Genomic DNA, 57,671 nt, shown 5'->3' with positions numbered 1-57,671 from the left:
GGCGGCACGGCTTGGGGCCGGTGCGGCTCGTTATTCCTTGGTTTCGATGATCCACCACACGGCGCGCGGCAAGGCGCGGCCCGTGAGGGGATGCAGATCGGTCAGGTCGGCGCGGGCCGTCCAGCCACGCGGCGGACGGTAGCCGCGCACGTCGCCGTCGCCGTGCCAGCGGCGGGCGCGCACCGTGCCGGAGGCATAGGTCGCAGCTATGCGGGGGCGGTTTGCGGGTTGGTGGGTCATGGCAGGCATCCTCAACATGAAGCGCCCCGGCCGGAACCGGGGCGCTATCTACGGTGCGAAGTCACGCGGCCAAAGCCTCGGCCTGCGGCTGGTCATCCGCCACGGCGGCCACTTCTTCCTGTGCTTCGGCTTCGCCATCCGCCGGCGCGTCCTGCCCGGTCTGCTGCGGGCCTTCGGAGCGGAAGATGGCGGGCATCCAGCCGGTGCCAGCGGCCAGCCGTTCGGCTTCGCTGGCAATGTCGCCCTTCTTCAACTTCGCCAGTCGGGTGACGTGCGAGGGCGCGAACCCGCCAACGGCTTCCAGAATCGCGGCCTTCGGCACATGCCGGAAGTAACCCTCATTGGTGGGCTGCCACCACGCGGCCATATCCAGCCCCACGGCCTGCGCCAGTTCCGCGCCGGGCTGGTGCGGCGTGGCGCGAGGCGTCACCACGTCCACCGTGGAAGCTAAGCACACGGCCAACAGCCGCACCAGTTCATCCTGTGATTTCGCCAGCAGCGCGGCGAACAGTTCGGCGCTGTCCTCCGGCAAGGTTTCGCCTGCCACCTGTTGCAGTTCGCGCAGCGCCACGGCGGCGGGTGATTCCGGCCAGTCCGGGGCCATGCCTTCCAGCCGGTCTTGCACCGTGAGGCGCACACCCAGCGGCAGGTCGTGCCCGTAGTGCCTTTCCTGCAAGACGGTCTGCACCATGCCATGCACCACGGCGGCCAGCGCTGCTTGCGGATGCCGTGCAACTTCGATTTGCAGCGCAGCGGTACGGTGCGCGCTCAACCGCTGCGCCAGTCGGTCAGACATGGCGGCGGTCTTGGGCTGCTCGTCGTCCTCGCCTGCGTCCTCGTTCGCGGCTTCGCCTTCGCTGCCGAAACCCTGCCGCAGCCGCTCCAGCGTGCGCAGTGCCTTGGCCTCCGCTTCGCGCAGCAGCCCGCGATGAATCGCGGCCTGCCCGTCGCGGTCGATGGTGACAATGGCACCGGCTGCGGCCTTCACGTTGGCCGCATAGTCCAGCAAGCCATCTTCCAGCGCCTGCAACTGCTCGCCCAGGCGTTCGCCTTCTTCCTGCAAGGCATCGGCCTTTTCCTCGTCCTCGTCGTCCAGCGCGGCATCCACCGCCTCGGCCAGTTCGTGCAGCTTGGTTTGCAGCTTCTCGATGCGCTGCGCGTCGCGCTTGTTCGGACTGCGGCGTTCCCTTGGCGCACGCTGGAAGGCTTGCAGATCGGCATGGGTCATGCCCGGCGTGGCATCCACCCACGCCCAGCCCTCGGCCTGCACCTTGGCGGCGATACCTGCCAGCTTGTCCTGCGCCAGCCGTTCCAGCAGTGCGGCATCGGTCAGATACACGCCTTTGTCGCCCTCCGCGAACAGGTCGCGGCGGATGCCACCGCCTTCCTGCTCGTAGCCGTCCAGCCCGACAAAGCGCACCAGCGGATGCCGGTAGGCGTCGATTTCGCGTTCGGTCAGGCGGTCGCGCAGGTTGTGCGGGCCGCGCTGCCATGTGGGCGCATCGTAGAACGCGGCTTCCTGCGCAGCATGGTCGTCGGTGATGGCGAGGGCCATCAACTGGTCAAGGCTCACGGCCTCGGCCCGGTAGTCGGCCAGCAGGCGCGGCGACACGTTGGCGAGTTTCAGACGGCGCTGCACCACCAGCGGCGTGACGCTGAAATCCGCTGCAATGTCCTCGATGCTGCGGCCTTCGGCCACGAGCGCGGCGAACGCCTCGAACTGGTCGGCGGGGTGCATGGCTTCGCGCTGCACGTTCTCGGTGAGGCTGGCCGTGCGGGCGGTGCCATCGGCCACCAGCAGGCAAGGCACCTCCCATTCCTTGCTAATGCGGTGCTTTTTCGCCAGCAGCTTCAACGCTGCGAGGCGACGGTCACCGGCCACGACCTCGTAATGCTCGCCATCGGCGGCGGCAATCACGATGAGGTTTTGCAGCAGGCCGACACGCTGGATGCTGGCGGCGAGTTCGGGAATGGACATGCGCGGGGTCTTGCGCACGTTGCGGCCAGTGGGACGCGACACCAGCCGCGACAGCGGAACCAGAATCAGGTTCTTGGTCGGATCAGCGGCTTCCAGCGGGATAGCGGCGGCGGTGTTGATGGCGCGGGCTTCGGTTTGGGTAACGGCGTTCATGGTGATAACTCCTATCGGTTCAGGGATGCAGCAGCGAAGAAAGCGACAAGGGCTGCTGCCTGCCCCTGCCGCGTGGGGATTCAGGCTTTCAACTGGCGCATGCCATCGGCCAGCAGCCAGAGGGCGCGATTTAGTCGGATGTTTTGGTCGATGCCCTGCACCGGGCGGGTTTGCTGTCGGCGCCCGTTGGCGCTGCGGCCACGCAGCCCGCCTTGGGTCAGGTTTTCTTGGGTGCGGTTGAACACGCTCCACAGGTCGGGGCGGCGGTCGTCGAAGCGGCGCGGCATCAGGATTTGCGATTCCGTGATGGGCGCGGGCTTGTCGGGGTCGTCGTACTTGAGGGCGAGCGCGGCGCGGGCGAACACTTCGGATTCGCCATCGTCCAAGGTGATGCCGCGCATGGCATCGCGCGATTCCTTCACCCGATCGAAACCGCTCAAGACTTCGTAAGCCCCCTCAATGACCAGACCGGCCACGTCGCCTTTATGGGGCACTCGCACATCGGCCACGGTGTTGCCGCAGACAAGGCCATTGCTGCACACGAACCGGAACATTCCGGCCAGCATCTGATAGCTGCTGGTGCCGTCGTGCGAGTTCAGCAGCACGATTTCGTTGGCCTCCGCGCCGTTGATCTGGCTGGCATGGCGCAAGCGAATCATGTGTTTGGTGTGCTCGCGCTTGCCTTCGTCGCGCACGCGGGTTTGCGTCACCATGAAAGGCTGGAAGCCTTCTTTGCGAAGCTCGGTCAGCACGGCGGCGGTGGGGATATAGGCGTACCGCTGCGAACGGCTCTCGTGCGGGGCATCCGCGAAGATGGACGGGGCCACGCGGTGAATCTGGTCGTCGGACAGCGGGTAATCGCTGCGCAGCGAGGGGGAGCGGAAAGCGAAACGGGATGCGAGTTGCATGGTCTTTCTCCTGACAAAAGAGGTTTGCTGTTCACACCGCACACCGGATTTCTAGATTCGGAGCCCAGCCTTTCGGCTGTTTGGTGCGGTCGGCACGAGGAACCCGGTTGGCCCTGTTGCCACCGTCTTTCCTGAGTTCATCGCCCGCGCCCAAAGGAGCGCGCGGACGGGGGCCGTCAAGGAGCCAAGCGCAGGGTTGGTGCGGCCCGCAGGCGCAGCCGAGGACACGGCCCTGCGCGCCTTGACGGCACACGGTCGCGGGCTACGGTCGCGGGTAAGGTGATGAAGTCAGGGGAGACGGCTGGACAAGGCAACGGCCATCCCTTTGTGCTGACCGCACGCAAGCGAAGCGCGCAGGCCCGAAGCTGGAAGCCGGGCCGTAGGCGTCAGCGATGCGGAAGGCTGGCGAAGCCAGTCCCGCCAGGGATGAGCGACTAGCGAACCTGGAGCAGCGCGATCCGCGAAGCGGAGACGCAAGAGGACTCTTCGTTTACCATTTGTTTCGCAAGCAAATGATGGGAAAGCAAGAACACGGAGATATAGAGATGATTGTCTGCATCAACCGCCTCAAACAGTTCGGAATCTTCAGCGACTTCAATGGAACGAAGATCCAAAAGTTCGGCCGGTACAACCTGGTCTATGGTTGGAATGGAACAGGCAAGTCAACGTTATCGAATCTATTCTCTTGCTTTGAGCTTCGCTCGATGGTTCCCCGCTTCAGCACGGGCCAATTTTCAGTAGTTCTGGAGGATGGCTCAACGATCACGGAATCCACACTCCACTCATCCCAATTGAATATTCATGTTTTCAATCAACGCTTCGTGCATGAGAACATTGATTGGGACAAATCCGTAAAGAGCATCCTTCTTATTGCGAAAGAGAAGATTGATGACTTGCAGAAGCTGGAGAAGCTGAAGAGCGAGCTTCAGTCGAAAAAGAAGGCTCACGACGACAAGCAAAGCGATATCAAGAAGCAGCGTGAGGCATTAGAGAAGTTCCTGACCAATGCTGCCAAGAAAATGAAGCTTGGACTTCAGGCGATTGATACGAGCGACAGTTATTACTTGAATTACGACCGCCGCAAGCTCTTCAACTTCATACAGAATAACGGCGAGACAATTATCAAGGCGGAGTCGGTTCTTCCAGATGAGAGGGTTATCGACCTTACGAATGCCGCCAAGCCAGATCAGCTTCCAAGCATTGCTTTCGCCTCAACGGCCATTGAGCCGGACTACTTTAAGAAAGCGGCGGGCCGCATCAGAGATTTGATTGGGACTACGGCGGTCAATCAAGCAATCCAGCGGCTGACCGATAACCCGGAAATCCGCGAATGGGTTCAAGCAGGCTTGGAAATCCATAAAAACCACGACTCGCAATCCTGCGAGTTCTGCGGCTCTCCGTTCGCCCAGCTTCGTGCCGAGGCGCTTGCTGCCCACTTCAGCAAGGAGTTCACGGAGTTTCAGAGCCGACTTCAGAACGCGGCGACATGGATTGAATCTCAAGGCGCTCCAGCTAATCAGTTTCCCGCATCGACCGAGTTTTATAAAGAACTATCGGCCGAGGCAGAGAAGCTTCAAAAGGACTACGCAACTGCTGCTGAAAAGATCGACCAGCAAATCGACGCCTGGCGGGAAGCCCTGAAGGCCAAGATCACAGACCCTGGGAAGACAGACATTCAGATCTCGGATGTGGTTGAAGACGATGTCACCAATTTCAATGACATCCTGAAATCGATTGTTGCTCTCGTTGGAAAGCACAACAATAAGACTTCAAATTTCAAATCTGAGACCTCAAAAAGCAAGGTGGCACTGGAGCTTCACTTTGCTGCGGCTGAGGTGCAAGAGTTTGACTATGCTGGAAGTGAGAAGAAGTGCAATGACCTTGAGTCAGAAGCAAAGAACGACCATAAGGAAATTGAAAAAATTAGTCTAGAGGTCGGAGCCATAGAAGCGGCGCTCTCGAATGAAACGGTCGGGGCAAAGGAGTTCAATGACATCCTGCATCGCTTCATTGGCCGCTCTGAGCTTTGCCTGAACTTCAATCAGAAGAAGAAAGGCTATGAGATCATCAGAAACGGGGTTGGTGAGCACGATGGGAATTTGAGCGAAGGTGAGAAAACTGCGATTGCATTTGTCTATTTCATCACGAAGCTCAAAGAAAATGGAAATAACATCAAGGATACGATCGTCGTCGTTGACGATCCGGTCTCAAGCTTTGATTCTAATCACTTGTTTCACGCCTACTCGTTTTTGAGAACGCAATGCACTGAAGCCAAGCAACTTTTTGTGCTGACTCACAACTTCACTTACTTTAAGCTAGTGAGAGACTGGTTCACTGGCACCAATAGGAATCGAGTCAAAAAAGGCAACGCCGAGAATTGCTTCTTTTATCGCCTGGATGCGCCACCTGGCTCCCCTCGTCACTCCCTACTTGTGGATGCCGACGACTCACTCAAGAACTACGGTTCCGAGTACCACTATATCTTCAAGAAGCTCTACGAATATAGGGCGCACACAACACTCAATCGAGATGAGGCGTTCTTGACCGCCAACCTCGCCCGAAAGCTTGTTGAATCGTTTTTCACCTTCAAATATCCAAGGCGTCGAAGCGACATTAGTCAATTGATGGAGGCTGGCCTAAAAGATTGCACCATCACGACACCAGAGCTTAAAGAAAAAATCTACCGCTTTATCAATAAGTATTCACATAGCGACGTTATTGAGATAACAGAGGAATCCGCAGAAAACTTGGCAGGCGAAAGCCACAGCGTCATCGGGAACATCTTCCAGTGGCTGGAAGAGGTGGACAAGAAACATTACGACGAGATGATTCAGGTTGCGACGGCCTGAGCATCAGGCCGCGAGGGCCATAGCTATGCCACCAGGCGCAGCAAAAAGGGGCCGAAGCCCCTTGGGCTAGATCAGCCCATGCTCGGCGAACGATGCCGTTTCGTTGCCCGCAACGATGATGTGATCGAGCACGCGCACGTCCACCAGACCCAACGCTTCCTTGAGCCGCTGGGTCAGCGCCCGGTCAGCCGCGCTCGGCTCGGGGTTTCCGCTCGGATGGTTGTGCGAAACGACGACCGCCGCCGCATTGAGCCGCAGCGCCTCCTTGACCACTTCGCGCGGATACACCGACGCACCGTCAATAGTGCCGTGGAACATCTCCCTGTATTCGATCAGACGATGGCGCGTATCCATGAACAGCACTACGAACACCTCATGCTCGAAGCTGGCCAACTTTGTACGCAAGTATTCCTTGACCGCCGCCGGCGAAGTGAACTCTGCTCCGCGCCGCATTTTCCGGTCAATGACCTGGCGCGCAGCTTCCAGAATGTCGTCGGCCGATGCCGGTAGATAGCGCCCGTGCGCGTCGCGCACCAGCAGACAGGAATCGAACGAGGGAAAGGACAGTTGCGACATGATCGTGCTCCGGTTGCTCGGGCGGAATTGCCCGGAACCGGCGGCAGCACGGCGCAGCGCAAGCAGTCAGGGGTCGCAGACGGCCGCCAGGACGCAAGCGCGCATGGCGCGCGCCGCCCTTGACGGCGAGAACGCCGTGATACGGTGAAGGGAACAGCAAGACCGCCCACACCCGCCCACTGCACAGAGTCGATTTTTGGCAAGCGGAGCGCGCAGGCCCGGATCAACGAGCCGGGACGGAGGCGTCAGTGATGGAAGCCCGACAGGGGCGAGACTCGCGCAGCGAAGCTCGATGCGCAGCACGACAGCGCGACGGCGGCACGCCGGGACGCCCGACTGCTTGGGACAGGACTACTCGTTGTCCGTCTTGCGCTGCTCGATTTGCAACTGCGCCCGTTGCGTTGCCTGTTGCAGCCGCTCCACCAGCACGCCCCTCGGCGGCAAGGCGGTCAGATACTCGGCAACGTGGATGCCGGACTTGTCCAGCTCCAGCAATTCGATCTGCTCGCGCTTCTTGCCGGTGCAAAGGATGATCCCGAGCGGCGAGGCTTCCTCCGGCTCCCGTTCGTGCTTGTCTAGCCACCGAAGGTAAAGCTCCATCTGCCCTTTGTAGGCCGCCTTGAAGTCACCTACCTTCAACTCCACCGCAACCAGCCGCCGCAGCTTGCGGTTGTAGAACAGAAGGTCAAGGTGGAAATCCTCGTCGTCGATCGGAATGCGCTTCTGCCGGGCGACGAATGAGAAGCCCGCGCCCAGCTCCAGCAGGAAGGACTCCATTTCACGGATGATCGCCGCTTCCAAGTCGCCTTCCTGCCAAGTGTCCCGCAGGCCCAGGAAGTCGAGGATGTACGGGTCGCGCATGACCAGGGCCGGCGACATGCGCTGCGCATCGCGCAGGGTCGCCAACTCCTGCGCTATGGTTTCTTCCGGCTTTTGGGAAAGCGCCGTGCGCTCGTACAGCATCGAGTCGATACGCTCGCGCAGCGTCCGCACGCTCCAGCGTTGGGTGCTGGCCATCTGTGCGTAGTAGTCCCGCTGGAGCGGGTCTTTCAGCGGCATCAGGGCGATGAAGTGCGTCCAGCTCAATTCTCGTATCAGTGATACGAGAATTCGCTCGTCGGGGAAGGTGGCGGCGAACTGCACCATGCGGCGCAAGTTCTGCTCTGCAAAGCTGCTGCCGTACTCCTCCACCAACTGCGCAGCCAAGGTGGGCAGAACTTCCTTGCCGTAGGCGCCCCGGCGCCTGTCCAAGACCTGCGTGTGGATGCGTTGGCCGATGCGCCAGTAGAGCATCGTAAGCTCGCTATTCACCGTCGAGGCGGCGCGCAAGCGCGCCGCCTCGATCAGTGCCCGAATGTCGCCCAGCAGCGCCGCGGGCGCTGCGAGCGATGCTGCTGATGGCCGGCGCCCGTTCATGCCACCGCCTCCGCAAGCTGCCGCGCGCCCGTGATGGCTTGGCGGCGGCTGGCCACCAGCTCGGCCGCCTCGCGCACCGGCTTGTCCTCGGTGTGGACGTAGTGCATGAACATCGCCACGGTCTTGTGGCCCGTCAGCTTCATTCCCACTTTGGTCGGCACACCGGAATTGGCAATGTCGGTGGTCGAGCGATGACGGATGCCGTGCGTGCCTACGTGCGGCACGCTGGCGGCCTTGAGCGTCCGGCACCAGCCGCCATAGTGCTCGCCAAAGGTCAGGTGCTTGGCCGGGTCGTTCGGCGACGGCAGGACGTAAGGGCAGCCTTCCAGACGCGGCGCCGTCGAAAGCAGCCGATAGGCTTCCTCGCTCATGGGCTTGGAAATGCCGCCAACCTTGCTGTCGGGCCACACCACGCGCCGGTTCTCGAAGTCCAGCCAGCTCCATTCGAGCGGGCAGATTTCGGAGCGCCGCGCCGCAAACTCGAATTGCAGCCGGATCGCCAACGGGATGACGTAGTTCTCCAGCCCCTCCGCCTCCAGTTTCTCCAACTGGCGGAAGATCCGCACCATTTCCTCGTCCACGATGAGCCGGGTTTCCTTGCCCGGCGGGTACATCGGGACGTGGCGGCACGGATTCGTGCCGTCCGGGCGGAAGCCCCAGACTTCGGCCAAGTTGAACATCTTGCGCAGCACGCCGAAGGTCTTGTTGGCCTCGGTCGGCTTGTAGGCCAGCTTTTCCATGAGCCCCGCAATGTCGGGCCGCTTCACGTCATGCACCTTCTTGCGGCCCAGCAGCGGGATGATGTTGCGGTCGATGACGCCCTGGTAGCCGTCCTGCGTGCTGACCTTGTTGCGCTTCTTGGAGTAGTCCTCCATGAACTTTTTGCACAACTCGGCCATCGTGGGCGCCTTGCGCGCCTCGGCCTTGGCACCGCCGGGATCACCACCCCGGCGAACCTCGGCCAGCCAGTCCTGCGCTTTGACCCGCGCCTGTTCGACGGTTAGCTCCCCGTAGAGTCCCAGCGAGGGCTTGCGGGGCTGGCCAGAGTTCGTGCGGTACTGGAGCATGAACACCCGGCGTCCCGTCGAGGTAATCTTGCAAAGGAAGCCGGGCACGACGGTATCCCGTAGTTCGATGTCCTTCGCCTGGGGTTGCGCCGACTCTACGGCGGTCTTGGTGAGCTTGATCTTTGCCATGATGACTCCTTGGAACGACCCGGATTCCAGGAGCCAGATAGGAGCGGCGCGAGGGAGAACCGGGTCAAGTTTCAGAAAGCACCGGCATATGATGGAAGCGCGTAAGCTATTGATAAACCTGCTGTATCGGGCTACGTCGCAGTCCAGCGAACTACCGGGCTGGAGTCATCGTGAAACAAAAAAAGGGGCGCCGACCAAGCGCCCCGAACAGCCGTAAAGCACACAACGTAATGGTTATTCGTCCAGCAGCGCCATCGCCTCGGCGCTGCATTTCTCCACGGCGGCCCAGTCGCCGTTCCTGATCCAGCCACTGTCGAGCATCCAGGTACCGCCCACGCACATGACATTGGGCATGTTCATGTAGCTCTTCAGGTTGTCCGGCTTGACCCCGCCCGTGGGGCAGAAGCGCACGTCGGAGAAGGGGCCGGCGTAGGCTTTGATCGCCGCGATACCACCGCTGATCTCTGCCGGGAACAGCTTGAAGCGCCGGTAGCCGAGGGCGTAGCCCATCATGATCTCCGACGGCGTGCTGATACCCGGCAAGAGCGGGATGTCGCTGTCGACACCGGCCTTGAGGATCTCGTCGGTGACGCCCGGCGTGACCACGAACTGCGCACCGGCAGCTTCGACCGCCGCGAACTGGGCGCGGTCAAGGACGGTGCCGGCACCGATGCACAGCTCCGGACGCTGCTCGCGCAACAGCTTGATGGCCTTGAGGCCGTGCTCCGAGCGCAGAGTCACTTCCAAAGTGCGGATACCACCTGCGGCCAGGGCATCGGCCAGGGGCAGAATGTCGGCCTCACGGGCGATGGTGATCACCGGCAGGATGCGCGCCTGGCCGCAGATCGCGTCGATCCGGGCGATTTTCTCGGCCATCGTCAGCAATGGCGTTTGGCGTTCGAGCGTGGTCATGACAGTGGTCCTTGGCTCATGGGCACCAGTAGATGTCCAAAGGGTCGTGAAGAAAGGCGCGAATCGGCATCTGCGCCAGGTCGTCGTCAGCCAGCGCGGCGCGCAGGGTAGCGAGTTTGCCCGCGCCTTGCACGGACAACGCGGTGAATGCCGCCGTGGCCAATAGTCGCCGGGTGAGGCTCAGGCGCTGGTGCGGCACGCTCGGCGCCAGCATCGGCAATACCCGGCGCTCGCTTTCGAGGCTCAGGCCCTCGACAAGATTCGGGCTGCCGGGGAACAGCGAGGCGGTGTGGCCGTCATCGCCCATGCCCAGCACCAGCACGTCGATCGGCGGCAACTCGGCCATGGCCTCGTCGGCCGCCAGCGCGGCGGCATCGAGGTTGGCGGCGGACTGGTAGAGACCGAGGAAACGCGCCTTGGCCACCGGCCCCTGCAGCAGGTGACGGCGCAACAGGCCGGCATTGCTGTCGGCGTGCTCCACCGGCACCCAGCGCTCGTCGGCAAGGCTGACGACCACCTTCGACCAGTCCAGCACATCACCCCTCAGCGCTTCGAAAAACGCCACCGGACTGCGTCCACCGGAAACCACCAGGGTCGCCCTGCCCTGCGCGGTGATCGCCGCACGCAAGCGCTCGGCGACATCGCTGGCGAGTTGCCTGGCCAGTTCGCTTGCCGTCTTCAATTCATGGACAGTGGCCGACACCGGCCACCGCACGTCAGATATCGCCATACCACGACCTCCCATCCCGGGTAATCAGCGCGACCGCCGCCATCGGGCCCCAGGTGCCCGCGGCATAAGGCTCGGGCGCCTCGCCGGACTGTTTCCAGCCGGCGATCAACTGGTCGCACCATTTCCACGCATATTCGATTTCATCCTTGCGAACAAACAGGTTCTGATTGCCGCGCATCACTTCCAGCAACAGGCGCTCGTAGGCATCGGGAATCCGTGCGTTGCCCCTGGTGTCGGAGAAATTCAGTTGCAGCGGGCCGCTGCGCAGTTGCATGCCCTTGTCCAGGCCCTGCTCCTTGGTCATCACCCGCAGCGAAATGCCCTCGTCCGGCTGCAGGCGGATGATCAGCTTGTTACCGATCTGCAAACGCTGTTCCGCCGCGAAGATGTAGTGCTGCGGTTCCTTGAAATGGATCACGATCTGCGACAGTTTCTGCGGCATGCGCTTGCCGGTGCGCAGGTAGAACGGCACTCCGGCCCAGCGCCAGTTGCGGATGTCTGCACGAATGGCAACGAAGGTCTCGGTGTCGCTGTGGGTGTTGGCGTTGTCTTCTTCCAGGTAGCCCGGCACGGCCTTGCCGGCGCTATGGCCGGCAATGTACTGGCCACGCACCACGCTGGTGCCCAACCCCTGCCCGCCGATCGGTGCCAGTGCCTTGAGCACCTTGACCTTCTCGTCGCGGATACTGTCGGCCGACAGGTCGCTGGGCGGGTCCATGGCGATCAGGCAGAGCAGTTGCAGCAGGTGGTTCTGGATCATGTCGCGCAGTTGCCCGGCCTTGTCGAAGTAGCCCCAGCGGCCTTCGATGCCGACTTTTTCGGCGACGGTGATTTCCACGTGGGAAATGGAATTCTGGTTCCACTGGGTCTCGAACAGGCTGTTGGCAAAGCGCAGCGCAATGAGGTTCTGCACCGTTTCCTTGCCCAGGTAATGGTCGATGCGGTAGACCCGATTCTCGGGGAAGAACTGCGCCACCGCATCGTTGACCCGCCGTGACGACTCCAGGTCGTGACCAATGGGTTTTTCCAGCACCACCCGGGTGCGCTCGCCCAGCCCGGCGCGGGAGAGGTTCTCGCAGATGCCGCCGTAGACCGCCGCCGGCGTGGCGAAATAGGCGATCAGCGGAGCCTCCGGATCGACCTGTTCAGCCAGAACCGGATACGCCGCCGCGTCAAGGAAGTCCATGTGCAGGTAACTCAACCGACCAAGGAAACGTCGGAGGGCGTCGGGCTCGAGATCGGCCGGGGGAACGAATTCGTTCAGGTGCGCTTCGATCGCCGCCAGGTGCTGCTCGACGCTGCCCGGCTCGCGGGCCAGCGCCAGCAGCCCCGTGCGCGGATGCAGCAGGTCGGCCCGGTCCAGTTGGTAGAGCGCCGGAAACAGCTTGCGCAATGCCAGGTCGCCGAGGGCGCCGAACAGGGCAAAGGTGCAGGGCTCAACGATGATCGAAGACATAATGTCGGTTCTTTTACCAAGTAGATGTAGAAATACCGGTTTAATCCGCAGGAATCAAGAATCAATGTAGTAAAAACAACAACATTTGCCCCGTCAGACACAATCAAGTGGTGCAGTAACCATGCCACCAGTACGATAAGCCTTCGTGACACAGCCGTACCTCTGCCGAGCGGCTGCCTCCCTGACCCAAGGAACCCCTCATGGACCGCGTGCGAAACCTCCTGGAGCAGATCCAGGGCCGTCTCGACGAACTGAACAAGGCCGAGCGTAAAGTCGCCGAAGTCATCCTGCAGAACCCCCAGCAAGCGACTCGTTTCAGCATTGCCGCACTGGCCCAGGCGGCCAAGGTCAGCGAGCCCACCGTCAACCGCTTCTGCCGCTCGTTCGGCGTCAGCGGCTACCCGGAGCTGAAACTGCAGCTGGCCCAGAGCCTGGCCAGCGGTGCCGCCTACGTCAGCCGCGCGGTGGAGCCGGACGACGATCCGTCAGCCTACACCCAGAAGATCTTCGGCAGCGCCATCGCCTCGCTGGACAGCGCCTGCAAGCAACTCGATCCGACCGTGGTCAGCCGTGCCGTGGACATGCTGATCCAGGCCCGCCAGATCCATTTCTTCGGTCTGGGCGCGTCGGCGCCGGTGGCCCTGGATGCGCAGCACAAGTTCTTCCGTTTCAACCTCGCCGTCACCGCTCACGCCGACGTGCTGATGCAACGCATGCTGGCCTCTGTGGCGCATACCGGCGAGGTGTTCGTGATCATTTCCTACACCGGGCGTACCCGTGAACTGGTGGAAGTGGCGCGCCTGGCCCGCGACAACGGTGCCTCGGTCCTGGCCCTGACCGCCGCCAATTCGCCGCTGGCCCTGGCCAGCAGCCTGAGCCTGAACATCCCGCTGCCGGAAGACACCGACATCTACATGCCAATGACCTCACGGATCATCCAGCTCACCGTGCTGGATGTACTGGCGACTGGCGTGACCCTGCGCCGGGGCGCGGATTTCCAGCCGCACCTGCGCAAGATCAAGGAAAGCCTGAACGCCAGCCGGTATCCGCTGGATGATGAGCTGGGCTGAGCCAGGCACCTCTTGCAGCCTGACATACACCACAAGTGGGAGCGGCTTCAGCCGCGATTGGCCGCACAGCGGCCATCAAACCTGTAGACCCGCGGCTCCGGAAGCATCGTGAATTCAGGTTCTACGACGGCTGCGCCGCCGATCGCGGCTGAAGCCGCTCCCACGCAATGGTAGATCTGCACAATCCGTCAGAACGACGACTGCACCTTCACCCCCGCCACCAGCGCGTTATCCACTTCGTCCACCGCCCCAGGGCTCTTGATGTACTGCAGGTTCGGCCGCACGGTCAGCCAGTTGGTGACGTGGAAGCCGTAGTACAGCTCGGCGTTGTATTCGGTACGTTGCAGCGGTACGAAGCCGGGGTTGTCGTAGTCGTCGATGCCGCTCGCCGCGTTGAGCAGTTCCGCCCGTTTCTTCACATCGTCATTGACGTGGATCCGCGCCACGCCAAAGCCGATATCGTCCTTGGGCCGGCCATCAAAGAGACCTTTGTAGACCATCCCCACCTGCTGGTAGTTGTCCACCACGTTGGTGGCCTTGTCGTGCACCGTGGCATTGGCGAACAGGCTCAGCCCCCGACTGGCATCGCCGTTGTGCGCAGTAACCTGCTGCTGCGCGACGATCCAGGCGCCATGCTTGCTCGACCGGGTACGTCCAGGCTCGTCGAGGTCATCGGCCTTGGCAGTGCTGTAGTAGTAACCCAGGCGGTACTCGCCCGGCAGACCGCCCACCTGCGGCGACCACACCAGTTCCACCGGCAGGATCATGCCCTTGGTGCCGCTGCCGCTGAGCTTGAAGCCGTTGCCGGTTTCCAGGTTGGAAGGGTTCTGTTCGAACACGCCAACCTGGGCAAAGAGTTCCGGGGTGATGTTGTACTTGACCCGCAGCGCCCACTGGCTGACCGGCCAGTTGTACCAGATGCCCCCCACCCAGTTGCCCACCTGCGAGCCGCAGAAGGCCAGGTTCTGGAAGTCGCAGGGGAAGCTGTTGAAATCCTCGCCTTCGCCGAACCGGCCAAATTTCACGTCCAGCGCACCATCGAAGTACTTCTGCTTGATCCACATCTGTGTCAGCCGCCAGGTCTGGCCACGGCCCCAGACTTCCTGCACCGAGCTGAACTGCCCGGCGCGGGGATCGCTGATGCGGTCGTTGGACAGGTTGCGGCCGCTGCGCTCGGTGATCGCCAGTTTGAACTCGGCGTCGTGCCAGCCGAGGATCTTCCGCAGGTCCAGCTTCATGCCTAGCGCGAACTGGTCGCTGTAACGGGCGGTCCGGTCGTCGTTGTAGCCGCCGTGCAGGTTGCCGGCGACCTCGCCGACGTAGTCGAGGCTGAAGTCGTAGCCCTGTTCCAGCAAGGCGGTGCGGCTGCCGCCCCAATCACCGCTCATCCATTTCGACGACGGGTCGAAGGCCCCCGCAGCCTGGGCGCCAGCGCCGGACAGGGCCAGCAGCAACGCCAGCGGACTCAGTGACAGACTGCGCTTGAAGTACTCCATCCGTTATTTCCTCGTTTCTTGTTATCGATGGTGATTCATGCACGGCGATGGCAACTCAGCGGCCCTTGAACTGCGCCACATTGCCCTTGCTGGCCTGCAGACTGCCGGCCGCGCCGAGGCGCTCGCCCGTGGCGGCGTCGAACAACAGCACGCGGGCCGGATCGAACTGCAGGTTGAGGCTGTCGCCGACCTGCGCCGGCACATCCGGCGAGAGGCGGCAGCAGACCTTGGTCTGGTTGAGGGTGACGAACACCAGCAGGTCCGGCCCGGTGGGCTCGGTGATCTGCACGTCGGCCCGCACCGTGGGCAAGCCGTTGGCGGTGACCGGGGCGAGGCTGATCTGCTCCGGACGAATGCCGAGTATCACGTCGCGGTCCTCCAGCCCCGCCTCGCTCACGCCCAGCGGCAGCTCGCAGCGCGCCTGGCCGCTGTCGAGCAGCGCCAGCAGACGGCCTTCACGACGCTGCAGGCGCAGCGGAATGAAATTCATCGGCGGCGAACCGATGAAGCTGGCGACGAACAGGTTGGCCGGATCGTTGTAGATCTGTTGCGGCGTGCCGAACTGCTGGATCACACCCTCTTTCATCACCGCCACTTTGTCGCCGAGGGTCATGGCCTCGATCTGATCGTGGGTGACATAGACGGTGGTGGTCTTGAGGCGCTGATGCATCAGCTTGATCTCGGTGCGCATCTCCACCCGCAGCTTGGCGTCGAGGTTGGACAGCGGCTCGTCGAACAGGTAGATCTTCGGCCGCCGCGCCAGCGCCCGGCCCATGGCCACACGCTGCTGCTGGCCACCGGACAACTGGCCCGGCTTGCGCGACAGCAGGTGCTCGATCTGCAACAGCCGCGACACCCGCGCCACTTCCTCGTCGATCGCCGCCGCGGGCAGCTTGCGGATCTTCAGGCCGAAGGCGATGTTGTCGCGCACGTTCATGGTCGGGTACAGCGCATAGGACTGGAACACCATGGCGATGTCCCGGTCCTTGGGGCTCATGGCGCTGATGTCGGCGTCATCCACCAGGATCGCGCCGCCGCTGATCTGCTCGAGGCCGGCAATGCAGTTCATCAGGGTGGATTTGCCACATCCCGAAGGCCCCACGAGGATCAGGAATTCGCCCGAATCGATCTTCAGCTCGATGTCCTTCAAGGTGTCCGGCAGGTGGCCACCGTAGCTCTTGTTGACGTTGCGCAGTTCAAGCGTTGCCATGTTTCACCCCTTGACCGCGCCGGCGGTGAGCCCGCGCAGGAAGTATTTGCCCGCCAGCACATAGACCAGCAGGGTCGGTAATCCGGCGATCATCGCCGCCGCCATGTCGACGTTGTATTCCTTGACCCCGGTGCTGGTGTTGACCAGGTTGTTCAGGGCCACGGTGATGGGCTGGGCGTCGCCGCTGGCGAACACCACGCCGAAGAGAAAGTCGTTCCAGATCTGGGTGAACTGCCAGATCAGACAGACCATGATGATCGGCACCGACATCGGCAGCAGGATCCGCCCGAAGATGGTGAAGAACCCCGCGCCGTCCAGCCGCGCCGCCTGTACCAGGGCGTGCGGCACGCTGCAGTAGTAGTTGCGAAAGAACAGCGTGGTGAAGGCCAGCCCATAGACGATGTGCACCAGCACCAGCCCGGTGGTGGTGCTGGCCAGGCCCAGCTTGCCGAGGGTGAACGAGGCCGGCAGCAGCACGGTCTGGAACGGCAGGAAACAGCCGAACAGCAGCAGGCCGAAGAACAGTTGCGAACCACGGAAGCGCCACATCGACAGCACATAGCCGTTGAGCGCGCCGATCAGGGTCGAGATCAGCACTGCCGGCACGGTGATCTTCACCGAGTTCCAGAAGTAGCCGCCTACCGCGTCCCAGGCCTTGATCCAGCCGATCCCGGTGACCACCTCGGGCCAGCTCAGCAGGTTGCCGGTGCGGATATCGTCGGGCGTCTTGAAGCTGGTCAGCAGCATCACCAGCAGCGGAACCAGGTACACCGCGCAGGCGAGGATGAGGGTGGCGTAGATCGCCAGGCGGCTGAGGCGCAGCGAGCTAGTCATGGCGTTTGCCTCGCAGTTCCGAATACAGGTACGGCACCAGGATCGACAGGATCGCGCCGAGCATCAGGATCGCGCTGGCCGAGCCCATGCCCATCTGTCCGCGGCTGAAGGTAAAGGAATACATGAACATCGCCGGCAGGTCGGAGGCATAGCCGGGGCCGCCGGCGGTCATGGCCGCCACCAGGTCGAAGCTCTTGATGGCGATATGGGCGAGGATCATCAGCGCGCTGAAGAACACCGGGCGCAGGCTCGGCAGGACGATGCGCAGGTAGATGGTGGGCAGACTCGCGCCATCGACCTGGGCGGCGCGCACGATCGACGAATCGACCCCGCGCAGCCCGGCGAGAAACAGCGCCATGACGAAGCCCGACGCCTGCCATACGGCGGCGATCACCAGGCAGTAGACGACCCGGTCAGGGTCGACCAGCCAGTCCAGGCGAAAGCCTTCCCAGCCCCAGTCGCGCAGCAGCTTGTCCAGGCCCAGGCCTGGGTTGAGCAGCCATTTCCAGGCGGTGCCGGTGACGATCATCGACAGTGCCATGGGGTAGAGGTAGACGGTGCGGATAAAGCCTTCGCGGCGAATGCGCTGGTCGAGCAACACGGCCAGCAGCACTCCGACCGCCAGGCTGATGGCGATGAACAGGCCGCCGAACACCAGCAGGTTCTTGCTGGCCACCCACCAGCGGTCGTTGTCCATCAGCCGTGCGTACTGGGCCAGGCCAGCCCATTTGTAGCTGGGCATGAAGCTGGACGTGGTGAACGACAGGACGAAAGTCCAGAGGATGTAACCGTAGAAGCCCACCAGCACGATCAGCATGCTCGGAGCCAAAACCAGTTTGGGCAGCCAGCGCTGGAGGGCGTCCAGGGGTGAGGCTCGCAACTGGGCGATAGTGGTGTTCATGATTGGGGATCTCCGGTGAAAGGAGGGCCTCATCGCTGGCAAGCGGAGCGCCGCCCGGCCAGCGATCAGGGGCTACCTGGCAGCTTTTATCGCCGCACCAAGCTGCTTCACCGCCCTCTCGGGATCAGCACCCGGATCATTGAGGAAGTTGGTGACCACATCGAAGATCGCGCCCTGTACCGCCAGGCTGGTGGCCATGTTGTGGGCCATGCTCGGCTGCAGGCCGTCGCCCTTGGCGGCGTCCTTGAAGTCTTCGGCCGACTTCTGTGTGCAGGCGTCGAACGGGCTCATGTCCATGTCCTGGCGCACCGGCAGCGAGCCTTTGTTCTGGTTGAACACGGTCTGGAACTGCGGCTCCAGCGCCACCTTGGCCAGGTCGTTCTGGGCCTTGATGTCGTTGGGGTTCTTCAGCTTGAACATCGCCAGCGAATCGATGTTGTAGGCGAAGCTGCCCTGGGTGCCGGGGAACGGCACGCACTGGTAGTCCTTGCCCGCCACCTTGCCGGCGGCGGTCCATTCGCTCTTGGCCCAGTCGCCCATGATCTGCATGCCGGCCTTGCCGTTGATCACCTCGGCGGCGGCAATGTTCCAGTCTCGCCCGGCACGGTTGGGGTCCATGTAGGTGCCCAGACGCTGGAGAGTGGTGAATACCTCGACCATCTTCGCCCCGGTCAGGGTCTGCTCGTCCAGGTCGACGAAGGCGGCGTGGTAGCCCTTGGGACCGAGAAGGCTCAAGGCGACATCCTCGAACACCGTGCCGTCCTGCCAGGGCTGGCCGCCGTGGGCCAGCGGGATGAAACCGGCGGCCTTGAGCTTGTCGGCAGCGGTGAAGAGTTCGTCGAGGGTGGTTGGCACCTTGGCCCCCGCCTTGTCGAACACCTGTGGGTTGATCCACAGCCAGTTGACCCGGTGGATGTTCACCGGCACGGCCACATAGTGCCCGTCGTACTTCATGATCTCGGCGACCTTGGCTGGCAGCAGGCTGTCCCAGTGGTTCGCCGCGGCAACGTCGTCCAGCTCGGTGAGCAGGCCGAGGGAACCCCACTCCTGGATGTCCGGCCCCTTGATCTGCGCGGCAGCGGGCGGGTTGCCGGCGACGGCGCGGGTCTTGAGCACGGTCATGGCCGCAGCGCCACCGCCACCGGCCACGGCGTTGTCCTTCCAGATAAAGCCGTCTTTCTGCACCTGGGCCTTGAGGGTTTCGACGGCCTTGGCTTCGCCGCCGGAGGTCCACCAGTGCAACACTTCGACAGTGCCGGGATCATCGGCCAGGGCGTGGAGGGGAAACAGCGCGGCGAGGGAAACGACGGCGGCGAGGCGGGTGATCGCATTCATCGGAGAAGACCTGTTCTTGTTGTTATGGCCGGCATCGAGGCCGGCGTTTGACTCGAAGTCTAATCAGACCACGATGAGTGTGACGTAACGAACCGACGCGGGAATGTCACCAGGCCGTGACATTCACTCGAAACGCTCCGCCACCGCCTTGAGCCAACGCGACACCACCGCCATTTCCGCTTCGCTGAAGCCTTGGGTCAGGCTCTGGTTCAACGGGCCCAGCTCGCCCTGGGCGGTGAGCGCCACTTCGCGTCCCTGGGCGGTGAGCCAGAGCCTGTTGATGCGCTTGTCCTGCTCGTCCACCCGGCGCGCCACCAGGCCGCCGCGCAGCATGCGGTCGGCCAGCCCGGTCATGGCCGAGGGCGCAATGTCCAGCTGGCTGGCCAGTTCGGTGCTCAGCATGCCGTCCTGCCGCAGCAGGGCGAACAGCGCCCCGGCCTGCACCACACTGATGCCGGCGCGGCTTTCCGCCTGCTGCTCGAGACGCCGGCGCAGACGCTTCTGCGCGGTGCTGAGCAGGTACATGTAGCGACGATCATGCTCCATCAGGCGCGCTCCTCGACCCGCTGCGCCAGCCACTGGCTCACCCGCGGCCACAACGTGCTGGCATGGCGGTCGCGGAAGAAGCCGAGATGGCCGATGGCCTGGCCATCGCTGTCCGCCGGGCCGTACTCGCGGCGCTCCACGGCGCAGCCGGTGAAGTGCCCGCTCATCAGGTCGATGGCCTCGGCCGGCGCCCATGGATCGTCTGCGAAACCAATGGCCAGCACCGGCATCTGCGGCCTGCGAAAACGCTCGACGGCGTTCATCGAGGGGTCATCGAAGAAGTAACGGGGCAGCGAGGTCCAGCGGCACCATTCGAGCATCACTTTGGCTGGCAAGTCTTCGCCGATGCCCAGCTTGCGGCCCGGCACATAGCCAAGCACCTTGGCGCAGAACGGGCCGATCAGCTTGAGCAATGCCGTCACCCGCAGGCGCTCGGAGGCCGGGCGGATAAAGCGCAGGCAGCCGGCCTGGGAGGCGATGGTCACCGCGCCGCTGAGCAGGCAGCTGCTCTCGCACAGGCCGAGGGCATGGCCGCCGAAGCTGTGGCCGACGGCGAGCAGTGGCAGGTCGGGGAATTGTTTGGCCGCCCAGTGCGTCACCGCTTCGACATCGAGGTCGGCCCAGGTGCTGAAACCCGCGTCCACTGCCTTGGCCGGCGTACCGACCTGCACGCCCCGGTAGTTGTAGGTGAGGACGAGAAAACCCTGGCCGGCAAGGTAGCTGGCGAAGGCGGCGTACATGCGCTCGGTGACGCCGGTGGCGGGGTTGAGCAGCACCAATGCCTTGGCGGTATTGGCCTCGCCAAACAGCGTGGCGCGAAGGATAAGGCCGTCGGAGCAGGTGATCGCATGGGTGGATTTGTTCATGGCGGGGCCCTGGGAGTTAGGTGCAAGGCTATTATTTAATATGCGAAATAATGACTGACGAGTCTTGGGAATTTCAGTCGAGAGACCTGGGCAGACTCAAGGTCACCCGCAACCCGCCCTCGCGCAGATTGCGCAGACTCACCTCACCGCCATGGCTATGGGCAATGTTGCGCGCAATCCCCAATCCCAACCCATAACCCTGCTGCTGCCCGGCCAGACGAAAATGCGGCTCGAACACCTGCTCCAGCCGCTGCGCCGGCACGCCGGGTCCTTCATCGTCCACCTGCAACACGAAATGCTCGGCACCATCGATGATGCGCAGGTGAGCCCGCTCGCCGTACTTCAGTGCATTGTCGATCAGATTGCCGATACACCGCCGCAGCGCCAGCGGCTTGCCGGGATACGGTGCCTGTGCCCGCCCCTGCACCGTCACCCGGCCACTGGCGAGGTACGGCTCCACCAGACACTCCAGCACCTGATTCAGGTCGATGGGCTCGATGTTCTCGTGGATATCGGTGTCCTTCACGCACTGCAGCGCGCCCTTGACCAGCATCTCCAGTTCGTCGAGGTCACGCCCGAACTTCGCCTGCAGCGGCTCGTCGTCCAGCAGTTCGACCCGCAGGCGCAAGCGCGTGATGGGCGTGCGCAGGTCGTGGGAGATGGCGCTGAACAACTGGCTGCGCTCGGTGAGGTAGCGGCTGATGCGCTCGCGCATGGCGTTGAAGGCACGGGCCACTTCCACCACTTCGCTGCCACCGCCCTCCACCACCGGCTCGACATCCGCCCCCAGCGACATCTCCCGCGCTGCCAGGGCCAGGCGCTTGAGCGGCCGGCTTTGCCAGTGCACCAGCAGGCCGATGAACAGCAGCAGGAAGAAACTGGTGAGGCCGATGAACCACAGTTGCTGACGCGGCAGCCCTTCGTCTTCGAGGCTGGTGTAGGGCTCGGGCAACAGCGAGGCGATATACAGCCACTCGCCCTCGGCCAGGCGGATCTGCGTCACCAGCACCGGCGGATCCACCGGCTCCAGGGTCAGCGCATAATGCGCCCAGGACCGTGGCAGCTCATCCAGTTTCAGGCCGCTGTTGAAGATCCGCAGGTCCTGCGGACTGACGAACTCCACCGAAAGGTTCATCTGCTCGCCCAGGCGCTGGTGCAGCACCTCACCCACGGCGGCGATCACCGCCTGCTTGCGTGGCGTGCCCGGCAGCGCGCGCATTTCCAGCGGGCGGTCGTTGAGGGACACAAAGAAACGGGTACCGCCCATGCTGCGCAACTGGTCGAGCACCAGCGGACGATACGCCAACGGCAGCGAGCGGAAGTAACTGACACTGGCGCTCATCGAATGGGCCAGGCTGCGGGCGCTGGCGACCAGGCCCTCGCGCTGGCTGGCACGCAGTTGCGAGAGCCAGATGAAACTCGACAAGCCCTGGGCCAGCAGCACCACCAGCAAGGTCAGCAGCAGCATGCGCCCCAGCAGCGAACGCGGCAGCGGCAGGCGCCAGCGGCGCTCAGTGCGAAGGCGCAACGCTGGCCGCCAGCAGGTAGCCGCTGCCGCGCACGGTGCGAATCAGCCTCGGCGGCTTGTCGGTGTCGCGCAGACGCTGGCGCAGGCGGCTGACTGCCATGTCGATGATGCGGTCCAGCGGCATCGGCTCGCGGCCACGGGTGGCGTTGCCGATGGTGTCGCGGTCGAGGATCTGTTGCGGATGATCGAGGAACAGCTTGAGCAGGGCGAAGTCGGCGCCGGACAGGATCACTTCCTCGCCATCGCGGTGAAACAGCCGATGGCTCACCGTGTCGAGACGCCAGTCATCGAACACCAATACCTCTGCGCCCGGTGCCTGGAAGCCGGCCCGGCGCAGCAACGCCTTGATCCGCGCCAGCAGTTCCCGCGGGCTGAACGGCTTGCCCAGGTAGTCGTCAGCCCCCAGCTCCAGGCCGATCACCCGGTCGGTCTCGTCGGAACTGGCGGTGAGCATGATGATCGGCACCCGCGACTGGCGCGGGTGCTGGCGCACCCAGCGACACAGGCTGAAGCCGTCTTCGTCGGGCAGCATCACGTCGAGGATCACCAGGTCGCAGCCACTGGCGTCCAGCGCCTGGCGAAAACCCTGGCCATCGGCCACGGCATGCACCTGAAAGCCGTTGCGGCTCAGGTAGGTGTGCAGCAGCTCACGGATGTCCTGGTCATCGTCCACCAGCAGAATCGACTTGCTCACAGCGCGAATCCTTGTCTGTCGAGGCCTGCAACGCTAGCCCAGCGCCTGCTGCAACGCCACACCGGCGCCCAGGAGACCGGAAAACTCGGCGGTCACCAACCACACCGGCACGCCCTTGAAGTAACCGCTCATGCAGCCCTTGTCGGCAAAGCTGTCGGCGAAGCCGCTGCGCAGGAACAGCCGGGCGAAACGTGGAATCACCCCACCGACGATATACACGCCGCCACGCCCGCCCAAGGTCAGCACGTTGTTGCCGGCAACCCGGCCAAGGAAGCGACAGAACTGCTCGATCACCGCCAGCGCCACCGGCTCGCCGGCCAGCGCGGCCTCGGTGATGGCGGCCGGCGTGGTATGGCTCGGCGCCTGACCGTCGAGGTGACAGATGGCCTGGTATAACCGCAACAGGCCGCCGCCACTGAGCACGGTCTCGGCGCTGACGTGACCGATCTGCCCGGCGATGAACTCGCGGATCGCCGCTTCGCGGGCGCTGCCCACCGGCAGATCGACATGGCCGCCCTCGCCCGGCATCGCCAGCCAGCGACCTTCTTCCAGACGCAGCAGGCTGGCGACGCCCAGCCCGGTGCCAGGGCCGATCACCAGCGCCGGACGGGTCAGGTCGGCTTGGCCCTCGCAGGCGCTGACGCGTTCGTCATCACGCAGACGAGTCATGCCCAGGGCCTGGGCGGAGAAGTCGTTGATCAACAGCAGGTGCTCGATCTGCAAGGCGGCGCAGAACACCTTGCGGCTGATCCGCCAGTGGTTGTTGGTAAAGCGGAATTCGTCGCCGGACACCGGCCCGGCTACCGCCAGGCACACGGCCTCAAGCTCGCCGCGGGCAATACCCTGGGCCGCCAGATAGGCCTCGATAGCCTGTTCGGGGCTGGTGTAGTCCGCCGTCGGCAGCACCTGCACCGCGTGCAGACCGTCGTCACGCCAGAGGGCGAAACGGGCATTGGTGCCGCCGATGTCACCGACCAGGGCAACCCTCATTTCAGGCCCTCCAGTGCCGAGGTGAAGGCGCTGGCGCCTTTCTCCGCCGGGCTCAGGGCCAGACGCATGAAACCAAACAGCTCGCGGCCAACGCCGAGGTCGTTGCCCAGCGGTGCCGCCGGGATTTCCCGTGCTGCCAGCTCTTGCTCCGCAACCCGCACCAGCAGCGTGCCGCTGACCCCGTCGACACGCACGATATCGCCGTCACGTACCCGCGCCAGCGGGCCGCCATCGAAGGCTTCCGGACAGACGTGAATCGCAGCCGGGATCTTGCCCGAGGCGCCGGACATCCGCCCGTCGGTGACCAGCGCCACCTTGAAGCCGCGGTCCTGCAGCACACCGAGGAACGGCGTCATCTTGTGCAGCTCGGGCATGCCGTTGCAGCGCGGGCCCTGGAAACGCACCACGGCGACGAAATCCCGCTCCAGCTCGCCGGCCTTGAAGGCATCGGCCAATTCCTGCTGGTCGTGGAACACCCGCGCCGGGGCTTCCACCACCTGGTGCTCGGGGGCGACGGCGGAAACCTTCATCACCCCGCGCCCGAGGTTGCCTTCCATCACCCGCAGCCCGCCTTCCGGCGAGAACGGCCGCGCCACCGGGCGCAGGATGGATTCGTCGAGGCTCTGCGCCGGGCCGTCGCGCCACACCAGCCGCTCGCCATCGAGGAACGGCTCCTGGGTGTAGCGCCGCAGGCCGTGGCCGACGATGGTGTTGACGTCCTCGTGAAGCAGTCCGGCATCGAGCAGTTCGCGGATCAGGAAGGCCATGCCACCGGCCGCCTGGAAGTGGTTGATGTCGGCCTTGCCGTTCGGGTAGACGTGGCACAGGGTCGGCACCACCTCGGACAGCTCGGCCATGTCCTGCCAGGTAAGCTGGATGCCGGCCGCCTGGGCGATAGCCGGAATGTGCAGGGTGTGGTTGGTGGAGCCGCCGGTGGCGTGCAGCGCCACCACCGAGTTGACCAGCACTTTCTCGTCGATGATCTCGCCCAGCGGCATGAACGCACCACTGGCCTTGGTCAGGCGGGTGACCTGGCGCGAGGCTTCGTCGGTCAGGGCATCGCGCAGCGGCGTGTAGGGGTTGACGAAGGAAGCGCCCGGCAAGTGCAGGCCCATCACTTCCATCAGCAACTGGTTGGTGTTGGCAGTCCCGTAGAAGGTGCAGGTGCCGGGGCTGTGATAGGACTTCATCTCCGATTCCAGCAACTGCTCGCGGGTGGCCTTGCCCTCGGCGTAGCGCTGGCGCACCTCGGCCTTTTCCTTGTTGGAAATGCCCGACGGCATCGGCCCGCCGGGCACGAACAGGATCGGCAGATGACCGAAGCGCAGCGCACCCATCAGCAGGCCGGGGACGATCTTGTCGCAGATGCCCAGCATCAGCGCGGCATCGAACAGGTTGTGGGACAACGCGATGGCTGTGGACATGGCGATCACCTCGCGGCTGGCGATGCCCAGTTCCATGCCCGGCTCGCCCTGGGTGACGCCGTCGCACATGGCCGGCACGCCGCCGGCGAACTGGCCCACCGAGCCGACTTCACGCAGGGCGCGTTTGATCTGCTCGGGGTAGTGCTCGTACGGCTGGTGGGCGGACAACAGATCGTTGTAGGCGGAGACGATGGCAACGTTGGCGGCATTGGTCAGGCGCAGGGTCTGCTTGTCGTCGCTGCCGCACCCGGCCACGCCATGGGCGAAGTTGGCGCATTGCAGGCGGGCACGCATCGGCTCGTCGCTGGCCGCGCCCCGAATCAGTTGCAGGTAGCGTTCACGGGTGGGACGGCTACGGGCGATCAACCGTTCGGTGACCTCAAGGATGCGCGGATGCATGAACTGGACTCCAGGCTAACGGTGGTTGCGGCGGTTTCCCTTCCAAACGATTGCGCCTAGTCTGACTAAAAGGGGGGCAATCAAGGTATCCACCGATCATAGGTAGTATTTAGAACAAAATATTGCCGACAGCGCAGCTTTTTTTCTGTTTATTAACGAATAATCTTGTCATTTAAACAACAAAAATCAGAACGGCGCATGAGGTGTCCCATGACCATCCGGATCGCAATCAATGGTTTTGGCCGAATCGGCCGCAACCTGCTTCGCGCACTCTATACCCAAGGCTACCGCCAGCACCTGCAAGTCGTCGCCATCAACGACCTGGGTGACAGCGCGATCAACGCTCACCTGCTCAAGTACGACAGCGTCCACGGCGCCTTTGCTGCCACGGTCGAGTCCGATCAGGAAAGCCTCACGGTCAACGGCGACCGCATCGCCGTCAGTGCCATCCGCAACCCGGCAGAACTGCCCTGGAAAGCCGAGGCGGTCGATGTGGTGTTCGAATGCACGGGCCTGTTCACCGACCGCGCCAAGGCCGCCGCGCACCTCGCCGCCGGCGCCAGCAAGGTGATCATCTCGGCACCGGCCAAGGGCGCGGATGCCACTGTAGTCCATGGCGTCAACCACGACATCCTGCGAGCCTCGCATCAGATCATTTCCAACGCCTCCTGCACCACCAACTGCCTGGCACCGGTGGCCCAGGTGCTGCACCGCGAACTGGGCATCGAACAGGGCCTGATGACCACCATCCACGCCTACACCAACGACCAGAGCCTGACCGACGGCTACCACAGCGACCCGTACCGCGCCCGCGCCGCGACCCAGTCGATGATCCCCAGCAAGACCGGCGCCGCCGAAGCCGTCGGCCTGGTCCTGCCGGAGCTGGCGGGCAAGCTCACCGGTATGGCGGTGCGGGTGCCGGTGATCAACGTGTCGCTGGTGGACCTGACCGTCACCCTTGCCCGCGAGACCACCGCCGAGGAGGTCAACGCACTGTTCAAGGAAGCCAGCCGCCATTCGAAGGTTCTGGGCTATAACGATCTGCCGCTGGTGTCCTGCGACTTCAACCACAACCCACTGTCGTCGATCTTCGATGCCAACCACACCAAGGCCAGCGGCAAGCTGCTAAAAGTGATGGCGTGGTATGACAACGAATGGGGTTTTTCCAACCGCATGCTGGATAACTGCCTGGTACTGTGGAACGCCCGCTAGACGCGGCTTTGAGGGATTCGGACGAGGGCGTTTCGGACAGCGTCCGACTCTCTCGTCGTACATCGGACTTGACCAACGGCATTGATGATAAGCATTATCATTCACAAATTCCGCTCGGGTATCGCCGTGAGCCAGTCCCACTTCAACGCCGTCTTCCTCGCCCAGCGGGTCACCCTGCTGCGCACTCTGCAACGCATGGTGGATAACCCCAGCACCGCCGAGGACCTGCTCCAGGAAACCTACCTGCGGGTCACCCGCGCCCTGGGCGAGCGGCCGATCGAACACCTCGAACCCTTCGTTTTCCAGACCGCCCGCAACCTGGCGCTGGACCACCTGCGCGCACGCCGGGTGCAATCGCGCACCGTCGTCGACGATGTGCCCGAGCAGGTCCTGCACAACGTCGCCGCCCCCGCCGGCAGCGCCGAAGACGCTGCCCACGCGGAAAAACTGCTCAAGCGCCTGAGCGTATCGCTGTCGCAACTGACCCCGCGCCAGCAGCGCATTTTCATCCTCAGCCGGCTGCATGGCGCCAGTTACCTGGAAATTGCCGAGCAACTGGATGTGTCCGCCAGCACGGTGCAGAAGGAACTGAAACTGATCATGGCGATCTGCATGGGCGTGGCCGATCGACTCAACGGCAAGTGATGGCGGCTTGCCTGATCCGTCGTTAGCCCCGATCATGACGCCCATCACCGCCCGCCTCGCCGCAAGGATCCTTCGTGACAGAGCCCACCCCTCATAGCCCTTCGCCGCCGCATCCGGCTGCCCGCGACAGAGCCATGGACGAGGCCCTGGACTGGCTGATCCGCCTGCAATGCGCCGACGCCGACGACACCCGCGCTTTCGAAGACTGGCTGCAAGCCGATCCGGCCAACGCCCAGGCCTATGTCGATGCCGAGGCCCTGTGGAACGGCGACACGGTGCGCCAGGCTGCCGGCGATTTGCAGGAAACCCGCAAGCCCTCACGTCTTGCCCGCCTGCGCCCGCACTGGAAACCTCTGGCCACGGCGGCGGTGCTGCTGGTGGGCGTGTTCACCGTCGGCAACCTCCCGGTACGTCTGCAGGCCGATCACCTGACCGTGGTCGGCGAACGCCAGCGCCTGCAACTGAACGACGGCTCGCGGGTGCTGCTCAACACCAACTCTGCGTTCTCCAGCGACATCGATGCCCGCCAGCGCGTCGCCCGCCTGTACCAGGGCGAGGCGTACTTCGAAGTTCCCGCCGGCCACACCCAGCCCCTTGAACTGCAGGCCGGCCCACTGCGCGCCAGTGTGCGCGACAGCGATTTCGCCGTGCGCTACCTCGATGGCGAGGCCCAGGTCCGCGTCCAGCGCGGCGACATCGACCTGCAGGCCAGCACTGACCAGCGCATTCGCCTCAGCAGCGGCGACAGCATCCGCGTCGGCCCCAACGGCTTCGGCCAGCGCGAGCGCACCGACCTGCAGAAAGACCTGGCCTGGGTCCAGGGCCGGCTGATCTTCGAGAACTGCCCGCTGAGCCAGGTGCTGGCCGAACTGCGCCGCTACTACCCGGGCATGATCATCAGCACCAACGACAAGCTCGACCAGGTCGCGGTGACTGGCAACTACCGCCTCGACCAGCCGCTGGAAGCCGTGCGCTCGCTGGCCCACATCACCTCGGCACACGTCCGGGAGTTTCCTGCGCTGGTCATTCTCAACTGATCGGCGTTTTCTGGTTCTTCGGGCAGTTTCGGGGGCGATAATTCTTGGGCTTGGGCTTGGGCTTGGGCTTGGGCTTGTGGGTTTCGGTTTTGTGAGCTTATCCGTTCTGTTTGGCGACGCTGCCGGCCCCTTCCGCCTTTACGGCGGCCCCCTTTGTTCTTGGACAAAGGGGGGCAAAACCGCTGGCTCCCACATACGGCCCTACGCTGCGCTCCGGGTCCCCTCGCTCCGGTGTCCTCCAGGGGCCGCGCGGCCTACGACTTGCTTCGCCAAGTCTACGACTCGCGCTCTTCGGCTACGCCGAAGGGGGCTGCGCCCCCGCCCCTTCCGAACACCTCCACTCGGCCTTCTGAAGTCGCAGGTTACGGGCGGCGCTCTCAGGGACGGATCTTCGAGATTTGGATCTGATTTTGATAGGCGCCCCAAAGAGCCTGAGCTTTTGCTCTTCATACGCGTCAGTTCAGACGCCGCCAATTGCGACTTCAGCCGGCCGAGTGGAGGTGCCTGTAGGGGCCGGGTGCGTAAGCACCCTTCGGCGTTAGCCGAAGACGCGAGATGTAGATTTGCGAAGCAAATCGTAGGCCGCGCTGGCCCCGAAAGGTGCCGGAGGGAGGGGACCCGAAGCGAAGCGTAGGGCCGGATGTTGGGAGCCAGCGGTTTTGCCTACTTTTTCCAAGAAAAAAGTAGGCCGCCGTAAGGGCGGAACGGACCCTCAACGTCTTCGAAAATACCGGATAATCACGCAAAGCCGATACCGCCACCCTCCCCAAAATCCCCTAAAGAATCATTTTTTTTACGCGATCCGGCAACGTCACACGTCTCGTTATAGCCAATGCAACTGATTCTTATTTTTGAGTCAGACGCATCCTATAACTACGCGCGACAGGGAGCGCCTTTCGATGTCTACCGGATCCATCCGTCGAGTTTCCCCTTCTTCCCGAAAGCCAGTGCTGCAACGTGGCACGCTCTCCCTGTTGACCCTGGCCATGCTCGCCAGCGGCGCCTGCAGCCTGCCGGCCCTGGCCGCCGAGCCCGCCAAGGCCTCGGCCCAGCGCATGGGCGACTACCGCTTCAACATCGCCAGGCAACCGCTGGTATCGGCGCTGAACGCCTTCACCGCCATCACTGGCTGGCAAGTGGGGCTGTCGGCTGAGCTGGCCGAAGGCGTGGCCTCGCCCGGCGTCAACGGCTCGCTGCCGCCAGAGCAGGCATTGCAAGGGCTCCTGCACGGCACCGGCCTGAGCTACCGCAAGCTGAGCAACAACAACGTGGTGATCGAGCGCAGCCAGTCCCAGGCCATCGCCCTGCAACAGATGACCGTCAGCGCCACCCGCAGCGCCCAGGACGTGAGCCAGGTGCCAAGCACCGTCTCGGTCCAGACCCGCGAGCAACTCGACCGGCAGAACGTAAAGAACATCAAGGACCTGGTGCGCTACGAGCCGGGCGTCTCGGTCAGCGGCACCGGCATGCGCAGCGGCCTGAACGGCTACAACATCCGCGGCATCGACGGTGAGCGCGTACTGACCCAGATCGACGGCGTGGCCATTCCCGACAGCTATTTCTTCGGCCCCTACGCGCAGACCCAGCGCAACTACGTCGATCCGGAAATCGTCAAGCGCGTGGAAATCCTCCGCGGCCCGGCCTCGGTGCTCTACGGCAGCAATGCCATCGGCGGCGCGGTGAGCTACTTCACCCTCGACCCGGACGACATCATCAAGCCCGGCCAGGACGTCGGCGCCCGCCTCAAGACCGGCTACAGCTCGGCAGACGACAGCTGGCTGAAATCCGCCACCGTCGCCGGTCGCCAGGGTGACTTCGACGGCCTGCTGCACCTGAGCCAGCGCGACGGTCACGAAACCGAATCCTACGGCGAGACCGGTGGCACCGGCCTGAGCCGCACCGAAGCCAACCCCGAAGACGTGAAGAACACCAACGTACTGGCCAAGCTGGGCTGGAACTACGCCGATGATGCGCGCCTGGCCCTGACCTACGAGCACTACAAGGCCGACCGCGACTTCAACGAAAAAAGCTCGGTGGGCGGCCCGTTCACCCCGGCACCGATGGACTTCTACCTGGCCCGCACCGGCAGCGACGTGGTCACCCGCGAGCGCTTCGGCATCAGCAACGAATTCGGCCTCGACAGCGTGCTGGCCGACCACGTGAAGTGGAGCCTGAACTACCAGATCGGCAAGACCGACCAGCGCGTTGCGGAGATCTACCGGCCGATGGTCTACACCCTCGACCGCACCCGCAAGACCACCTACAAGGACCGTCAGTGGATCCTCGATGCCCAGTTCGACAAGGCCTTCAGCCTCGGCGACACCGAGCACCTGCTGACCTACGGCGCCACCTTCAAGCGCAACGAAGTCACCGGTTCGCGCAGCGGCACCGCCACCTGCCTGACCACCGGCTTCGGCTGCGTCACCGGTCGTCCGCTGGCATCCTCGGCGCTGGTCAAGGTCAGCGACTTCCCCGATCCGATCGTCAAGACCTACAGCGTCTTCGCCCAGGATGAGATCCGCTGGAACCAATGGACCTTCCTGCCGGGCCTGCGTTACGACCAGACCCGCCTGGAGCCTCATGCGACGGATGAATTCCTGCGCGCCGTCGGTGGTGCAAGCGACCCGATCAACCTCGACGAGAAGAAATGGCACCGCGTCTCGCCCAAGTTCGGCGTGACCTATGCCTTCAACGACAACTACACCTGGTACGGCCAGTACGCCGAAGGCTTCCGCACCCCGACCGCCAAAGCGCTCTACGGCCGCTTCGAGAACCCGGGCCAGGGCTACAGCGTGCAGGGCAACCCGAACCTGGAACCGGAGAAGAGCAAGAGCTACGAGACTGGCCTGCGCGGCAACTTCGATGCCGGCAACTTCGACGTGGCGGTGTTCTACAACAAGTACCGCGACTTCATTAACGAAGACGCGGTCAAGGGCACCAACATCGGCCTGGACTTCGAAGCCAACAACATCAAGCACGCCACCATCAAGGGTGCCGAGTTCAAGGGCCGCCTGAACCTCGACCACTTCGGTGCGCCATCCGGTCTCTACACCCAGGGCTCCCTGGCCTACGCCTGGGGCAAGAACGAAGACACCGGCGAGCCGATCAACAGCGTCAACCCGCTCACCGCCGTCATGGGCCTGGGTTACGAGCATGAGCAATACGGTGGCCTGCTGAGCTGGACCCTGGTCAAGCGCAAGAACCGCGTCGATGACAGCGCCTTCTACGCACCGGACGGCGTCAGCAAGCAATTCCGCACCCCAGGCTACGGCGTGCTCGACCTGACCGGCTTCTACAAGGTCACCGACGACGTCACCGTCAACGCCGGCCTGTACAACCTGACTGACAAGAAATACTGGCAGTGGGATGACGTACGCGGCTACGACGGCATCGGTGAAGCCGGCGCCACCGCCCCGGCCAACCTGGACCGCCTGACCATGCCGGGTCGCAACTTCGCGATCAATGTGGTGTGGGATATCTGATCTGAAGGCTTGCATCGGCCCTGCCGGCCTCATCGCCGGCAAGGCCGGCTCCCACAGAGAACGGATGTGCAGCGGACCTTGCGGGAACCAGCCATGTCGGGGCGCCGAACCGCAGCGATGAGGCCCATACCGTCGACACCGCCATCCAGCCAGCCCCTCGAAAAAACCTCACCCCGCACAGGTGAGGTTTTTTTACTGTCGCGCGTCATCTTGCTCGTCTAGTTACAAGGCCCGCCCCATTCGCAAGGAATTCCCAATGACAGCCAACACCGAACGCGCCAGCCTGCGCTCGCAACGCCTGAACCAGGTGACCCACGCGCCGCACTCCGAACTGGACGCCCTGGTCAAATCCCACGCTCCGTTCGAAACCCGCGAGAACTTCGCCCGCTTCGTGGTCGCCCAGTACCTGTTCCAGAACGAGCTGAAAGCGCTGTACACCGACCCGAAACTGATCGCCATTTTCCCTGACCTCGCTGCCCGCTGCCGCGCCGACGCCGCCCGCCTGGACCTCGCCGACCTCGACACCGACGTGCCGGCCGACTTCCCTGGCGCCCTGCACAACCCGAGCCTGGGTGAAGCCCTGGCCTGGCTGTTCGTCTCCGAAGGTTCCAAGCTCGGCGCCGCCTTCCTGATCAAGCGTGCCGCCGCCCTGGAACTGTCCGACAGCTTCGGCGCTCGTCACCTGGGCGAGCCGGAAGGCGGTCGCGCCGAAGGCTGGAAGAGCTTCACCCGCACCCTCGACAGCCTGGAACTGAGCCCTGAAGAAGACGCCGCCGCCGAGCGCGGTGCGGTCGCCGCCTTCGAGCGCTTCACCGAGCTGCTGAAACACGCCTACGCGACTGCGCCTAAAGCCGAACTGGCCTAAGCGCTCTCCGGCCATCATCATGGTGGCCGGAATCACTCCCGTGCCGTCGATGACCCCATGACCCAGCCATCCCGTTCCAAACTGTCCCGTCTGCTCTACGGCCTGCTGGCCTATGTGAGCCTGGGTATCGGCCTGGTCGCCATCGTCGTGCCCGGCCTGCCTACCACCGAATTCATCCTCCTCGCCGCCTGGGCCGCGACCCGCAGCTCGCCGCGCCTGAGCGCCTGGCTGGAGAACCACCGGCTGTTCGGCCCGATCCTGCACAACTGGCGCAACGGCAAGCTGATCCAGCGCCGGGCCAAGGTCAGCGCCACCGTCAGCATGCTGCTGTGCGCCACCCTGATGCTGGTGTTCCTCGACCATCACTGGCCGGTTTTCCTCGCCATCGGCGGCATGACCCTGGGCAATCTGTGGATCTGGTCACGTCCCGAGCCCGTCAATACCCAGAACCGTTCGTCGGCACGGGCTCACGGCTAAAGTTTCCGGGCCGATGGCCCGATATCGCTAGACGGACCTGGCGCACTTAGTCGCCAGGCTAATAAGAAGAAACCGTCATTAGCGAGTACGCCCTATGTTCGACACGCTCTCCATCCGACTGAAAATCGTCCTGCTGTCCGGGATCAGCCTGTTGGGCGTCGTCGCCCTGATCGTCGGTATCAACCTCTACCAGTCACGCCAGAACGCCGAGCTGGTGGGCGAGGCCAGCAGCGCCATGCTCACCCGCAACGTCCAGGCCCTGCTGCTGGCCCGCGCCAGCGAAAAAGCCGAACTGCTGCAACGCACCTTCAGCGACAGCCAGACCGTCTCCACTGCGCTCGCCGATCAGGTCCTCGACCTGCGACGCCTGGCCCAGCGCCAGTCGATCCCCGCCGGCGACCTGCGCGAAGCGGTCAACCAGGCCCTGCGCACCACCTTCGAACGCAACCCCGAACTGCTCGGCGTATGGATGGCGTTCGAGGCCAACGGCCTCGATGGCCGCGACAGCGAATTCGCCAATGACGAAGCGCACATGAGCGGCGCCAGCGGTCGCTTCGGCAGCTACTGGAGCCGGGCCCAGGGCAGCGCGCTGAACACCGTCATCGGCAACACCGAACTGAACAACACCGCCCTCACCCTCAGCGGCACACCGTTCAACGTCTGGTACACCTGCTCGCGCGACAGCGGCAAACCCTGCCTGCTGGAGCCCTACGCCGATACCATCGGCGGCAAGACCGTGCTGATGACCAGCATCACCCTGCCGTTGCTGGAAAACGGCAAGGTCATCGGCGTCACCGGCGTGGATATCGCCCTCGACTCGCTGCAAGGCGCCGCCGTTAAAGCGCAGCAGTCGCTGTTCAACGGCGCCGGTCACCTGACCATCGCCTCCTCCAGTGGCGTGCTGGCCGCCAGCAGCAACGACGCCGCCCTGGTGAGCAAGAAGATCGAGGACGCCTTCGGCGAACACGGCAAGACACTGCTGCAAGCCTTCGCCAGCGGCCAGCCGCAGGTGTTCGAGCAACAGGACAACGTCCGCGCGCTGTTCCCGGTGCTGCCGATCAGCGACAGCAAGCCCTGGGGCATCATTATCGACCTGCCGCGCAACGTGCTGCTGGCCGACGCCCTCAGCCTGCAGAAGACCCTCGACGACGCCCGCACCGCCGGCACCCTCAACGTACTGCTGTTCGCGACCCTCGCCGGCCTTGGCGGCCTGCTGCTGATGTGGGCCACCGCCACCGGCGTGACCCGGCCGATCAATAGCGTGGCGCACATGCTCGAAGACATCGCCAGCGGCGAAGGCGACCTGACCCAGCGCCTGAACTACAGCCGCCGCGACGAACTGGGCCGCCTGACCCAGGGCTTCAACCGCTTCCTCGACAAGCTGCAGCCGACCATCGCACAGATCAAGCAGAGCATCACCCAGGCCCGCGCCACCGCCGACCAGTCGTCGGAGATCGCCCGCCGTACCAGCGATGGCATGCATGTGCAGTTCCGCGAGATCGACCAGGTCGCCACCGCCTCCAACGAAATGAGCGCCACCGCCCATGACGTTGCCAACAGTGCCGCCAGCGCTGCCGAAGCCGCCCGTGGCGCCGACCGCTCGGCCCGCGAAGGCATGGCCATCGTCGAACGCAGCACCCGCGATATCACCCAACTGGCGGACACCGTCAGCCAGGCCGTGAGTGAAGTGGAAACCCTGGCCAGCACCAGCGAGCAGATCGGCTCGGTGCTGGAAGTGATCCGCAGCATCGCCGAACAGACCAACCTGCTGGCCCTCAACGCCGCTATCGAAGCCGCCCGGGCCGGCGAGAGTGGCCGTGGCTTTGCCGTGGTGGCCGATGAAGTGCGCAACCTGGCCAAGCGCACCCAGGACTCGGTGGAAGAAATCCGCCATGTGATCGAAAGCCTGCAGAATCACACCCGTGATGTGGTCGCGACCATGCATGCCAGCCACGGCAAGGCCCAGGAAAACGCCGGGCAGATCCGCCAGGCGGTGGAAGCGCTGGACCGCATCAGCGAGGCCGTTACCGTAATCAGCGACATGAACCTGCAGATCGCCAGCGCCGCCGAGGAGCAGAGCGCGGTGGCCGAAGAGGTCAACCGCAACGTCTCGGCGATCCGCGGCGTAACCGAGACCCTCACCAGCCAGGCGGATCAGTCGGCGCAGGTGAGCAGCCAGCTCAACAGCCTGTCGTCGCAGCAAATGCAGTTGATGGACCAGTTCAAGGTTTGACCTGAGCGCCGGGATGTACTGCACTTGTCCCTTCGTATTACGGAGGGACAACGATGCAGGACATGCTCGATGCCATTGCCCATGACCTCGCCCTGACCCCGCCCCCACAGGGTGCCGTGCGCTTTTGCAGCGCCGGCGCCCTGGACTCTGCCTTCGCCGTGACCGAAATGGCTGCCGTCAGCATCGCCGCCGCCGGCCTCGCCGTTGCCGCGCTGGTGGAACAGCAGGCGGGCCAGTGCTGTCGCGTCCAGGTGGATCGACGCCTGAGTGCTTTCTGGTTTGCCGGCAGCCTGCGCCCGACCGGCTGGAAAGTGCCGCCACTGTGGGATCCGGTCGCCGGGGACTATCAAACCCGTGACGGCTGGATTCGCTTGCATACCAACGCGCCGCACCACCGCGCGGTCGCCGAAGCGGTGATCGGCCCGGCGGCGGATCGCGAGGCCATGGCACGGCACGTGCTGAACTGGTCGGCGCAGGAGCTGGAGACGGCCATCGTCGAGTCCGGCGGTTGCGCCGCGCAGATGCGCAGTTGGCAGGAGTGGTGCGACCATCCCCAGGGCCGCGCAGTGAACGCCGAACCCCTGGTGCGCTGGGAGCGCTTCGCCGCTGACGGTGCAAGATTCTGGACCGGCACCGTGGAACGGCCCCTGGCGGGTGTGAAAGTGCTGGACCTTACCCGCATCCTCGCCGGCCCCATCGCCACTCGCCTGCTGGCCGGCTTCGGTGCCGACGTGCTGCGCATCGATCCGCCGGGCTGGGAGGAACCCGGCGTGGTCGCCGAAGTCACCTTGGGCAAACGCTGCGCCCGTCTCAATCTGCGGGATACAGGAGACCGGGCGCTGTTCGAACGGCTGCTGGCCGACGCCGACATCCTCGTCCATGGCTACCGCGCTGACGCTTTGGAACGCCTGGGCTACGGTGACGAACAGCGACGCGCGCTCAATCCCGCACTGGTCGATATCAGCCTCAACGCCTACGGCTGGAGTGGTCCGTGGCAGCGGCGGCGCGGCTTCGACAGCCTGGTGCAGATGAGCACCGGCATCGCCCGCGAAGGCATGCGCTGGCAGCAAGCCAGCCGTCCGGTGCCGCTGCCAGTGCAGGCGCTGGACCATGCCACCGGCTACCTGATGGCCGCGGCAGCGATCCGCGGGCTGAGCGATCGCCTGGCGACCGGACGCGGCAGCGACGCGCGGTTATCGCTGGCGCGGACGGCGAAATGGCTGGAGCAACAGGGCACGCTGTCGGCTGAGCTGCCGCTGCTGGCGGAGACGGCGGATGACCTGGACCCATGGCCGGAAGAAACCCCATGGGGGCTGGCGCGGCGGCTCAAGGCACCGTTGCGGGTGGTGGGGACGCCATTGAAGTGGGACCGGCCGGCGTCACGATTGGGAGCTTGCGAAGCGGTCTGGCGCTAGCGGCTGGCATCAGAACCTGGTAGGAGCGGCTTCAGCCGCGATTGGGCGCATCGCGGCCATAAAACCTGCATCCTGGGTGTATCAGGATGATTGTGGACTCAGGTTTTACGACGGCTTCGCCGCCGTTCGCGGCTGAAGCCGCCCCTACAGCGTCACCCACGGATCACAGGCTCAAAACACCGCTGTACAACCCGAACGCCGCCAGCCCTGCCCCGGCCAGCACCGCGGCGAAGATCAGTTTTTCCCAGGCGGTAAACAACGGCTGTCCCTGTTCCCTCTTGGCCCGGGCGAACAGGATCACCCCCGGCGCATACAGCAACGCCGACAGCAGCAGGTACTTGAGCCCGCCGGCGTACAGCAGCCACACCGCATACAGCAGCGCCACCAGCGCCACCAGCAGGTCCTTGCGACGCACCCCCGCCGCCGCCTCGTAGGTCTCGCCACGCACCGCCAGCAATACGGCATAGGCCGCCGACCACAGGTACGGCACCAGGATCATCGAAGAGGCCAGGTAGATCAGGCTGGTGTAGGTGCCGGCAGAAAACAGGGTAATCAGCAGGAACACCTGAATCATGCTGTTGGTCAGCCACAGGGCGTTGGCCGGCACCTGATTGGCATTTTCATGGGCAAGAAAACGCGGCATGGTCTTGTCCCGCGCCGTGGCGAAGAGGATTTCGGCGCACAACAGTGCCCACGACAGCAGCGCCCCCAACAGCGATACCGCCAGCCCCAGACTGATCAGCAAGGCGCCCCAGGGCCCGACGATATGCTCCAGCACCGAGGCCAGCGACGGGTTGTGCAGCGCCGCCAGTTCCGGCTGGGTCATCACCCCCAGCGACAGCACGTTGACCAGCACCAGCAGCGCCAGCACCCCGAGAAAACCGATCACCGTGGCCTTGCCCACGTCCGAACGCTTCTGCGCCCGGCCCGAGTAGATGCTGGCGCCTTCGATACCGATGAACACGAACACCGTCACCAGCATCATGTTGCGCACCTGATCCAGCACACTGCCGAAGCTCGGGTTGGCCAGGCCCCAGATGTCGCGAGTGAAAATGTCGAGGCGAAACGCGGCAGCGGCGATGATGATGAACAGCACCAGCGGCACCACCTTGGCCACGGTGGTGATCTGGTTGATGAAGGCTGCCTCCTTGATCCCGCGCAGGACGACAAAGTGCACCGCCCACAGCAACAGCGAGGCGCAACCGATGGCCAGCGGGGTATTACCTTCGCCGAACGCCGGGAAATACAGGCCGAGGGTACTGAACAGCAGGACGAAGTAGCCGACGTTGCCGAGCCAGGCGCTGATCCAGTAGCCCCAGGCCGACGAGAACCCCATGTACTCGCCGAAACCGGCCTTGGCATAGGCGTAGACCCCCGAGTCCAGTTCCGGCTTGCGGTTGGCCAGACTCTGGAACACGAAGGCCAGGGCCAGCATGCCGATGGCGGTGATACCCCAGCCGATAAGCACCGCCCCCACATCGGCGCGAGCCGCCATGTTTTGTGGCAGGGAGAAAATACCGCCGCCGATCATCGACCCGACCACCAACGCGATGAGTGCCCCGAGACGCAACTTCTGACCCGGTTCGGACATGAAATTCCCCTTTTTATCCGTCGCTTTTCAGTTCATACACCTGATCATCAAGCTGTAAAAAACCCAGGTTATAAGCCTTTATATTTAATAACAAAGAACTCTAATAAACAGGCCGTCTCCGCGAAGTTTTGTGCACTAATTCCGCTTCGGCAAGTCTATATCCGATTTTCGCCTCAAAAATTTGCGATTCCTCGAAACCGGGCTAGCTTCAAAGTTCGCGAGGATTTCCCATTCGCAACACCAGTCCCCGCAAAGCACCGCATTACAAGGCTTCCAGCATAGAGAGCACTTCTATCGCTGGCTCTTTCAGTCATTCACCAACAATGGAATGTGCCAATGAACTGACCTGAATCAGCTTTCGATTCGAACACTTGTTTTATTTTTTAAGCCTCTCTTTTCTGAAATGGAGTCACCCCATGTCAGACACGCCCGGAAAACTTCGACTCGGAGCGCTGATCGCACTTGTCGTCGGCTCGATGATCGGCGGCGGGATCTTCTCTCTTCCACAAAACATGGCCGCCAGCGCCGATGTTGGCGCCGTGCTGATCGGCTGGGCCATCACCGCCGTCGGTATGCTCACCCTGGCCTTCGTCTTCCAGACCCTGGCCAACCGCAAGCCTGACCTCGACGGCGGGGTCTACGCCTACGCCAAGGCCGGCTTCGGCGACTACATGGGCTTCTCGTCGGCCTGGGGCTACTGGATCAGTGCCTGGCTCGGCAACGTCGGCTACTTCGTCCTGCTGTTCAGCACCCTGGGCTACTTCTTCCCGATATTTGGCGAGGGCAATACCCCGGCCGCCATCATCGGGGCTTCGGTGCTGCTCTGGGGCGTGCACTTCCTGGTCCTGCGCGGCATCAAGGAAGCGGCCTTCATCAACCTGGTCACCACCGTGGCCAAGGTCGTGCCACTGGCGCTGTTCATCCTCATCGCCCTGTTCGCGTTCAAACTGGACATCTTCACCGCCGACATCTGGGGCAGCATGAACCCGGACCTGGGCAGCGTGATGAACCAGGTGCGCAACATGATGCTGGTCACCGTCTGGGTGTTCATCGGCATCGAGGGCGCGAGCATCTTCTCGGCCCGGGCGGAAAAACGCTCGGACGTGGGCAAGGCCACGGTCATCGGCTTTATCACCGTACTGCTGTTCCTGGTGCTGGTGAACGTGCTGTCGCTGGGCATCATGACCCAGCCCGAACTGGCCAAGCTGCAGAACCCGTCGATGGCCGCCGTGCTCGAACACGTGGTCGGTCACTGGGGCGCGGTGCTGATCAGCGTCGGCCTGATCATCTCGTTGCTGGGGGCCCTGCTGTCGTGGGTGCTGCTGTGCGCCGAGATCATGTTCGCCGCCGCCAAGGACCACACCATGCCGGAGTTCCTGCGCCGCGAGAACGCCAACCATGTGCCGGCCAACGCCCTGTGGCTGACCAACGCCATGGTGCAGATCTTCCTGGTGATCACGCTGTTCTCCAACAGCACCTACCTGTCGCTGATCTACCTCGCCACCTCGATGATCCTGGTGCCTTACCTGTGGTCCGCGGCCTATGCGGTACTGCTCGCCTTCCGTAGCGAGACTTACGAAAACGCCCTGGCCGAACGCAAGAAAGACCTGATCATCGGCAGCATCGCGCTGATCTACGCGATCTGGCTGCTGTACGCCGGCGGCGTCAAATACCTGCTGCTCTCCGCCCTGCTCTATGCCCCTGGCGCGATCCTGTTCGCCAAGGCCAAGCGCGAGGTCGGCCAACCTGTTTTTACCAACGTGGAGAAATTGATCTTCGCCGCCGTGATCGTCGGCGCCCTTGTGGCCGCCTACGGTCTCTATGACGGCTTCCTGACTCTGTAACCCCCGTATTCGCAATCTGGAGGAAATAAACCATGTCCACGGAAAAAGTTAAGTACGGTGTCCATTCCGAAGCCGGCAAACTGCGCAAAGTGATGGTTTGCTCCCCTGGCCTCGCTCACCAGCGCCTGACGCCGACCAACTGCGACGAGTTGCTGTTCGATGACGTCATCTGGGTAAACCAGGCCAAGCGCGACCACTTCGACTTCGTCACCAAGATGCGTGAACGCGGCGTCGAAGTGCTGGAAATGCACAACCTGCTGACCGAAACCATTCAGAACCCCGAGGCACTGAAATGGATTCTGGACCGCAAGATCACCCCCGACACCGTCGGTGTCGGCCTCACCAACGAAGTGCGCAGCTGGCTGGAAGGCCTTGAACCACGCCACCTGGCCGAGTTCCTGATCGGCGGCGTGGCCGGCGAAGACCTGCCCGACAGCGAGGGCGCCAGCGTCATCAAGATGTACCGCGACTACCTGGGCCACTCCAGCTTCCTGCTGCCGCCGCTGCCCAACACTCAGTTCACCCGCGACACCACCTGCTGGATCTACGGCGGCGTGACGCTGAACCCGATGTACTGGCCGGCGCGACGCCAGGAAACCCTGCTCGCCAGCGCGATCTACAAGTTCCACCCCGAGTTCGCCAATGCCGACTTCGAAGTCTGGTACGGCGACCCGGACAAGGACCACGGCCAGGCCACCCTCGAAGGCGGCGACGTCATGCCGATCGGCAATGGCGTGGTCCTGATCGGCATGGGCGAGCGCACCTCGCGCCAGGCCATCGGCCAGCTGGCGCAATCGCTGTTCGCCAAGGGCGCCGTGGAAAAAGTCGTGGTCGCCGGCCTGCCGAAATCCCGCGCCGCGATGCACCTGGACACCGTGTTCAGCTTCTGCGACCGCGACCTGGTCACGGTCTTCCCGGAAGTGGTCAAGGAAATCGTGCCGTTCGTCATCCGTCCGGACAGCAGCAAGCCCTACGGCATGGACGTGCGCCGCGAGAACAAATCCTTCATCGAGGTGGTCGCCGACGTCCTCGGCCTCAAGGCCCTGCGCGTCGTGGAAACCGGCGGCAACAGCTTCGCCGCCGAACGCGAACAGTGGGATGACGGCAACAACGTGGTGGCCCTGGAACCCGGCGTGGTCATCGGCTACGACCGCAACACCTACACCAACACCCTGCTGCGCAAGGCCGGGGTCGAGGTCATCACCATCAGCGCCGGCGAACTGGGCCGCGGCCGTGGCGGTGGCCACTGCATGACTTGCCCGATCATCCGCGACGCAATCGATTACTAAACGTCCATTCCTCCGGCGGCGCCTACCCGGCGCCCCTCAGAGCGATTACCGAATCCAAGGGAGAATCACCATGGCGTTCAACATCCATAACCGCAACCTGCTCAGCCTTGAACATCACACCGAGCGCGAGTTGCGCTACCTGCTGGACCTGTCCCGCGACCTCAAGCGCGCCAAGTACACCGGCACCGAGCAGCAACACCTCAAGGGCAACAACATCGCCCTGATCTTCGAAAAGACCTCGACCCGCACCCGCTGCGCCTTCGAAGTCGCTGCCTATGACCAGGGCGCCAACGTCACCTACATCGACCCCAACTCCTCGCAGATCGGCCACAAGGAAAGCATGAAGGACACCGCCCGCGTGCTCGGGCGCATGTACGACGCCATCGAGTACCGCGGCTTCAAGCAGGAAGTGGTGGAAGAGCTGGCCAAGTTCGCCGGCGTCCCGGTGTTCAACGGCCTGACCGACGAATACCACCCGACCCAGATGATCGCCGACGTGCTGACCATGCGTGAGCACGCCGACAAACCGATCCACGAAATCAGCTACGCCTACCTGGGCGATGCCCGCAACAACATGGGCAACTCGCTGCTGCTGATCGGCGCCAAGCTCGGCATGGACGTGCGCATCGCCGCGCCAAAGGCCCTGTGGCCTCATGACGATCTGGTCGCGCGCTGCAAGCAATACGCGGAAGACAGCGGCGCCCGCATCACCCTCACCGAAGACCCGAAAGCCGCGGTCAAGGGCGTGGACTTCGTCCATACCGACGTCTGGGTATCGATGGGCGAGCCGGTGGAAGCCTGGGGCGAACGTATCCAGCAACTGCTGCCGTACCAGGTCAACGCCGAGCTGATGAAAGCCACCGGCAACCCGCGGGCCAAGTTCATGCACTGCCTGCCGGCGTTCCACAACTCCGAGACCAAGGTCGGCAAGCAGATCGCCGAGCAGTACCCGCACCTGGCCAACGGCATCGAAGTGACCGATGACGTCTTCGAATCGCCGGCCTGCATCGCCTTCGAGCAGGCGGAAAACCGCATGCACACCATCAAGGCGATCCTGGTCTCGACCCTGGCTGATCTGTAAACCGCCAATCGCTGGCAAGCCAGCTCCCACAGGTTCAGCGGTGCACGCGGTCCCTGTGGGAGCCGGCTTGCCGGCGATGAGGGCCTCCCGCTCATCGAGATTCAAAGGACATTGACCATGCGTATCGTTGTAGCACTAGGCGGAAACGCGCTGCTGCGTCGTGGCGAGCCCATGACCGCCGACAATCAGCGCGCCAATATCCGCATCGCCACCGAACAGATCGCCAAGATCCACCCCGGCAACCAGTTGGTCATCGCCCACGGCAACGGCCCGCAGGTCGGCCTGCTGTCGCTGCAGGCGGCGGCCTACACCTCGGTCACGCCCTACCCGCTGGACGTCCTCGGCGCCGAAACCGAAGGCATGATCGGCTACATGATCGAGCAGGAACTGGGCAATCTGCTGGACTTCGAAGTGCCCTTCGCCACCCTGCTCACCCAGGTCGAAGTGGACGCCAAGGACCCGGCCTTCCAGAACCCCACCAAACCCATCGGCCCGGTGTACTCCAAGGAGGACGCCGAGCGCCTGGCCAGGGAAAAGGGCTGGGCCATCGCCCCCGACGGCGACAAATACCGCCGCGTGGTCGCCAGCCCCAAACCCAAGCGCATCTTCGAGATCCGCCCGATCAAATGGCTGCTGGAAAAGAGCAGTATCGTGATCTGTGCCGGGGGTGGCGGCATTCCGACGATGTATGGTGCCGACGGCAAGCTGCAGGGCATCGAGGCAGTGATCGACAAGGACCTGTGCTCGGCGCTGCTGGCCGAACAACTGGACGCCGACCTGCTGGTGATCGCCACGGACGTCAATGCCGCCTACGTCGACTACAACAAGCCGACGCAGAAAGCCATTGCCCAGGCCCATCCGGACGAACTGGAACGTCTCGGTTTCGCCGCCGGTTCCATGGGGCCGAAGGTCCAGGCCGCTTGCGATTTCGCCCGTCACACAGGCAAAGTCGCGGTCATCGGCTCGCTGAGCGATATCGAGGATATCGTCAAAGGCACCGCCGGTACCCGGGTCAGCACGGCCACGCCAGGCATCAGCTATCGTTGAAGCCCGGGGCGGGCCTGCTGACGGGCCCGCCTGTTTCAACTGTTCAAGGAGCCTGTCATGGCACAATTCGAACCCGGCCATCTGCATATCGAGCGCCACGCGCTCAACAAGGCCGATCACAGCTACAACCTCTGCGTCGATTACGAAGTGGTTCAGGACCCCACGGAAGGGAAAGGCATGCAATTCCGGATGCACGGCACCATCCAGGAAAAGGCCGTCGACGAAAAATTCTTCCTGCCCAAGGACCAGTCGTTCGACTTCGCCCGCTCCATCAACAATGTCGCCAAGAAGTACGGCATCCCGGCCAAGGCCGCCGTCACCTCCGCCCATGACATGTACTACGACGCCATGTTCGAAGACATTCGCGCCCAGCTCAATATCAAGTCCGGCGACCCGATCAAGCCAGAGCACCTGGGATGATCTCCGTGGGGCTGGTTCGCCAGCTCCCACCCCTTTCGTGCCAGCCCGTCGAATAACAAGGCATAATCCCCGCTTTTCCGGCCGAACCTTTCCCACCCCATGCGCATCCACGTCAGCTTCATCGACCGCGTCGGCATCACCCAGGAAGTCCTCGCCCTGCTCGGTGCCCGCAACCTCAACCTGGATGCGGTGGAAATGGTGCCGCCGAACGTCTACATCGACGCGCCGACCCTGAGCCCCTTCGTCCTCGAAGAACTTCACGATGCCCTGCTCAATGTGCACGGCGTGCAGACCGTGCGGGTGGTGGACATCCTTCCGGGCCAGCGCCGTCACCTGCAACTCGACGCCCTGCTGGCGGCGATGAGCGACCCGGTGCTGGCGCTGGACAGCGCCGGCAACATCCTGCTCGCCAACCCGGCACTGGTCGGCCTCTGCGGCCAGGAGCCGGCCGGGCACTCCATCGCCGAGCTGTTCAACGCGCCGGAGCTGCTGGCCACCCTGATCGAGCAGGGCTTCCACCTGCCGATGCGCGAAGTGGTGCTCAACGGCCAGACCCTGCTGCTGGACGCCACGCCCATCACCGATGCCGGCGCCCTGGTGACCCTGTATCCGCCCAACCGTATCGGCGAGCGCCTGTCGGCACTGCACCACGACCACGCCGAAGGCTTCGACGCCCTGCTCGGCGAGTCGCCGGCGATCCGCACCCTCAAGTCCCGCGCCCTGCGGGTAGCGGCGCTCGATGCGCCGCTGCTGATCCACGGCGAAACCGGCACCGGCAAGGAGCTGGTGGCCCGCGCCTGTCACGCTGTCAGCAGTCGCCACGCGGCGCCCTTCCTGGCCCTGAACTGCGCGGCACTGCCGGAGAACCTCGCCGAGAGCGAGCTGTTCGGCTACGCCCCCGGCGCCTTCACCGGCGCACAACGGGGTGGCAAGCCCGGGCTGATGGAACTGGCCAACCAGGGCACGGTGTTTCTCGACGAGATCGGCGAGATGTCGCCGTACCTGCAGGCCAAGCTGCTGCGCTTCCTCAACGATGGCAGCTTCCGCCGGGTCGGTGGCGACAAGGAGGTGCGGGTCAACGTGCGCATCCTCAGTGCCACCCACCGCGACCTGGAAAAGATGGTGGCCGAAGGCACCTTCCGCGAAGACCTGTTCTACCGCCTCAACGTGCTCAACCTCGAAGTGCCGCCGCTGCGCGAGCGCGGCCAGGACATCCTGCTGCTGGCCCGCTACTTCATGCAGCAGGCCTGCACGCAGATCCAGCGCCCGCTGTGCCGCCTCGCCCCGGCCACGCATCCGGCGCTGCTGGGCAACCGCTGGCCGGGCAATGTGCGGCAATTGCAGAACGTGATCTTCCGCGCCGCCGCCATCAGTGAAAACAGCCTGGTAGACATCGACGACCTGGACATCGCCGGCACATCGGTGGCCGGCGGCGCCCCTGAAGGTGAAGTCTCCAGCCTGGAACAGGCAGTCGAGGACTTCGAGAAAAACCTGCTGGAAAAGCTGTACGCCAGCCACCCTTCAACCCGTCAGCTCGCCAGCCGGCTGCAGACCTCCCACACCGCCATTGCCCACCGGCTGCGCAAGTACGGTATTTCCACAAAGAACGGCTAGCCGTACTGAAAACGCTACAGCGGAACGTTATCGTTACATACCGACGCAGGCTCGCTGCTGCAAGGGTTTGATCCCGCTCGTCTTTTATTCGTCGATCAAGCCGTATCGATTTCGTTACACGGCAACTTGAAAACGGTCAATAAATCCATACAAATCATTGATTTATATGGATTTTTTAATAATGGCCGCAAATTTGCTATGGAAACTCCAGCCCCGAACCCGCGTGACTGATCCGCGGGTCACCATCGCATCCGGCCGCGTCAGACGGCCTCCGAGGAGTTTCCATGAGCGAGTTGCGTTTCACCGAAGATCACGAATGGCTGCGCGCCGAAGCCGACGGCAGCGTCACCGTGGGCATCACCGCCTTCGCCCAGAACGCCCTGGGTGACGTGGTCTACGTGCAACTGCCGGAGCTGCAGCACTACGCCAAGGGCGCCGAAGCCTCCACCGTCGAATCGGTGAAAGCCGCCAGCGGCGTGTACATGCCACTGGAGGGTGAAGTGGTCGCGGTCAACGAACAGTTGAACGACAGCCCCGAGCTGGTCAACGAAGACCCGCTGGGCGAAGGCTGGTTCTTCCGCTTCATCCCGGCCGATGCCGGCGCTGTCGCGCAACTGCTCGACCAGGACGCCTACGACCGCCTGCTCAACGCCAACGCCGACGCCTGAGGACTTTCGCCATGACCATCAATCTCGGCACCGCCAACGAATTCATCGCCCGCCATATCGGTCCACGCCAGGCCGACGAGCAGGCCATGCTCACCACCCTCGGCTTCGACTCGCTGGACGCCATGACCGCCGCGGTCATTCCAGACAGCATCAAGGGCACCAGCGTGCTGGACCTGGGTGAAGGCCAGAGCGAGGCCGATGCCCTCGCCGCGCTGAAAGCCATCGCCGGCCAGAACACGCTGTTCAAAAGCTTCATCGGCCAGGGCTACTACAACTGCCACACCCCGGCACCGATCCTGCGCAACCTGCTGGAAAATCCCGCCTGGTACACCGCCTACACCCCCTACCAGCCCGAGATCTCCCAAGGCCGTCTGGAAGCCCTGCTGAACTTCCAGACCCTGATCAGCGACCTCACCGGCCTGCCGATCGCCAACGCCTCGCTGCTCGACGAAGCCACCGCCGCCGCCGAAGCCATGACCTTCTGCAAGCGCCTGAGCAAGAACAAGGGCAGCCATGCCTTCTTCGCCTCGGTGCACTGCCACCCGCAGACCCTCGACGTCCTGCGCACCCGTGCCGAGCCACTGGGCATCGAAGTGGTGGTGGGCGACGAGCGCGAACTGACCGACGTCAGCCGCTTCTTCGGCGCCGTGCTGCAATACCCGGCCGCCAGCGGTGAGGTGTTCGACTACCGCGAACTGGTGGAGCGCTTCCACGCCGCCAACGCCCTGGTGGCCGTGGCCGCCGACCTGCTGGCCCTGACCCTGCTGACCCCGCCGGGCGAATTCGGCGCCGACGTGGCCATCGGCAGCGCCCAGCGCTTCGGTGTCCCGCTGGGCTTCGGTGGCCCGCACGCCGCCTACTTCTCCACCCGCGATGCGTTCAAGCGCGACATGCCGGGCCGTCTGGTCGGCGTGTCCATCGACCGCTTCGGCAAGACCGCCCTGCGCCTGGCCATGCAGACCCGCGAACAGCACATCCGCCGCGAGAAGGCCACCAGCAACATCTGCACCGCGCAGGTGCTGCTGGCCAACATCGCCAGCATGTACGCCGTCTACCACGGCCCGCTGGGCCTGAAGCAGATCGCCTCGCGCACTCACCAGCTGACGGCCATTCTCGCCGCCGGCCTGAAGGCCCTCGGTGTCACCGTCGAAACCGCCAGCTTCTTCGACACCCTGACCCTGGCCACCGGCAGCGCCACCGCCGCCCTGCATGAGCAAGCCCGCGCCGCCGGTTTCAACCTGCGCCAGATCGACGATCAGCGCCTGGGCCTGTCGCTGGACGAAACCAGCCGCCAGGCAGATGTCGAAGCCCTCTGGGCGCTGTTCGCCAACGGTCAGGCCGCTCCGGACTTCGCCGCCCTCGCCGCCAGCACCGCCGCCCAACTGCCGGCCGCCCTGCTGCGCCAGTCGGCGATCCTCGAACACCCGGTGTTCAACCGCTACCACAGCGAAACCGAGCTGATGCGCTACCTGCGCAAGCTGGCCGACAAGGACCTGGCGCTGGACCGCACCATGATCCCGCTGGGCTCCTGCACCATGAAGCTCAACGCTGCCAGCGAAATGATCCCGGTGACCTGGGCCGAATTCGGCAACCTGCACCCGTTCGCCCCCGCTGCACAGAGCCAGGGCTACCAGCAACTGACCAGCGAACTGGAGGCCATGCTCTGCGCCGCCACTGGCTACGACGCCGTGTCGCTGCAGCCCAACGCCGGCTCGCAGGGCGAGTACGCCGGCCTGCTGGCAATCCGCGCCTACCACCAGAGCCGTGGCGACGAGCGCCGTGACATCTGCCTGATCCCGTCCTCGGCCCACGGCACCAACCCGGCCACCGCCCACATGGCCGGCATGCGCGTCGTCGTGACCGCCTGCGACGCCCGCGGCAACGTCGATATCGACGACCTGCGCGCCAAGGCCATCGAGCACCGTGAAAACCTCGCTGCGCTGATGATCACCTACCCGTCCACCCACGGCGTGTTCGAGGAAGCCATCGGCGAAATCTGCGCGATCATCCACGACAACGGCGGCCAGGTGTACATCGACGGCGCCAACATGAACGCCATGGTCGGCCTCTGCGCCCCGGGCAAGTTCGGCGGCGACGTCTCGCACCTGAACCTGCACAAGACCTTCTGCATTCCTCACGGCGGTGGCGGCCCGGGCGTCGGCCCGATCGGCGTCAAGTCGCACCTGGCGCCGTTCCTGCCGGGGCACGCGCACATGGACAACAAGCAGGGCGCGGTCTGCGCGGCGCCGTTCGGCAGCGCGAGCATCCTGCCGATCACCTGGATGTACATCCGCATGATGGGCGGTGCCGGCCTCAAGCGCGCCTCGCAGATGGCGATCCTCAATGCCAACTACATCGCCCGTCGCCTGGAAGAGCACTATCCTGTGCTGTACACCGGCAGCAACGGTCTGGTGGCCCACGAGTGCATCCTCGACCTGCGCCCGCTCAAGGACACCAGCGGCATCAGCGTCGATGATGTCGCCAAGCGCCTGATCGACTTCGGCTTCCACGCCCCGACCATGTCGTTCCCGGTGGCCGGCACGCTGATGATCGAACCGACCGAAAGCGAGTCGAAAGAGGAACTGGATCGCTTCTGCGACGCGATGATCCGCATCCGCGAAGAAATCCGTGCGGTGGAAAACGGCAGCCTCGACAAGGACGACAACCCGCTGAAGAACGCCCCGCACACCGCCGCCGAACTGGCCGGCGAATGGAACCACGGCTACAGCCGCGAGCAGGCGGTGTATCCGCTGCCGTCGCTGGTGGAAACCAAGTACTGGCCGCCGGTGGGCCGTGTGGACAACGTCTTCGGCGATCGCAACCTGGTGTGCGCCTGCCCGTCGATCGAGAACTACCAAGAGGTCTGAGTTCGCTCGATGGCCTCATCGCCGGCAACGCCGGCTCCCACAAGGTCCATGGGACACCCTATACCTGTGGGAGCCGGCATTGCCGGCGATGGGCCGCATAGCGGCCCCAAAACCTTTCATTCGGAGGATCCTGCCATGTCACTCAGCGTCTTCGACCTGTTCAAGATCGGCATCGGGCCCTCCAGCTCCCACACCGTCGGCCCGATGCGCGCGGCTGCGCGCTTCGCCGAAGGCTTGCGGCGTGACGGCCTGCTGGCCACCACTCGCAGCGTCAAGGTCGAGCTCTACGGTTCGCTCGGCGCCACCGGCAAGGGCCACGGCAGCGACAAGGCCGTGTTGCTCGGACTGGAAGGCGAACACCCCGACACCGTCGACACCGACAGCATTCCCGCCCGCCTGCAGGCCATCCGCGACAGCGGCCGGCTCGCTCTGCTGGGCGAGCACATCATCGAATTCCACGAGAAACAGCACCTGGCGATGATTCGCAAACCGCTGGACTACCATCCCAACGGCATGATCTTCCGCGCCTTCGATGCGGCCGGACTGCAGATCCGCAGCCGCGAGTACTACTCGGTAGGCGGTGGTTTCGTGGTCGACGAGGATGCCGCCGGCGCCGACCGCATCGTCGAAGACCAGACACCGCTGCCCTACCCGTTCAAGACCGCGAAGGAACTGCTCGGCCACTGCACCGCGCAGCACCTGTCCATCAGCCAGGTGATGCTGGCAAACGAAGCTGCCTGGCGCCCGGAAAGCGAAACCCGCGAAGGGCTGCTGAAGATCTGGCAGGTGATGCAGGACTGCGTCACCGCCGGCTGCCACCACGAAGGCATCCTGCCTGGCGGGCTGAAGGTCAAGCGGCGGGCGGCGGGACTGTACCGCCAGCTCTGCGCCAATCCCGAAGCCAGCCTGCGCGACGCCCTCTCGGTGCTGGACTGGGTCAACCTCTACGCCCTGGCGGTCAACGAGGAAAACGCCTTCGGCGGGCGAGTGGTCACTGCCCCGACCAATGGTGCGGCAGGGATCATTCCGGCGGTCCTGCACTACTACATGCGCTTCATCACCGGCGCCAACGACGACGGCGTGGTGCGTTTTCTGCTCACCGCCGCCGCCATCGGCATTCTCTACAAGGAAAACGCCTCGATCTCCGGTGCCGAAGTCGGCTGCCAGGGCGAAGTGGGCGTCGCCTGCTCGATGGCCGCCGGTGCGCTCTGCGAAGTGATGGGCGGTAGCGTGCAGCAGGTCGAGAACGCTGCCGAGATCGGCATGGAACACAACCTGGGCCTGACCTGCGACCCCATTGGCGGTCTGGTCCAGGTGCCCTGTATCGAGCGCAACGCCATGGGCTCGGTCAAGGCCATCAACGCCGTGCGCATGGCTCTGCGTGGCGACGGACACCACTTCGTCTCCCTCGACAAAGTCATCCGCACCATGCGCCAGACCGGCGCCGACATGAAAAGCAAATACAAGGAGACCGCCCGCGGCGGTCTCGCCGTCAACATCATCGAATGCTGACATCCCTTTGAACCCCAGGAGTCCTACATGTCCACCGAAACACTGCTGAAAACCCCGCTGCACGCCCTGCACCTGGAACTGGGCGCGCGCATGGTGCCGTTCGCCGGCTACGACATGCCGGTCCAGTACCCGATGGGCGTCATGAAAGAGCACCTGCACACCCGCGAACAGGCCGGCCTGTTCGACGTCTCGCACATGGGCCAGATCCGCCTGCGCGGCGCCAACGCCGCCAAGGCGCTGGAAAGCCTGGTACCGGTGGACATCATCGACCTGCCGGTGGGCATGCAGCGCTACGCCATGTTCACCAACGAACAAGGCGGCATTCTGGATGACCTGATGGTCGCCAACCTGGGCAACGACGAGCTGTTCCTGGTGGTCAACGCCGCCTGCAAGGATCAGGACCTGGCCCACCTGCGCAAGCACATCGGCGAGCACTGCGACATCGAAGCGCTGTTCGAGGAACGCGCCCTGCTGGCCCTGCAAGGCCCGGCGGCGGTGAAGGTGCTGGAGCGCCTGGCGCCGCAGGTGGCCAGCATGACGTTCATGCAGTTCGCCCGCGTGTCACTGCTGGGCGAAGACTGCTTCGTCAGCCGCTCGGGCTACACCGGTGAGGACGGCTTCGAGATCTCCGTACCGGCAGACAAGGCCGAAGCCCTGGCCCGTCGCCTGCTGAGCGAACCGGAAGTGGCCCCTATCGGCCTCGGCGCGCGGGACTCGCTGCGTCTGGAAGCCGGCCTGTGCCTGTACGGCCATGACATGAACACCGAGACCACGCCGGTCGAGGCCAGCCTGCTCTGGGCCGTGTCGAAAGTGCGTCGCGCCGAGGGCGCCCGTGCCGGTGGCTTCCCGGGCGCCGAGCAGGTCTTCGCCCAGCAGCAATCGGGCGTGGCGCGCAAGCGCGTCGGCCTGCTGCCGCTGGAACGCACGCCGGTCCGCGAAGACGCGGAAATCGTCGATGACGCCGGCAATAGCGTCGGTCGCGTGTGCAGCGGCGGCTTCGGCCCGACCCTCGGCGCACCTGTCGCCATGGGCTACCTGGACGCTGCGCACACCTCGCTGGATACCCCGGTGTGGGCCATCGTTCGCGGCAAGCGCGTGGCGATGAAAGTGAGCAGGATGCCGTTCGTTGCGCAGCGCTATTACCGCGGCTGATCGGCCAGGACAACGAGTGTCATGGGGCGTTCGGGATATTCGATTTCGAACGCACTCCCAAACTTTCGAACATGGTCGGCGACCGACGCACGAAAATGAGGGAAAAAAACCGCCGGTAATCGCCTGAAAGGCACAAAACCAGCGGTCTTCAGGGCTTGTTTTTCGCAAGAGAGTTAGCGTAGAGTCAGCGGACTGTGTTTGCATGGGTCGCTATAGTTCGTGGCCTGGACAGTAGCCTGAGATTCGCTACACAACGTTCGACGTCTCTTACTTTCCTGCAACCCAGCCCAGTACACTTTCATTGCATTCCGCTGAAAGATAACTGTCATCACAATTCAAGTTTCAAAGGAAATAAGACATGTCTCAACGTCAGAGCGGTACCGTCAAGTGGTTTAACGACGAGAAAGGTTTCGGTTTCATCACTCCTGAGAGCGGTCCGGATCTGTTCGTACACTTCCGAGCTATCCAAGGCAGCGGCTTCAAATCCCTGAAAGAAGGCCAGAAAGTGACCTTCATCGCTGTGCAAGGCCAGAAAGGCATGCAAGCAGACGAAGTCATCGCCGAGGCGTGATTTCTGAAAAAAAGCCCCTGCTGGCAACAGCAGGGGCTTTTTTGTGCCCGCGATTCCGTAGAATGCCGGCTTTTGCGCAAGGAGCCCCACCGCATGTCCAAGCCAATGCTCCAGCCTCAGGGCGATTACCCCATCGCCGGGCTGGGCCGCCGCTTCGCGGCGATGTTCTACGACTTTCTGCTCTGCACCGCCCTGCTGATGGTGACGACCCTGGTCTACAAGATGATCCAGATGTCGATCCTCGGCGAAACGCAGATGCGCGCCATGACCGAAGCCGGTGCGCTTGACGGCGATCCACTGCTGTCCACCGTCCTGCTGTTTGCCCTGTTCGGCTTCTTCGCCAAGTTCTGGACCCACGGCGGCCAGACCCTCGGCATGCAGGTCTGGGGCATTCGCGTACAGAATCCCGACGGCACGGCCATCAGCCTGTGGCAGGCACTGCTGCGCTTTGTGGTCTCCATCGGCTCCTGGCTGTGCCTGGGGCTGGGCTTCTTCTGGGTACTGGTCGACAAACGCAAGCGCAGCTGGCACGACATGTATTCCGAGACCCAGCTGGTGCGGATCCCGAAACGCAAGAAATGAGACACAAAAAAGCCGACGCGAACGTCGGCTTTTTTGTAAGCGTTTCCGCCGTCAGCCTGCCCGGCGCAACAACCACAGGCCGGCCACAGCACAGACAACCGCAGGCAGCAGTACCGCAAGCAGCGGCGGGAAGCCGAATACCTGACTGGAGGGCCCCAGCAGGTCTTGTGCGATGCGGAACACGAAGCCCACCAACACGCCAGTGAACACACGCTGCCCGAGGGTGACCGAGCGCAACGGCCCGAAGATGAACGAGATCGCCATCAGCACCAGCGCGGCGGTGACCAGCGGCTGCAGCACTTTGGTCCAGAACGCCAGCCAGTACCGGTCGTTGTTCAGGCCCTGATCGGACAGATAGTGGATGTAGTCCCACAGCCCGGTGATGGACAGCGACTCCGGCGCCAGCACCACGGTGTTCAGCAATTGCGGGGTCAAGGCGACATCCCAGCGTTCTTCGGCACTCTTCACCACCTCGGTGTGGTCGCCGCGGAACATCGTGGTGGTCACGTCGCTGAGCTGCCAGTGGTCTTCCTGGTACTGCGCCTTGCGCGAGAAGCTGGAAGACAGCAAGTGGCGCTCGTTGTCGAAGTGGTAACGGGTGACACCCAGCAACAGGCCATTGGGCTGCACGGTGTTGATGTGCACGAACTCTTCGCCCTGACGGTGCCACAGGCCACGCTTGGAGGTCTGCGCTTCACCACCGCCCTGGGCCAGGGAACGATCGGCCTGGGCCTTGTTCTCGGTGACCGGTGCCAGATACTCGCCGATCAGCACGCCGGCCAGCATCAGCACCAGCATCGGCTTCATCACCGCCCAGACGATCCGGCCGATGGACACGCCAGCAGCACGCATGATGGTCAGTTCGCTGTTGCTCGCCAGGCTGCCCAGACCGATCAGGCAACCGATCAGGCCCGCCATCGGCAGCATGTCGTAGAGCCGGCGGGGAGCAGTGAGCAGGACGAAGGAACCGGCGTCGAGCAAGGAATAGCTGTCACTGATATCGCCCATCTCGTCGATGAAGGCGAACAGCGAAGCCAATCCGAGAATGATGCCAAGCACGGCAAGAATCGCCACGAACACGCTTTTGCCGATGTAGCTGTCGAGTTTAACCACGAGCCACCTCCGCACGACGCGCGTTCATTTTCAGGCGCAGCGGCTCCCAGTACATCAGCGCAAGGCCGATCAGCAGGAACAGCCCATGCACCGGCCACAGGCCCAGGGCAATCGGCATCTTGCCTTTCTCCAGGGCGCCGCGGGCGGCAATCAGAATCGTCAGGTAAGCCATATACAGAAGAATCGCCGGCAGCAGCTTGAGGAAGCGCCCCTGGCGCGGATTCACCCGGGAAAGTGGCACCGCCATAAGGGTCACGATGAACACCAGCAGCGGCAGCGACAGGCGCCACTGCAGTTCGGCGCGCTCGCGGGTCGCGTCGCTCTTGAACAGTTCGGAGGTGGGGATCGCCTCACGCTCGGTGATGTCCGAACTGACTTCCGGCTTGGGCAGCAGCACCCCGTAGGTGTCGTACTTGATCGCCCGGTAGTCGGCCTGACCCGGGTTGCCATCGTAGCGATAGCCGTTTTCCAGGATCAGGTAGCGGTTGCCATCGGCCTGCACCTCCTGACGACCCGACTCGGCCACCAGCACGCTAATGCCGCGGTCCTTGCTCTTGTCGCTGGAGAAGCGCTTCTCGGAAATGAACACGCCGCCCAGGTTCACCCGGTTATCGGACAGCTGCTCGGTGTAGGTCACTCGAGTGCCGTCGCGCAGGGTCTGGAAACGTCCCGGCACCAGGGTGTCGAATTCGGTCAGGGCGTCCTGCTGGTTGATGATCTGCGCCACCTGGGCGACACCCTGGGGCGCCAGGCTCAGGCTCAGCCAGGCCACCACCAGCGCCACCAGCGCTGCGGGAACCATGGTCATGCGCAGCAGGCGCTGCTGGCTCATGCCGGTGGCGGAAAGCACGGTCATCTCGCTTTCCAGGTACAGCCGCCCGTAAGCCAGCAGGATGCCGAGGAACAGCCCCAGCGGCAGGATCAGTTGCAGGAAGCCGGGCAGCCGGTAGCCCATGATCATGAACAGTACACCCGGGTCGAGCATGCCTTGCGCGGCCTGGGCGAGGTATTTGATGAAGCGCCCGCTCATGATGATGACCAGCAGCACGGCGCTGACGGCACTCAAGGTCACCAGGACCTCGCGGGACAGATAACGGAAGACGATCAAACCAGACACTCCTGGGTTGTCAGGCTCGGACAGCCGAACAAGGGAAAACGTTGCAACCAACAAGATAGTTGCCGGCGCGCACGCGCACCCGGACTTCGAAGTGGGCGCATTATCCTGTGATTGACCGTGCCTGTCACTTGGCGCGGCGCGATGCTCGAAAACGGGGTTGTCATCTGCGCCGCGCCGGGCTCAAACTGGCAGCTTTCCGTCTGGCCCGCCACAGCGGGGCCAGGTCGCTTCGAGCGCTCGTACAGACAGCGCCCATTGACCATTCGTTCCGGGGACCCTGACATGGAATTGGTTGTAAAAAGCGTAGCCGCAACATCCCTGAAAACCGCCACCCTGGTGCTTGGCGTAGGTGAAGGCCGCAAACTGGGTGCCAGCGCCAAGGCCGTCGACGAGGCCAGCAGCGGTGCCATCAGCAGCCTGCTCAAGCGCGGTGACCTCGCCGGCAGGGTCGGCCAGACCCTGCTGCTGCAGAGCGTGCCGGGCCTGAAGGCCGAGCGCGTGCTGCTGGTGGGCACCGGCAAGGACGAAAGCCTGAGCGACCGCAGCTGGCGCAAGATCGCCAGCGCCGTGCTCGGCGTCCTGAAGGGCCTGAACGGCAGCGATGCGGTGCTGGCCCTGGACGAAGTCGCCGTCACCAGCCGTGATGCTCACTACGGCAAAGTCCGCCTGCTGGCCGAAACCCTGCTCGATGGCGAATACGTCTTCGACCGGTTCAAGAGCCAGAAAGCCGAACCCCGCGCCCTCAAGAAAATTACTCTGATCGCCGACAAGGCCGGCCTCGCCGACACCGAGCGTGCGGTCAAGCACGCCAGCGCCATCACCACCGGCATGCGCCTGACCCGTGACCTGGGCAACCTGCCACCGAACCTGTGCCACCCAAGCTACCTGGCAGAAGAGGCGAAAGGCCTGGGCAAGGCGTTCAAGAACCTCAAGGTCGAAGTGCTCGACGAGAAGAAGATCAAGGACCTGGGCATGGGCGCGTTCTACGCCGTCGGCCAGGGCAGCGACCAGCCACCGCGCCTGATCGTGATGAACTACCAGGGCGCGAAGAAAAGCGACAAGCCGTTCGTGCTGGTAGGCAAGGGCATCACCTTCGACACCGGCGGCATCAGCCTCAAGCCGGGCGCCGGCATGGACGAGATGAAATTCGACATGTGCGGTGCTGCCAGCGTGTTCGGCACCCTGCGCGCCGTGCTGGAACTGCAACTGCCGATCAACCTGGTATGCCTGCTGGCCTGTGCCGAGAACATGCCGAGCGGCGGTGCGACCCGTCCCGGCGACATCGTCACCACCATGAGCGGCCAGACCGTGGAGATCCTCAACACCGACGCCGAAGGCCGCCTGGTGCTGTGCGACACCCTGACCTACGCCGAACGCTTCAAGCCTCAGGCCGTGATCGACATCGCCACCCTGACCGGCGCCTGCATCGTCGCCCTGGGCAGCCACACCTCGGGCCTGATGGGCAACAGCGACGAACTGGTGGAGCAACTGCTGAACGCCGGCAAGCGCGCCGACGACCGTGCCTGGCAGCTGCCGCTGTTCGATGAGTACCAGGAACAGCTCGACAGCCCGTTCGCCGACATCGCCAACATCGGCGGCCCGAAGGCCGGCACCATCACCGCCGGCTGCTTCCTGTCGCGCTTCGCCAAGGCCTACAACTGGGCACACCTGGACATCGCCGGCACGGCCTGGATCAGCGGCGGCAAGGACAAGGGCGCCACCGGGCGTCCGGTCCCGCTGCTGACCCAGTACCTGCTCGACCGCGCCAACGCCTGATGCGGACGCCGCCCGCCCCTGCCTTTGGGCATGGCCGGGCGGCGGCACGACCATGAGCCAAGTCGACTTCTACGTTCTCCCCACCTCGTCCCCCGCCGCACGCCTGGATTTCGCCTGCAAGCTCTGCGAAAAGGCCTGGCGCCTGGGGCACCGGGTCTACTTCAATTGCAGCGACGCCGCCCAGCGCGACGAGCTGGACGCCCGCCTCTGGGCCTTCAAGGGCGAGGCCTTCGTGCCCCACAGCCATGCCGAGGAAGACGCCGCTGCGGCGGTCGCCCTGGGTATCGGCGAGGATGCCGGCGAACACCAGGACCTGCTGGTCAACCTTGACCTCAAGGTTCCTCCCTTCGCCTC

General features: G+C 63.9%; 47 protein-coding genes and 1 pseudogene (1 of these 48 running past the window's edge). 25 read left to right on the top strand and 23 right to left on the bottom strand.

From position 1 onward, the window contains the following. Window positions 1-30: 30 nt before the first annotated feature. From AC05QJ_RS06985 to AC05QJ_RS06975, 3 genes are all read right to left on the bottom strand, one after another. Complete coding sequence (locus tag AC05QJ_RS06985) at window positions 31-240, bottom strand: hypothetical protein (protein WP_022580212.1); 210 nt, start codon at window positions 238-240, stop codon at window positions 31-33. Between the two features lie 61 nt (window positions 241-301). Beyond that, window positions 302-2,371, bottom strand: coding sequence for a ParB/RepB/Spo0J family partition protein (locus tag AC05QJ_RS06980; RefSeq protein WP_000994919.1), 2,070 nt, complete (start codon window positions 2,369-2,371; stop codon window positions 302-304). Between the two features lie 80 nt (window positions 2,372-2,451). Next, the gene (locus AC05QJ_RS06975; RefSeq protein ID WP_003092327.1) at window positions 2,452-3,279 is read right to left on the bottom strand and encodes a DUF932 domain-containing protein; all 828 of its coding nucleotides are present in this window, start codon (window positions 3,277-3,279) and stop codon (window positions 2,452-2,454) included. A gap of 392 nt (window positions 3,280-3,671) precedes the next feature. Between AC05QJ_RS06975 and AC05QJ_RS06970 the strand changes: the two genes are divergently transcribed. Further along, complete coding sequence (locus AC05QJ_RS06970; RefSeq protein ID WP_001223964.1) at window positions 3,672-6,128, top strand: ATP-binding protein; 2,457 nt, start codon at window positions 3,672-3,674, stop codon at window positions 6,126-6,128. A 66-nt stretch (window positions 6,129-6,194) separates the two neighbouring features. Here AC05QJ_RS06970 and radC read toward each other — a convergent pair whose 3' ends face one another. From radC to zwf, 6 genes are all read right to left on the bottom strand, one after another. Continuing rightward, window positions 6,195-6,704 carry a RadC family protein gene (gene radC / locus AC05QJ_RS06965; RefSeq protein WP_003092330.1) on the bottom strand — a complete coding sequence of 170 codons (510 nt, stop codon included), beginning with the start codon at window positions 6,702-6,704 and terminating at the stop codon, window positions 6,195-6,197. Between the two features lie 351 nt (window positions 6,705-7,055). Further along, window positions 7,056-8,120 carry a PDDEXK nuclease domain-containing protein gene (locus AC05QJ_RS06960; protein ID WP_003092331.1) on the bottom strand — a complete coding sequence of 355 codons (1,065 nt, stop codon included), beginning with the start codon at window positions 8,118-8,120 and terminating at the stop codon, window positions 7,056-7,058. Next, window positions 8,117-9,316 carry a tyrosine-type recombinase/integrase gene (locus AC05QJ_RS06955; protein WP_001062689.1) on the bottom strand — a complete coding sequence of 400 codons (1,200 nt, stop codon included), beginning with the start codon at window positions 9,314-9,316 and terminating at the stop codon, window positions 8,117-8,119. Before AC05QJ_RS06955 ends, AC05QJ_RS06960 begins: the two co-directional genes overlap by 4 nt. A gap of 234 nt (window positions 9,317-9,550) precedes the next feature. Continuing rightward, window positions 9,551-10,228 carry a bifunctional 4-hydroxy-2-oxoglutarate aldolase/2-dehydro-3-deoxy-phosphogluconate aldolase gene (locus AC05QJ_RS06950; RefSeq protein WP_476746215.1) on the bottom strand — a complete coding sequence of 226 codons (678 nt, stop codon included), beginning with the start codon at window positions 10,226-10,228 and terminating at the stop codon, window positions 9,551-9,553. 16 nt (window positions 10,229-10,244) lie between these two features. Then, window positions 10,245-10,958: a 6-phosphogluconolactonase gene (pgl, locus tag AC05QJ_RS06945; protein ID WP_476746214.1), complete on the bottom strand. Its 714-nt coding sequence runs from the start codon at window positions 10,956-10,958 to the stop codon at window positions 10,245-10,247. Continuing rightward, entirely contained in the window at window positions 10,945-12,414 is a 1,470-nt protein-coding gene (zwf, locus tag AC05QJ_RS06940; RefSeq protein ID WP_476746213.1) for a glucose-6-phosphate dehydrogenase, read from the bottom strand. Before zwf ends, pgl begins: the two co-directional genes overlap by 14 nt. A 209-nt stretch (window positions 12,415-12,623) precedes the next feature. Here zwf and AC05QJ_RS06935 point away from each other — a divergent pair, with 209 nt between their 5' ends. Beyond that, a complete protein-coding gene (locus tag AC05QJ_RS06935) occupies window positions 12,624-13,484 on the top strand; it encodes a MurR/RpiR family transcriptional regulator (RefSeq protein ID WP_476747885.1) in 861 nt (286 codons plus the stop codon). Window positions 13,485-13,672: 188 nt separating this feature from the next. Here the strand turns inward: AC05QJ_RS06935 and AC05QJ_RS06930 are convergent, their stop codons facing one another. The 11 genes from AC05QJ_RS06930 to edd all read right to left on the bottom strand — a co-directional run bounded on the left by AC05QJ_RS06930 (window position 13,673) and on the right by edd (window position 25,707). Continuing rightward, window positions 13,673-14,980: a carbohydrate porin gene (locus tag AC05QJ_RS06930; protein WP_476746212.1), complete on the bottom strand. Its 1,308-nt coding sequence runs from the start codon at window positions 14,978-14,980 to the stop codon at window positions 13,673-13,675. A gap of 55 nt (window positions 14,981-15,035) precedes the next feature. Continuing rightward, window positions 15,036-16,190: an ABC transporter ATP-binding protein gene (locus AC05QJ_RS06925; RefSeq protein ID WP_476746211.1), complete on the bottom strand. Its 1,155-nt coding sequence runs from the start codon at window positions 16,188-16,190 to the stop codon at window positions 15,036-15,038. A gap of 3 nt (window positions 16,191-16,193) precedes the next feature. Continuing rightward, window positions 16,194-17,024: a carbohydrate ABC transporter permease gene (locus AC05QJ_RS06920; RefSeq protein WP_476746210.1), complete on the bottom strand. Its 831-nt coding sequence runs from the start codon at window positions 17,022-17,024 to the stop codon at window positions 16,194-16,196. Continuing rightward, on the bottom strand, window positions 17,017-17,925 hold the full coding sequence (locus tag AC05QJ_RS06915; RefSeq protein ID WP_476746209.1) for a carbohydrate ABC transporter permease: 909 nt from the start codon (window positions 17,923-17,925) through the stop codon (window positions 17,017-17,019). The genes AC05QJ_RS06920 and AC05QJ_RS06915 overlap by 8 nt, the downstream gene beginning before the upstream one ends. Before the next feature lie 72 nt (window positions 17,926-17,997). Next, window positions 17,998-19,260 (bottom strand): ABC transporter substrate-binding protein, encoded by a 1,263-nt coding sequence (locus tag AC05QJ_RS06910; RefSeq protein WP_476746208.1) that lies wholly within the window; start codon window positions 19,258-19,260, stop codon window positions 17,998-18,000. A gap of 123 nt (window positions 19,261-19,383) precedes the next feature. Continuing rightward, a complete protein-coding gene (locus AC05QJ_RS06905; protein WP_476746207.1) occupies window positions 19,384-19,806 on the bottom strand; it encodes a MarR family winged helix-turn-helix transcriptional regulator in 423 nt (140 codons plus the stop codon). After that, window positions 19,806-20,672, bottom strand: coding sequence for an alpha/beta hydrolase family protein (locus AC05QJ_RS06900; protein WP_476746206.1), 867 nt, complete (start codon window positions 20,670-20,672; stop codon window positions 19,806-19,808). The genes AC05QJ_RS06905 and AC05QJ_RS06900 overlap by 1 nt, the downstream gene beginning before the upstream one ends. 73 nt (window positions 20,673-20,745) lie before the next feature. Then, window positions 20,746-22,164, bottom strand: coding sequence for an ATP-binding protein (locus tag AC05QJ_RS06895; RefSeq protein WP_476747884.1), 1,419 nt, complete (start codon window positions 22,162-22,164; stop codon window positions 20,746-20,748). Between the two features lie 19 nt (window positions 22,165-22,183). Beyond that, entirely contained in the window at window positions 22,184-22,903 is a 720-nt protein-coding gene (locus AC05QJ_RS06890) for a response regulator (RefSeq protein WP_476747883.1), read from the bottom strand. 24 nt (window positions 22,904-22,927) lie between these two features. Continuing rightward, window positions 22,928-23,884, bottom strand: a complete 957-nt coding sequence (locus tag AC05QJ_RS06885) for a glucokinase (protein WP_476746205.1) — start codon at window positions 23,882-23,884, stop codon at window positions 22,928-22,930. Further along, window positions 23,881-25,707, bottom strand: a complete 1,827-nt coding sequence (gene edd / locus AC05QJ_RS06880; RefSeq protein WP_476746204.1) for a phosphogluconate dehydratase — start codon at window positions 25,705-25,707, stop codon at window positions 23,881-23,883. Before edd ends, AC05QJ_RS06885 begins: the two co-directional genes overlap by 4 nt. A 210-nt stretch (window positions 25,708-25,917) precedes the next feature. On the opposite strand from edd, the gene gap reads away from it, so the two are divergent. The 9 genes and pseudogenes from gap to AC05QJ_RS06835 all read left to right on the top strand — a co-directional run bounded on the left by gap (window position 25,918) and on the right by AC05QJ_RS06835 (window position 37,073). Beyond that, on the top strand, window positions 25,918-26,919 hold the full coding sequence (gap, locus tag AC05QJ_RS06875) for a type I glyceraldehyde-3-phosphate dehydrogenase (RefSeq protein ID WP_476746203.1): 1,002 nt from the start codon (window positions 25,918-25,920) through the stop codon (window positions 26,917-26,919). A gap of 126 nt (window positions 26,920-27,045) precedes the next feature. Beyond that, complete coding sequence (locus AC05QJ_RS06870) at window positions 27,046-27,564, top strand: RNA polymerase sigma factor (protein ID WP_476746202.1); 519 nt, start codon at window positions 27,046-27,048, stop codon at window positions 27,562-27,564. A gap of 134 nt (window positions 27,565-27,698) precedes the next feature. Next, entirely contained in the window at window positions 27,699-28,601 is a 903-nt protein-coding gene (locus AC05QJ_RS06865) for a FecR family protein (RefSeq protein ID WP_476746201.1), read from the top strand. An 899-nt stretch (window positions 28,602-29,500) separates the two neighbouring features. Next, window positions 29,501-32,083 (top strand): TonB-dependent receptor, encoded by a 2,583-nt coding sequence (locus AC05QJ_RS06860; protein ID WP_476746200.1) that lies wholly within the window; start codon window positions 29,501-29,503, stop codon window positions 32,081-32,083. Window positions 32,084-32,339: 256 nt separating this feature from the next. Next, entirely contained in the window at window positions 32,340-32,948 is a 609-nt protein-coding gene (locus AC05QJ_RS06855; RefSeq protein WP_476746199.1) for a biliverdin-producing heme oxygenase, read from the top strand. 57 nt (window positions 32,949-33,005) lie between these two features. After that, on the top strand, window positions 33,006-33,425 hold the full coding sequence (locus tag AC05QJ_RS06850) for a YbaN family protein (protein ID WP_476746198.1): 420 nt from the start codon (window positions 33,006-33,008) through the stop codon (window positions 33,423-33,425). A 94-nt stretch (window positions 33,426-33,519) separates the two neighbouring features. Then, a pseudogene (locus tag AC05QJ_RS06845) lies at window positions 33,520-34,800 on the top strand (methyl-accepting chemotaxis protein); the annotation flags it as partial. Between the two features lie 102 nt (window positions 34,801-34,902). Then, window positions 34,903-35,658: a methyl-accepting chemotaxis protein gene (locus AC05QJ_RS06840; RefSeq protein WP_476747882.1), complete on the top strand. Its 756-nt coding sequence runs from the start codon at window positions 34,903-34,905 to the stop codon at window positions 35,656-35,658. Between the two features lie 53 nt (window positions 35,659-35,711). Then, complete coding sequence (locus AC05QJ_RS06835) at window positions 35,712-37,073, top strand: CoA transferase (RefSeq protein WP_476746197.1); 1,362 nt, start codon at window positions 35,712-35,714, stop codon at window positions 37,071-37,073. Window positions 37,074-37,236: 163 nt separating this feature from the next. On the opposite strand, the gene arcD (AC05QJ_RS06830) is transcribed toward AC05QJ_RS06835, so the two are convergent. Next, window positions 37,237-38,664 carry an arginine-ornithine antiporter gene (gene arcD, locus AC05QJ_RS06830; RefSeq protein WP_476746196.1) on the bottom strand — a complete coding sequence of 476 codons (1,428 nt, stop codon included), beginning with the start codon at window positions 38,662-38,664 and terminating at the stop codon, window positions 37,237-37,239. A 416-nt stretch (window positions 38,665-39,080) separates the two neighbouring features. Between arcD (AC05QJ_RS06830) and arcD (AC05QJ_RS06825) the strand changes: the two genes are divergently transcribed. The 12 genes from arcD (AC05QJ_RS06825) (at window position 39,081) to AC05QJ_RS06770 (ending at window position 53,311) form a co-directional block, all read left to right on the top strand. Next, entirely contained in the window at window positions 39,081-40,508 is a 1,428-nt protein-coding gene (arcD, locus tag AC05QJ_RS06825; RefSeq protein ID WP_476746195.1) for an arginine-ornithine antiporter, read from the top strand. A 32-nt stretch (window positions 40,509-40,540) separates the two neighbouring features. Further along, window positions 40,541-41,797, top strand: a complete 1,257-nt coding sequence (arcA, locus tag AC05QJ_RS06820) for an arginine deiminase (protein WP_476746194.1) — start codon at window positions 40,541-40,543, stop codon at window positions 41,795-41,797. A 70-nt stretch (window positions 41,798-41,867) separates the two neighbouring features. After that, complete coding sequence (locus AC05QJ_RS06815; RefSeq protein WP_476746193.1) at window positions 41,868-42,878, top strand: ornithine carbamoyltransferase; 1,011 nt, start codon at window positions 41,868-41,870, stop codon at window positions 42,876-42,878. A gap of 117 nt (window positions 42,879-42,995) precedes the next feature. After that, window positions 42,996-43,925: a carbamate kinase gene (gene arcC, locus AC05QJ_RS06810; protein ID WP_476746192.1), complete on the top strand. Its 930-nt coding sequence runs from the start codon at window positions 42,996-42,998 to the stop codon at window positions 43,923-43,925. A gap of 57 nt (window positions 43,926-43,982) precedes the next feature. Further along, a complete protein-coding gene (locus AC05QJ_RS06805) occupies window positions 43,983-44,345 on the top strand; it encodes a DUF5064 family protein (RefSeq protein ID WP_476746191.1) in 363 nt (120 codons plus the stop codon). Window positions 44,346-44,444: 99 nt separating this feature from the next. After that, window positions 44,445-45,959 (top strand): sigma-54-dependent transcriptional regulator, encoded by a 1,515-nt coding sequence (locus tag AC05QJ_RS06800; RefSeq protein ID WP_476746190.1) that lies wholly within the window; start codon window positions 44,445-44,447, stop codon window positions 45,957-45,959. Window positions 45,960-46,243: 284 nt separating this feature from the next. Continuing rightward, complete coding sequence (gene gcvH / locus AC05QJ_RS06795) at window positions 46,244-46,627, top strand: glycine cleavage system protein GcvH (protein ID WP_476746189.1); 384 nt, start codon at window positions 46,244-46,246, stop codon at window positions 46,625-46,627. Window positions 46,628-46,638: 11 nt separating this feature from the next. Beyond that, complete coding sequence (gene gcvP / locus AC05QJ_RS06790) at window positions 46,639-49,494, top strand: aminomethyl-transferring glycine dehydrogenase (RefSeq protein WP_476746188.1); 2,856 nt, start codon at window positions 46,639-46,641, stop codon at window positions 49,492-49,494. 135 nt (window positions 49,495-49,629) lie between these two features. Next, window positions 49,630-51,006 carry an L-serine ammonia-lyase gene (locus AC05QJ_RS06785; RefSeq protein ID WP_476746187.1) on the top strand — a complete coding sequence of 459 codons (1,377 nt, stop codon included), beginning with the start codon at window positions 49,630-49,632 and terminating at the stop codon, window positions 51,004-51,006. 27 nt (window positions 51,007-51,033) lie between these two features. Continuing rightward, a complete protein-coding gene (gene gcvT / locus AC05QJ_RS06780) occupies window positions 51,034-52,158 on the top strand; it encodes a glycine cleavage system aminomethyltransferase GcvT (protein ID WP_476746186.1) in 1,125 nt (374 codons plus the stop codon). 358 nt (window positions 52,159-52,516) lie between these two features. Then, a complete protein-coding gene (locus tag AC05QJ_RS06775; protein WP_285861563.1) occupies window positions 52,517-52,729 on the top strand; it encodes a cold-shock protein in 213 nt (70 codons plus the stop codon). A 93-nt stretch (window positions 52,730-52,822) separates the two neighbouring features. Beyond that, window positions 52,823-53,311 carry an RDD family protein gene (locus AC05QJ_RS06770; RefSeq protein WP_476746185.1) on the top strand — a complete coding sequence of 163 codons (489 nt, stop codon included), beginning with the start codon at window positions 52,823-52,825 and terminating at the stop codon, window positions 53,309-53,311. 51 nt (window positions 53,312-53,362) lie between these two features. On the opposite strand, the gene lptG is transcribed toward AC05QJ_RS06770, so the two are convergent. Together lptG and lptF are read right to left on the bottom strand one after the other, a co-directional pair. Further along, the gene (lptG, locus tag AC05QJ_RS06765) at window positions 53,363-54,424 is read right to left on the bottom strand and encodes an LPS export ABC transporter permease LptG (RefSeq protein ID WP_476746184.1); all 1,062 of its coding nucleotides are present in this window, start codon (window positions 54,422-54,424) and stop codon (window positions 53,363-53,365) included. Further along, window positions 54,417-55,532: an LPS export ABC transporter permease LptF gene (gene lptF / locus AC05QJ_RS06760; RefSeq protein WP_476746183.1), complete on the bottom strand. Its 1,116-nt coding sequence runs from the start codon at window positions 55,530-55,532 to the stop codon at window positions 54,417-54,419. Before lptF ends, lptG begins: the two co-directional genes overlap by 8 nt. Window positions 55,533-55,823: 291 nt before the next feature. Between lptF and AC05QJ_RS06755 the strand changes: the two genes are divergently transcribed. Both AC05QJ_RS06755 and AC05QJ_RS06750 read left to right on the top strand, forming a co-directional pair. Next, entirely contained in the window at window positions 55,824-57,317 is a 1,494-nt protein-coding gene (locus AC05QJ_RS06755) for a leucyl aminopeptidase (RefSeq protein WP_476746182.1), read from the top strand. Window positions 57,318-57,369: 52 nt separating this feature from the next. Beyond that, window positions 57,370-57,671 carry the 5' portion of a DNA polymerase III subunit chi gene (locus AC05QJ_RS06750; protein ID WP_476746181.1) on the top strand. 127 nt of this gene lie beyond the right edge of the window, so 302 of the gene's 429 nt are visible here — the first part of the coding sequence; its start codon is at window positions 57,370-57,372; the stop codon falls past the right edge of the window.

The sequence above is a fragment of the Pseudomonas sp. TUM25319 genome, assembly GCF_056388475.1.
The sequence above is the reverse complement of the archived record's forward strand: the minus strand, read 5'-3'. Positions and strand labels throughout refer to the sequence as shown.

Coding starts and splice junctions, on each gene's coding strand:
- AC05QJ_RS06985 (WP_022580212.1), bottom strand. CDS start 240: ATGACCCACCAACCCGCAAACCGCCCCCGCATAGCTGCGACCTATGCC.
- AC05QJ_RS06980 (WP_000994919.1), bottom strand. CDS start 2,371: ATGAACGCCGTTACCCAAACCGAAGCCCGCGCCATCAACACCGCCGCC.
- AC05QJ_RS06975 (WP_003092327.1), bottom strand. CDS start 3,279: ATGCAACTCGCATCCCGTTTCGCTTTCCGCTCCCCCTCGCTGCGCAGC.
- AC05QJ_RS06970 (WP_001223964.1), top strand. CDS start 3,672: ATGCGGAAGGCTGGCGAAGCCAGTCCCGCCAGGGATGAGCGACTAGCG.
- radC (WP_003092330.1), bottom strand. CDS start 6,704: ATGTCGCAACTGTCCTTTCCCTCGTTCGATTCCTGTCTGCTGGTGCGC.
- AC05QJ_RS06960 (WP_003092331.1), bottom strand. CDS start 8,120: ATGAACGGGCGCCGGCCATCAGCAGCATCGCTCGCAGCGCCCGCGGCG.
- AC05QJ_RS06955 (WP_001062689.1), bottom strand. CDS start 9,316: ATGGCAAAGATCAAGCTCACCAAGACCGCCGTAGAGTCGGCGCAACCC.
- AC05QJ_RS06950 (WP_476746215.1), bottom strand. CDS start 10,228: ATGACCACGCTCGAACGCCAAACGCCATTGCTGACGATGGCCGAGAAA.
- pgl (WP_476746214.1), bottom strand. CDS start 10,958: ATGGCGATATCTGACGTGCGGTGGCCGGTGTCGGCCACTGTCCATGAA.
- zwf (WP_476746213.1), bottom strand. CDS start 12,414: ATGTCTTCGATCATCGTTGAGCCCTGCACCTTTGCCCTGTTCGGCGCC.
- AC05QJ_RS06930 (WP_476746212.1), bottom strand. CDS start 14,980: ATGGAGTACTTCAAGCGCAGTCTGTCACTGAGTCCGCTGGCGTTGCTG.
- AC05QJ_RS06925 (WP_476746211.1), bottom strand. CDS start 16,190: ATGGCAACGCTTGAACTGCGCAACGTCAACAAGAGCTACGGTGGCCAC.
- AC05QJ_RS06920 (WP_476746210.1), bottom strand. CDS start 17,024: ATGACTAGCTCGCTGCGCCTCAGCCGCCTGGCGATCTACGCCACCCTC.
- AC05QJ_RS06915 (WP_476746209.1), bottom strand. CDS start 17,925: ATGAACACCACTATCGCCCAGTTGCGAGCCTCACCCCTGGACGCCCTC.
- AC05QJ_RS06910 (WP_476746208.1), bottom strand. CDS start 19,260: ATGAATGCGATCACCCGCCTCGCCGCCGTCGTTTCCCTCGCCGCGCTG.
- AC05QJ_RS06905 (WP_476746207.1), bottom strand. CDS start 19,806: ATGGAGCATGATCGTCGCTACATGTACCTGCTCAGCACCGCGCAGAAG.
- AC05QJ_RS06900 (WP_476746206.1), bottom strand. CDS start 20,672: ATGAACAAATCCACCCATGCGATCACCTGCTCCGACGGCCTTATCCTT.
- AC05QJ_RS06885 (WP_476746205.1), bottom strand. CDS start 23,884: ATGAGGGTTGCCCTGGTCGGTGACATCGGCGGCACCAATGCCCGTTTC.
- edd (WP_476746204.1), bottom strand. CDS start 25,707: ATGCATCCGCGCATCCTTGAGGTCACCGAACGGTTGATCGCCCGTAGC.
- gap (WP_476746203.1), top strand. CDS start 25,918: ATGACCATCCGGATCGCAATCAATGGTTTTGGCCGAATCGGCCGCAAC.
- AC05QJ_RS06865 (WP_476746201.1), top strand. CDS start 27,699: ATGGACGAGGCCCTGGACTGGCTGATCCGCCTGCAATGCGCCGACGCC.
- AC05QJ_RS06860 (WP_476746200.1), top strand. CDS start 29,501: ATGTCTACCGGATCCATCCGTCGAGTTTCCCCTTCTTCCCGAAAGCCA.
- AC05QJ_RS06855 (WP_476746199.1), top strand. CDS start 32,340: ATGACAGCCAACACCGAACGCGCCAGCCTGCGCTCGCAACGCCTGAAC.
- AC05QJ_RS06850 (WP_476746198.1), top strand. CDS start 33,006: ATGACCCAGCCATCCCGTTCCAAACTGTCCCGTCTGCTCTACGGCCTG.
- AC05QJ_RS06840 (WP_476747882.1), top strand. CDS start 34,903: ATGCATGTGCAGTTCCGCGAGATCGACCAGGTCGCCACCGCCTCCAAC.
- AC05QJ_RS06835 (WP_476746197.1), top strand. CDS start 35,712: ATGCAGGACATGCTCGATGCCATTGCCCATGACCTCGCCCTGACCCCG.
- arcD (WP_476746196.1), bottom strand. CDS start 38,664: ATGTCCGAACCGGGTCAGAAGTTGCGTCTCGGGGCACTCATCGCGTTG.
- arcD (WP_476746195.1), top strand. CDS start 39,081: ATGTCAGACACGCCCGGAAAACTTCGACTCGGAGCGCTGATCGCACTT.
- arcA (WP_476746194.1), top strand. CDS start 40,541: ATGTCCACGGAAAAAGTTAAGTACGGTGTCCATTCCGAAGCCGGCAAA.
- AC05QJ_RS06815 (WP_476746193.1), top strand. CDS start 41,868: ATGGCGTTCAACATCCATAACCGCAACCTGCTCAGCCTTGAACATCAC.
- arcC (WP_476746192.1), top strand. CDS start 42,996: ATGCGTATCGTTGTAGCACTAGGCGGAAACGCGCTGCTGCGTCGTGGC.
- AC05QJ_RS06805 (WP_476746191.1), top strand. CDS start 43,983: ATGGCACAATTCGAACCCGGCCATCTGCATATCGAGCGCCACGCGCTC.
- AC05QJ_RS06800 (WP_476746190.1), top strand. CDS start 44,445: ATGCGCATCCACGTCAGCTTCATCGACCGCGTCGGCATCACCCAGGAA.
- gcvH (WP_476746189.1), top strand. CDS start 46,244: ATGAGCGAGTTGCGTTTCACCGAAGATCACGAATGGCTGCGCGCCGAA.
- gcvP (WP_476746188.1), top strand. CDS start 46,639: ATGACCATCAATCTCGGCACCGCCAACGAATTCATCGCCCGCCATATC.
- AC05QJ_RS06785 (WP_476746187.1), top strand. CDS start 49,630: ATGTCACTCAGCGTCTTCGACCTGTTCAAGATCGGCATCGGGCCCTCC.
- gcvT (WP_476746186.1), top strand. CDS start 51,034: ATGTCCACCGAAACACTGCTGAAAACCCCGCTGCACGCCCTGCACCTG.
- AC05QJ_RS06775 (WP_285861563.1), top strand. CDS start 52,517: ATGTCTCAACGTCAGAGCGGTACCGTCAAGTGGTTTAACGACGAGAAA.
- AC05QJ_RS06770 (WP_476746185.1), top strand. CDS start 52,823: ATGTCCAAGCCAATGCTCCAGCCTCAGGGCGATTACCCCATCGCCGGG.
- AC05QJ_RS06755 (WP_476746182.1), top strand. CDS start 55,824: ATGGAATTGGTTGTAAAAAGCGTAGCCGCAACATCCCTGAAAACCGCC.